Origin of the sequence: Leucobacter sp. PH1c, assembly GCF_000633415.1 — a bacterium.
Lineage (GTDB): Bacteria > Actinomycetota > Actinomycetes > Actinomycetales > Microbacteriaceae > Leucobacter.
The window spans coordinates 1-57,324 of the sequence record NZ_AYMV01000023.1 but is presented as its reverse complement, the minus strand read 5'-3'; the positions used below and the strand labels follow the sequence as shown (position 1 = coordinate 57,324).

The following is a 57,324-nucleotide window of genomic DNA, read 5'->3' as shown; positions in this document are numbered from 1 at the left end:
GGGCCGCTGTCTGTTGCGCGGACTACTCCGCGTCGGCGTCGGCCTCGAGCTTCTGAGGTGCACCGGGGATGATGTCGATCGCATCGGTCTCGGGGGCGAGACCCGCGAGCTTCGACGGCTGCAGGATGTCGTCGAGCTCCGCCTGATCGAGGAGGCCGCGCGAGACCACGAGCTCGGAGACCTTCGCGTTCGTGGCGAGCGCCTCCTTCGCGAGCTTCGCCGCCTCCGCGTAGCCGATGACGGGCGCGAGCGCCGTGATCACGGTGACGGAGCGGGCGACCATGTCCTCGAGGCGATCCTCGTTGGCGGTGATCCCGTCGACGCAGTTGACGCGCAGCGTCTGGCAGGCGCGCTCAAGCCACGTGATCGACTGGAACAGCGAGTGCGCGATGATCGGCTCGAAGGCGTTCAGCTGGAGCTGCCCGGCCTCGACGGCCATCGAGACGGTCACGTCGGCGCCGGCGACCGAGTAGGCCACCTGCGAGACGGCCTCCGGGATGACCGGGTTGACCTTGCCCGGCATGATCGAGGAGCCGGCCTGGCGCGCCGGGAGGTTGATCTCGCCGAGACCGGCCTGCGGCCCGGAGGAGAGCAGACGGAGGTCGTTCGAGATCTTCGAGAGCTTGAGCGCGCTGCGCTTCAGGGCGCCCGAGAACGTGACGAAGACGCCGGTGTCGCTCGTGGACTCGACGAGGTCACCTGCCGTGACGAGGTTGAGCTCGGTGATCTCGCGCAGGTGGCGGATCACGGACTCCTTGTAGCCCTTCGGTGCGTTGATGCCCGTGCCGATGGCGGTGGCGCCCATGTTGACCTCGCCGAGCAGCGAGACGGCCTCCTGGAGGCGCTCGATGTCCTCGCGGAGCGTCACGGCGAAGGCGTTGAACTCCTGGCCGAGGGTCATCGGGACGGCGTCCTGCAGCTGGGTGCGGCCGACCTTGATGATGTGCGAGAACTCGCGGCCCTTCGCGGCGAACGACTCGGAGAGGAGGCGCAGCTCCTCAAGCAGGCTGCCGAGCGAGAACGCGAGGGCGATCTTGATCGCCGTCGGGTACGTGTCGTTCGTCGACTGGCTGTGGTTCGTGTGATCGTTCGGGTTGATGTACGAGTAGTCGCCCTTGGCGTGCCCCGCGAGCTCGAGCGCGCGGTTCGTGATGACCTCGTTCGCGTTCATGTTGCTCGAGGTGCCGGCGCCGCCCTGCACCACGCCGACCACGAACTGGTCGTGCAGCATGCCCGTCTTGATCTCCTCGCACGCGCGATCGATCAGGGTGGCGCGCTGCTCATCGAGCGCGCCGATCTCGAGGTTGGCCCGGGCCGCGGCCTGCTTCACGCACGCGAACGCACGGATGAAGTCGGGGTACACCGAGATGGGGCGACGCGCGATCGGGAAGTTCTCGTGGGCACGAGCCGTGTGCACCCCCCAGTAGGCGGACGCGGGAATCTCGACGCTGCCGAGCGAGTCCGTTTCGGTACGAGTCTGGGCGGAGAGGAAGTCACTCACCGGGTATCTAGCTCCTGTGTCGGAAAGGGTGCGGACAGGCCGCCGGGAACTCGTCCAGCCTACCCCTGAACGCATGCCGCGGCCACCCGCCAAGCGCCGCGTTCTTCCGGCGGCGCGGCGGGCTCAGCGCGCGGGCCCGCCAGGCCCGGTCGGGGCACCCTCGCCCGGCGCGTCGGCACCGCCTGGATCAGCCTCGCCCTCGATCCGAATCGTTCCCGTTGCCCCCTCCTGCGGCGCGGACTCCCCCACCACATCGGGGTCGCGTCGCAGCACGGAGATCGGCGCCGTGAGCGTCTCGGACTGCTTCCCGGGATCGTCGTCGAGCCCGGGACGGCCGACGTGGGTGACCCGCCAGTTCCACCCCTCTCGGTGGAAGCGCAGTCCCCGCTCGGTGAGCAGCCAGGTCATCCCGATCCCGAACGCGGCGAACGCGGCCGCGGCGCTGATGATGAGCGTCGAGCGCGGGCCGAGCGCGTCGGCGGCGGCACCGACGAGCGGGGCGCCGATCGGTGTGCCGCCCATGAGGATCGCCATGTAGAGCGCGAGCACCCGGCCGCGCACGGCGGGATCGGCCGTTGTCTGCACGAAGCCGTTCGCTGTCGTCAGCATCGTCGAGATCGCGAAGCCGAGGAATACGAGCGTGAGCGCGAAGGTCCAGAAGCTCGGCATGAGCGCGGCGACGAGACTCACGAGCGCGATCCCGCCGACGGAGGCGATGACGACCCGCATCCGGGCTTCCGGGCGGCGGGCCGAGAGCAACGCTCCCGAGAGCGAACCGATCGCGAGGATCGAGGACAGGAGCCCGTAGTCGCCGGCCCCGCGACCGAACTCGACCGCCATCGTGGACGACATCACGGGGAAGTTCATGCTGAACGCGCCCACGAGGAACACGATCAGGAAGATGATGAGCAGGTCGTGCCGCTGCCTGACGTAGCGGAATCCCGCTGAGAGCTGCCGCAGCTGGGACTCGCGGCGACCCTGCGGGGGCGGCGCCGTGCGCCGGGTCGTGATCATGAGCAGCGCCCCGAGCACGGCGAGGAATGAGACGCCGTTGATGATAAACACCCAGCCGGAGCCCACGGCGGCGATGAGGATGCCCGCGACCGCCGGTCCGATGAGCCGGGCCGAGTTGAAGGAGGCGGAGTTCAGTGCGACCGCGTTCGACAGCTGGTCGGTTTCCACCAGATCAGAGACGAACGCCTGCCGCGAGGTCGTGTCGAAGGCGTTGACGATGCCGAGCGCGAGCGCGAAGCCGTAGAGGTGCCAGATCGAGGCGGCGCCCAGCACGAGCAGCGTGCCAAGGCCGAAAGCGAGCAGCATGAGGAGGCTCTGCGTAACGAGCAGCACCTTCCGGCGGTCGAAGCGGTCTGCGACGGCGCCACTGAACGGCACGAGCAGCAACTGCGGCCCGAACTGGAGCGCCATCGTGGTGCCGACGGCCGCGGCGTTCGTATCGGTCAGCTCGGTGAGGACGACCCAGTTCTGGGTCGTCGCCTGCATCCAGGCGCCGATGTTCGAGACGAAGGCACCCCCGAACCAGATGCGGTAGTTGCGCACGGAGAGTGAGCGGAACATGCTGGACACGGTGCGAGCGACCCCCTTCGGCTCACTCCACCCTATCCCCGAAGCCGCCCGCCGGTGCGCGGGCGGGGATCAGAACTTGTCGCCCATGTCGAGCAGGCGGCGGATCCGGTCCGGGATCGGCGGGTGCGTCGCGAACAGGCGCTGCATCATGCCGGGCTTCAGCGGATCCGCGATCCAGAGGTGGGCCATGCTGGACTGCTGCTTCTGCAGCGGCCGGCCGTACTCGGAGAGCTTGTGCAGCGCGCTCGCGAGCGCCTCGGGGTGCCGCGTGGTGAGCGCGCCCGTCGCATCGGCGAGGTACTCGCGCTGCCGCGAGACGGCGAGCTGGACGAGGCTCGCAACGAGTGGGGCGACGAGCATCGCGACGAGCCCGAAGATCAGCACGATGGGGTTGCCGTTGTTGTTGTTCCTGCCGAAGAAGGCCATGCGCACGAGCATGTCCGCGATCATGCCGACCGCGACAACGAGCCCGTAGACGATCATCGAGACGCGGATGTCGTAGTTACGCACGTGGCCGAGCTCGTGCGCCATGACGCCCTCGAGCTCCGCGTCCGTCATGATGTCGAGGAGCCCCGTGGTCGCGGCGACCATGGCGTGCTCGGGATCACGGCCCGTCGCGAAGGCGTTGGGCGCGGGATCCTGCACGATGTACACCTCGGGCATGGGGGTTCCCGTGGTGATCGAGAGGTTCTCGACGATCCGGTAGAGGCGCGGGTTCTCCGCCTCGGTGATGCGCTGGGCACCGCTCATGGAGATCGCCTGCCGGCCCGCCATGAAGTACTGGAACAGCGCGTAGCCGAGCGAGATCACCACGACGGTGATCACCATGCCGGGCGAATTGTAGATCGCGCCGGCCAGCCAGCCGAGGCCGCCGACGATCCCGACGAAGAGCAGGATGATCAGGAAGCTGTTGACCTTGTTGCGTCGAATGGCGCGGTACACGGTCCGCCCCGCTTAGAACTGGATGCGGGGCGGCTCGGAGATCGCGGCGACGTCGGTCACCTCGAAGAACTCGCGCTCAGTGAAGCCCATGCCCCGGGCGAAGATGGTGTTCGGGAACACCTGGATCTTGGTGTTGTACTCGCGCACGCCGCCGTTGAAGAACCGGCGCGAGGCCTGGATCTTGTTCTCGGTGTCGACGAGCTCGCTCTGCAGCTGCAGGAAGTTCTGGCTGGCCTGCAGCTGGGGGTACGCCTCGGCGACCGCGAAGATGCTCTTCAGCGCCGACTGCATGTGGTTCTCAGCCTGCGACGCCTCCGCGGGGCCCTGCGCTGAGATCGTCTCCGCGCGCGCCCGCGTCACCGAGTCGAAGACGGACTTCTCGTGGGCCGCGTAGCCCTTGACCGTCTCGATGAGCGAGGGGATCAGATCGGCGCGGCGCTTCAGCTGCACCGTGATGTCGCTCCAGGCCTCGTCGACGCGCACGCGCAGCGTCACGAGGGAGTTGTACGTCGCCCAGACGTACACGCCGAGAATAACGAGGACGCCGACGACGATCAGCGTGGCAATCAATCCACCAGACATATCTGCATCCTATCCAGCTTCGCCCGGAAACTGCTGTGCGCTTCGCTCGTCATTCCCCGAGCACTCGGCTCAGGTAGGGGTTCGCGAACACGCGATCCGGATCGAGGCGATCGCGGGTCGCGCGGAAGCGGTCGAACTCGGGGTAGACCGCCCGCAGCTCCTCGGCCCCGCGCGTGTGCATCTTGCCCCAGTGGGGTCGGCCGGCGTGCGCCGCGAGGATCTCCTCCGCGTCCCGGAAGTACTCCCGGTCGCGATCCCGGTGGAAGCGGTGCACGGCGATGTACCCGGAGTCGCGGCCGTGCGCCGTCGACAGCAGGAGCCCGTCGGCCGCGGCGGCGCGCACCTCGATCGGGAAGGAGACGCGGTGGCGCTTGCGCTCGATCATCGCGCCCAGTTCGCGCATCACCTCGGGAACCGCCTCGAGCGGCACCGAGTACTCGAGCTCCCGGAAGCGGATCCGCCGGTTCGTCACGAACACGCGGTGCGACTCGTCGACGTAGCGCCGCCGACTCGACACGGACTCGACGAAGCGGTTGATCCCCGGCGTCGCCGCGGGGGCGATCGATCCGAGTTCGACGCAGGCGCCGAAGGCGAGGTTGTTCGCGAGTTCCTCGTCCACGAAGCGCGACAGCCGAGTGAGAGGCTCAGCGCCGTGCGCGAGCGGCAGGCGCGTGTTCGTCTTGGTGCGCACGGCGCGCGTGTGCGGGAACCAGAAGAACTCGAAGTGGTCGGCCGCCCGCGTGCGCGGCACGAACGTGTCGAGCACCTCCCCCAGTGCGGCGGGCGCTTCCTCCGCCTGCAGCAGGAACCGGGGCACGCACTGGAGCGTCACCTCGGTCACGATCCCGAGAGCGCCGAGGCCGAGCGCCGCGGCCGGGAGCAGCTCGGCGTGCTCCGACTCGTCGATGCGAAGGATCTCCCCCGTGCCCGTGACGAGCGTGAGCCCGACGATGCCCGTCGCGATGCCCCCGTGGCCGAGGCCAGTGCCGTGTGTGCCCGTCTGCGTCGCGCCCGTGATCGACTGGCGGTCGATGTCGCCCATGTTCGGCAGCGCGAGGCCGAGCGGCCCGAGGATCGCGGGCAGTTGCCAGAGCCGCGTGCCCCCGCGGAGCGTCACGCGGCCGCGTTCGGGATCGGCGGAGACGAGGCCCTGCATGCGGTCGAGGCCGATCCGGATGCCGTCCGTCGCGCCGATCGCGGTGAAGCTGTGCGAGGCGCCGATGGGCTTGACGGGGTGCCCCGTCTCCCGCGCGCGCTCGATCACGCGGACCACCTGCTCGGCGGATCGCGGGGCCACGGTCAGCACGGGCGAGGAACGCTCCGTGCGCGCCCAGTTCGTCCAGGTGCTCCGCGCAGGGGCCGGGCGCTCAGGCCGGTCATTCGTCACAGGAAGCACTTCCCTTCTCCGCGGTAGCTCGGGATCTCGTCGCCCGCGCGGCCGTCCGGCCCCACGGGGACGATGCCGGTCGCGTGCTCGAGCGGCTCGCCCGCCTTCGCGTGCCGCAGCCAGACTCGATCGCCCGCTCGCAGATCCCGCGCTGCGGCGCCGCGCAGCGGTGTCTGCACCTCGCCAGCGCCCTCGCGCGCCTCGTAGGCGAGCCCCTCCGGCCAGACGGGCAGCGGCAGCCGGTCCGCCGCCGCGGGGCCCGAGGCGATCCAGCCGCCGCCGAGCAGCGTCGCCCGGTCCGGGCTGGGCCGCCGCACCACGTCGAGGGCGAAGCCGAGCGCCGGGGCGACCGCGAACGCCGAGTAGTGGTCAAAGAGGTGCGGGCCGTAGAGACCGCTGCCCGCAGCGAGCTCGGTCACCGCGGACTCGGCCGCCGTACGCTCCAAGGATCCCGTACCGCCGCCGTTCACGAACTCGAGCTCGGCGACCTCGCGGACGGCCGCGACGGCGGCGCCCCGACGCTCGACGAGCTCCGCGGCACTCGCGCGCTGCACGCGCCGCAGCAGGGCGGCCTCCGCCCGACCGCCCGCCCGGTCAGCGACACCCGCGATCTGCGCCTCGTAGGCCATGACGCCGACGAGCGCGAAACCCGGCCGCGCGTGCACCGCCGCGGCGAGCGCCCGCAGCTCGTGCGGCTCGCGCACGGGCGAGCGCCGCACACCGATGTGCCCGAGCGCGCGCGAGCGCCAGGACGCGTCGAGGTCGAGGCACACCCGGATGGGCGTGCGCTGCGCCGGGGCGACGACCGCATCGATCAGGTCGAGCTGCTCCGTGCTGTCCACCATGAGCGTCACGCGGGCGGCGAGCTCCGCAGAGGCGCCGAGCCGGCGGATCGACGCCCGATCGACGCTCGGGTACCCCACCACCACGTCGTCGATCGTCTCCGCGAGCCAGAGGGCTTCGGCGAGCGTGTACGCGAGAACGCCGCGGAAGCCGGGGAGCGCGAGCACCGCGTCGAGCACGCCGCGCGAGCGGATCGACTTGCTCGCCACGCGGATCGGCAGGCCGCCCGCGCGGCGGCGCAGCTCGTCCGCGTTCCAGCGGAGGGCCGCCGTACTGAGCGCGACGAGCGGCGCGGGAAGCTCGGCGGTCGCGGCCTGCAGGCCGCCCCAGAAGCGAGCCGGCTCGCGCCACGGCTGCGCCGCCGCGGCGTGTCCGATCTCGGCCGGGGAGAGGTCGAGTGTCATACCCGCAGTGTATGCCCTCGGCAGCGTCCCGGCTCAGCGATTCTCGATGGCGCGGTCCACCTCGGCCTGCCAGGCGCGACGGGCCTCGCTGCGGCGCGCGCGCCAGGCGCGGAAGCGCAGGAGGAGGGCGATCGCCGCCGCCCCGAGGAGGAGGCTGACGAGCAGCACTTTCGCGAAGACCACGGGCCCAGCCTACCGGGCGCGAGCTCCGCCCGGGGTGGCGCGCTGCGCGCTGGCCCGCACGCCGGATGTGGGACGATGGGGTGCCGCCCCCATAGCCCAACCGGCAGAGGCAGCCGACTTAAAATCGGCACAGTCTGGGTTCGAATCCCAGTGGGGGCACGAAGGGCCCCGGTCCCTGCCCTGAGCGCGCCCTGAGCCCGCCCCGAGGCTGGGGCGCGACGGGACGGCCGAGCGGCATCCGATCCGCACGAATCCACCGGTGGGAGGGACTGAAATGCGCATCCGCTCGAGCGACGAATTCGGCGAGCAGCACTCGCGCTTCGACGCTGCTGCCGCAGAGGACACGCTGCGCGAGCTCGAAGAGCAGTACGCCGCAGGTGAGATCGAGCGCCACGCCTACTTCGAGAAGAAGCAGTCGCTCGTCCGCCTGTTCCTGAAGGCCACGACGAACCCGAAGCGCCGCCGCCGCGAGGAGAACTTCGACGGCGAGTAGCCGGTGCGCGCCACGCCGCGCACGAGATCAGCGGCGGCGCAGGCGGGCCGCCCCCAGCGCACTCGCTGCGCCAATCACGAGGAGCGCTCCCGCGAGCAGCGCGCCGCTCGGCGCGGAACCGCCGGTCTGCGCGAGGCCCCCCGCGGTCCCCGGAGTGGGCACGGCCGTGCCGCCCCCGTCGCCGCCCTCGCTGCCCGGGTCGGTGCCGCCGCCCGTACCACCATCGGTGCCACCGTCGGTGCCACCGTCAGTACCGCCGTCCGTTCCGCCGTCCCCGTCGTCCGCCACGAGGATCGTGAAGCTCCGAGTAATCGTGTTCCCGTATCCATCGGTGCGCGTCACCGTCGCGGGGAACTCCCCGACGGCGCTCGGGGCCCCCGCCAGGAGTCCATCCTCCGAGAGGGCGAGCCCCGGGATCCCGTCCCCGACGAGGGCGGAGACGCCACCCGTGAATCCGGCTGGCGCACGGAAATCGAAGCGGACCGGCTCCCCCAGCTGCGCGCGGACGAGCGCGCCCGCTGCGGGCGCCGCCGCGAAGTCCACCCGCACGGCGGGGTAGATCACGGTGGCCGAATAGCGCGGCCCCGTGCCGTCGATGCGGTGGGCGAACTCGGCCCGCAGCTCGTCCGTGTCCTCGTCGAGGCCGGACCAGCGCGCTCCGCCCGCACCGACCGCGTCGGCGCCCGCCTCGACCGCGGGCGTCTGCCCGTCCGGCATGTCGAGGCGGCGGGCAGCATCGGTCATCACGAACGTCGCCTCGGTCGCCGAGGGGTGCACGGTGCGGTCGCGCACCGTCTGCCCGCTGAAGCCCGCCTGCTGGAGCTTCGGCCAGCTCGCCAGCGACGGGATGCTTCGCAGGAAGTTCCGGTTCACGTTGAGGATCGTGAGCTCGGGCAGCCCGATGATCGAGGTGAGGTCGTCGATCGCGGGGCGCGGGCCGGGCTCGTCCGCGGCGCGCGTCGACGGCACCGAGATCGTGCGCAGCTCGCGCAGACCGGCGAGCGGCGCGAGATCCTGCACGAAGGTGTCCTGCGCGTAGATCTCGCGGAACAGCGGGGAATCCGCGAGCGGGGCGAGGTCGCCCACGGCGGTGCTCGCGATCTCCAGCCGCACGAGGTTCTGGGCGCCGCGCAGCGGTTCGATCGTGTCGATCCCGGTGCTGTTGAGCGAGACGTAGTTGAGTCGCGGCAGATCGGCGAGCGGCGCGATGCTCGTGATCGGGCTCCCGCCGGCGAAGAAGTAGGTGAGGCTCGTCGCCCCGCGCAGCGGCTCGAGCGAGACGACGCGGGTGTTCTTCATCTCGAGGTCGGACAGTCGGCTCGCGTACTCCAGGCCCGTGAGATCGGCGATCGGGAGGCCGTTGAGGTCGAGCCAGGTCAGCGCGCGAATCTTGCCTCGGGTGAGATCCTCCTGCCCGATCCGCGAGCGGAGCGCGGCAGCGAGGGCGGCGTCAGGCACGTCGACGATCTCGTCGTCGTCCACTGCGCGGACGGTCGCATCTTCGGGAGCGGGATCCGTGATCGGGAAGCTCGGCGCCGCGAAGCCGTCGTCCGTCACGGCGATATCCACGATCGTCGGCGCGGCCTGCGCGGCGGTCACTCCCCCGGCGCTCAGCAGCAGCGCGGCGAGGAGCACCCCGCCCGCAGTTCGCAGCGCTCGTGTCCCGTGCATGATGCGTCGTTCCATCGTCTCCCCCGAGTTCCGTGTGCGGTGCGGGCTCCCGCGGCGCCTTCGCACGGGTGCGCGACTGGCGGAGCGGCGCGAAGCTTCACGCGCCGAAGAAACCCACAGGAACAAGCTATCGGGAGCACAGAAAAACGCAACTCCACGGGCCGGAGACAGAGTAAGCCCCGCCGTTGGGCAGAACGGCGGGGCTTACGGATCAGGGGGCGCCGAAGCGCCGCGCGCTACGCGCTGAGGCGGGCGCGCAGGCTCTCGAGCTGCTCGCGCAGCGCGGCGGGCACGCGATCACCGAACTGCGCGAAGAACTCCTCGGTGAGGTCGGACTCGGCGAGCCAGGAGGCGGGATCGATCGCGAAGAGCTCGGCGAGATCGGCCTCCGGCACCTCGATGCCGTCGAGGTTCAGCTCGCCCGCGGCGGGCACGGTGCCGATCGCGGTCTCGCGGCCGGAGACATCGCCCTCGACCCGGCGGATCACCCAGTCGATGACACGCGAGTTGTCGCCGAAGCCGGGCCACAGGAAGCGGCCGTCGGCGCCCTTGCGGAACCAGTTCACCTGGAAGATCTTGGGCGCCTGCTCGCCGAGCTGCTCGCCCATCTCGAGCCAGTGGCCCCAGTAGTCGGCCATGTTGTAGCCGCAGAACGGGAGCATCGCGAAGGGGTCGCGGCGCAGCTCGCCGACGGTGCCCTCCTGTGCGGCCGTCTTCTCGGAGGAGATGGTCGCGCCAACGAAGACGCCGTGATCCCACGAGAGCGACTGCGCGACGAGCGGCACGTTGGTCGCGCGGCGGCCTCCGAAGAGAATCGCGTCGAGCGGCACGCCGTTCTGCTCGTACCAGTCCTGCGCGAGCGTGGGCGTCTGCTGGATCGGCACGGTGAAGCGCGAGTTGGGGTGCGCGGCGACGCGGCCGGACTCGGGGGTCCAGTCGTTGCCCTGCCAGTCGATGAGGTGCGCGGGGACCTCATCGGTCTTGCCCTCCCACCAGACGTCGCCGTCGTCGGTCAGTGCGACGTTCGTGTAGATGGTGTTGCCCCAGAGGGTCTCCATCGCGACGGGGTTCGTGGACTCGCCCGTGCCGGGCGCGACGCCGAAGAACCCGGCCTCGGGGTTGATCGCGTACAGGCGCCCGTCGGTGCCGGGGCGCAGCCAGGCGATGTCGTCGCCGATCGTCTCGACCTTCCAGCCGGGGATCGTGGGCTGCAGCATCGCGAGGTTCGTCTTGCCGCACGCCGAGGGGAACGCGGCCGAGAGGTGGTACGCCTTGCCCGTGTCGGTGTTCGTCAGCTTGAGGAGGAGCATGTGCTCGGCGAGCCAGCCCTCATTCTTGCCCATGACACTCGCGATGCGGAGCGCGAAGCACTTCTTCGAGAGCAGCGCGTTCCCGCCGTAGCCCGAGCCGTACGACCAGACCTCGAGGGTCTCCGGGAAGTGCGTGATGTACTTCGTGTCGTTGCAGGGCCACGCGACATCGTCCTCGCCCGCCGTGAGCGGAGCGCCCACCGAGTGCACGGTGCGCACCCACTCGCCGCCGGGGAGGATCCCGTCGAGCGCGGTCTGCCCCATGCGCGTCATGATGCGCATGTTGAGCACGGCGTAGGGCGAGTCGGTGATCTCGATCCCGAGCTGCGTGATGGCGCCGCCGACGGGGCCCATCGAGAAGGGCACGACGTACATCGTGCGGCCACGCATGGAGCCCTCGAAGAGCGGCATGAGCTCGGCCTTCATCGCCTCGGGGGCGACCCAGTTGTTCGTGGGGCCGGCGTCGGCCTCGTTCTCCGAGCAGATGAAGGTGCGATCCTCGACGCGCGCGACGTCGGCGGGGTGCGAGCGCGCGAGGAAGCTGCCGGGGCGGAGATCCTTGTTGAGCGGGATCAGGGTGCCCGCCTCGACCATCTCCGAGGTGATGCGGTTCCACTCATCCTGCGAGCCGGTGCACCACACGACCGCGTCGGGCTTGGTGAGCTCGGCGACCTCGGTCACCCACTGCAGCACCTCCGAGTTGTTCGTGGTCGCCTCCGCGGCGACGAGCTCGGCGAACGAAACCTCGTTCTCGACGATCTGGCTGGTACCCATGTCTGTGTCGCACTCCTCAAGATCACACCGGCAAAGAATCGGTGACATCTCCATTCTCGTAACCCCATTCACGCGATGTTTACCAATTCGTGCGTAAACTTTTCAGCTTTTTGCCGTATGGTCAAGTTATGGCACCCAACAGTGTTTCCCCAGCGACGGAGGCGGAGCTCGACCGTCTCGTCCTCGGCAAGCGTCTCCGCTTCTTCCGCAGCCAGGCCGGGCTCACGCTCGAGCAGCTCGGCGAGCGCGTCGGCGTGGTCGCGAGCCAGCTCTCGCTCATCGAGAACGGGCGGCGCGAGCCGAAACTCAGCCTCCTGCAGGCACTCGGCCGCGAGCTCTCGGTCGATCCGGCCGCGTTCCTCACGGGCGAGGCACCGGATCACCGCAGCGCGCTCGAGGTCGAGCTGGAGCGCGCGCAGTCCACGCGCAGCTACCAGCGACTCGGTCTCCCCCACGTGCGCGCCCCGCGCACACTCGGCGACGAGACGCTCGAGGCGCTCGTCGGCCTGCACCGCGAGCTCGCCCAGCGCTCCCGCGCGGCCGCGACCACGTCCGAGGAGGCCCGGCGCGCGAACACCGAGATCCGGCTGAAGATGCGCGCCCAGGACAACTACATCCAGGACATCGAGCTCGTGGCCTCCGACCTCATGCGGCGAATCGGGCACTCGACGGGAGCCGTGACCCACCGCCAGGTCGCCATGCTCGCGGAGATGCTCGGCTTCACGCTGATCTTCGTCGACGACCTCCCCTCGAACACCCGGAGCATCACGGATCTCGAGAACGGGCGCATCTACCTGCCGCCGGCCTCGATCCCCGGCGGGCACGGCCTGCGCTCCCTCGCACTCCAGGCGATGGCGCACCGGGTGCTCGGCCACCACGAGCCGAGAAGTTATGCAGAATTTCTCGAGCAGCGGCTCCAGATCAACTACTTCGCGGCCGCCTGCCTCATCCCCGAGGCGCGCGCGGTCGAGTTCCTGCAGCAGGCGAAGCGCAACCGCAACCTCGCGATCGAGGATTTCCGCGACGCGTTCGGCGTGACCCACGAGGCCGCCGCCCACCGGTTCACGAACATCGCCACTCAGCACCTCGGGCTCGCGGTGCACCACTACCGCGCCGACGGTGCGGGAGCGCTCGTGCGCGGCTACGAGAACGACGGGCTCCCCTTCCCGAGCGACAGCGAGGGCTCCATCGAGGGCGAGTCGCTCTGCCACAAGTGGGGCGGGCGCACGGCGTTCAACCGCACCAACCGCACGAGCGAGTTCTACCAGTACACCGACACCCCGAACGGCACCTTCTGGACGAGCGTGCAAACGGGCGACGCCGAGCTCGGCCCGTTCGCGATCGCGTGTGGCGTCGCATTCGACGACGCGAAGTGGTTCCGGGGCCGCGACACCACCGTGCGCCGCAGCTCCACCTGCCCAGACGAGGCGTGCTGCCGCACGCCGGAGCCCGGGCTGCTCTCGCGCTGGGAGGGGAAAGCTTGGCCGAGCGCGCGCATGCACGCGCACGTGCTCTCGCCGCTCCCCTCGGGCACCTTCCCCGGGGTCGACGACACGGCGATGTACGAATTCCTAAGCAAGCACGCCCCCGAGGAGCCCGCGGCCGAGGAGCGCTAGCCGCCCGTCACAGGGCGGCGGCAGCCGACTCGGACGTCACAGGGCGGCGGCAGCCGGCTCGGACGGCACCGCGCAGCGGCCTCGGATACAGCGGGGCCCCGGGAACGCAGCGGAGCCCCCTGGATACAGCGGCGCCCCGCCGAGCACATGGCTCGGCGGGGCGCTGCTCGGGAAGCGGAGACCTACTCGGCTGCCGGCTTCGGACGCGAAGCGAACTCCTCGAAGATCGCGCGCGGCTCCTGCGTCGCCTCGATGTTGACGATGTCGCGGCCCAGGAAGAAGTGGCTCACCCAGCCGCCGAACACGCGCCACTTGCGCTCCCACGTCGGGATCGCGAGGCCGTGGTAGAAGCGGTGCGCGAGCCAGGCGACGTAGCCCTTGAGCGTGAAGTTGCCCGAGCGGAACACGCCGGTGTTCATGCCGAGGCCGGCAACCGCACCAGCGTTCTTGTGGTTGTACTCGGCGACGCCCTCGCCGCGCAGCGTCGCGACGATGTTCTTCGCGAGCAGACGGCCCTGGCGCACCGCGTGCTGTGCGTTCGGAACGCAGAAGCCGCCGGGGCCGGGGGTCGAGGAGATGTCGGGGACCTGCGAGGTGTCGCCGGCGGTCCATGCGCCCTCGACGATCTCGCCCTCCTCGGTCGCCACGCGCAGCGACGGGGTGCCGACGACGTGGCCGCGGGGGCCGATCGGCAGGTCGGTGCCGCGGAGGAACGGACGGGGCATCACGCCGGCGGTCCAGACGATGAGGTCGGACTCGTACTTCTCGCCCGTGGAGAGCTCGATGTTGCCGTCGACCGCGGAGGAGAGCTGCGTGTCGAGGTGGATGTTCACGCCGCGACGGGTCTGGTCCTTGACCACCCAGTCGGCGAGCCCCTCGGTGACCTCGGGCATGATGCGGCCCATGGCCTCGACCAGGTGGAACTGGGTCTCGTCGAAGGTGATCTCCGGGTAGCGGCGCAGCAGGCTCGTCGCGAAGGAGCGGAGCTCCGACACCGACTCGATGCCCGCGAAGCCGCCGCCGACGACCGTGACGGTCAGCAGGCGGGCACGCTCGGCCGAGCCCTTCGGGAGCGACGCGGCGCGCTCGAAGTTACCCACCAGGCGGTCGCGGATCGCAACGGCCTCTTCGATCGTCTTCATGCCGATCGCGTTGTCGGCGATGCCCGCGATGGGGAAGGTGCGCGACACGGAGCCCGTGGTGATGACGATCTGATCGTAGGAGAAGTCGTACGCCTCGCCGACGTTCGGCGTGATCGTTGCCGTCTTCGTGGCGTGCGAGATGCCGGTGACCTTGCCCGCGATGTTCGCCGTGCGCTTCAGGTGGCGACGGCGCGCGACGACGGCGTGGCGCGGCTCGATCGAGCCGGCAGCGACCTCGGGGAGGAACGGCAGGTACGCCATGTAGGGCAGCGGGTCGACGATCGTGACCTCGGCCTCACCGGCGCGGAGGAGCTTCTCCAGCTTCCATGCGGTGTAGAAGCCGGCGTAGCCACCGCCAACGATCAGAATCTTCTTCGCCACGGGGCGGTCTCCTTGATGCTCTGTGCGGGAACTGTCCAGGGTATGGACACAGCGGAACGGGCAGACTGCTGCCCTACGGCTCAGTCTACTGCCTATTTCCTGTCATCCCGGACGCTTCCGCGGAAAACCGGGCGAATGCGGTGGATTCTTCGGCGCGAGCGCGATTCGGGCGAAAATTCGATGTTTCGCCCCGGGCGCTCAGGGGCGCCAGCCGCAGCGCTCGAGCGCGAGGTCGCCGATCGGGTTCACGCCGGGGCCCGCGGCGAGGGCATGGCCGATGAGCGCGTGCAGGCACTTGACGCGCGTCGGCATGCCGCCTGCCGAAACGCCCGCGAGCTCCGGCACCTCGCCGACCTGCTCGCGGTCCGCGATGTACTGCTCGTGCGCCGCAGCGTACTGCGCGCGCAGCTCCTCGTCCTCGGCGAGCATCTCGTTGAACTCGACCATCATGCCGCCGGCCTCGAGGCGCGAGGCCGCCGCGACCGCCTCCGGGTGCGAGAGGTAGTAGAAGGTGGGGAACGGCGAGCCGTCCGGGAGCCGCGGAGCGGTCGCCACGACCGTGGGCGTGCCGTCGGAGGTGCGCGCCGCGATGCCGACGACGCCGCGTGCCTCGCGCTCGAGCTGCTCGCTCACCGCGGCGATGTCGGCCTCGGTGGGGGCGGGGAAGGGCGGTCGGCTCATGGGGTTCTCCTCGGGCGAGTGGCTGGTGCGGGCGACGCTGCGCCCGGGGCGCCCGCGGCGGGCGGGCTCCGGTGGTCTTATTCGGCTGGGGTCTCGGCCGTCGAGGCGGGATCGGACGTCGCTGCCGGATCGGCGGGCTGCGCGGGATCCGTCGTCCCGCCCGCCTGCGCGTCGTCCGCGGCCGGAGCCTGCGTCCCCGCGCTCAGGAAGGAGCCGACGAGGCCCTCCGCCCAGTTCGACTCGATGCGTGAGAGCTCGGCGCTCGTCTCTTCGTCCGACTCGACGGGCATCACGACATCGTCGATCACGTTGAGCTGGGTCTCCCCCGGCAGGACGTAGAACAGCCGGTCGCGCGCCTGGGCCCGGACGTAGACGGGGTCCTTCCACTTGGCGCGCTCGGCGTCGATCTCCGTGACCGCCTCCTGGTGGACGCGCACGCTCTCGCGCAGCTCGGCGATCTCGCGCCGCTGCTGCACGAAGGTCGACAGGCTCGGGCTGATGATAATGGCGCCAGCCAGCACCAGCCCGACGATGAGCACGGTGAAGACGCTGAAGCGGAGGCTCGAGGCCCAGGCCCCGAGCTCCCCCGCTCCGCGCTTCACCGTGCCGTCGCTCTCGGTGCCGCGGCTACGCCGTGAAGCGCGGGAACGCGCTGCGGCCGGCGTACTTCGCGGCGAGGCCGAGCTCCTCCTCGATGCGGAGCAGCTGGTTGTACTTCGCGACGCGATCCGAGCGCGCGGGCGCGCCCGTCTTGATCTGACCGCAGTCGGTGGCGACCGCGAGATCCGCGATCGTCACGTCCTCGGTCTCGCCCGAGCGGTGCGACATCACGGCGGTGTAGCCCGCGCGCTGCGCGAGCTGCACGGCGTCGAACGTCTCCGTGAGGGTGCCGATCTGGTTCACCTTGACGAGGATCGAGTTGGCCGTGCCGCGGGCGATGCCGTCGGCGAGGCGCTCGGGGTTCGTGACGAACAGGTCGTCGCCGACGAGCTGCACGCGATCGCCGATCTCGTCGGTGAGGATCTTCCAGCCCTCCCAGTCGTCCTCGGCGAGGGGATCCTCGATCGAGACGAGCGGGTACTTCTCCATGAGGTCGGCGTAGTAGGCGCTCATCTCGGCGGCCGTGCGCTGCTTGCCCTCGAAGGTGTAGACGCCGTCGGCGAAGAACTCGGTCGATGCGACGTCGAGCGCGAGCGCGACGTCGGTGCCCGGCTCGAGGCCCGCGCGCTTGATGGCCTCGACGATCAGGTCGAGCGCGGCCGCGTTGGTGGGCAGGTCGGGGGCGAAGCCGCCCTCGTCGCCGAGCGCGGTGGTGAGGCCCTGCTCCTTGAGGAGCGCCTTCAGCGCGTGGTAGACCTCGACGCCCCAGCGGAGGCCCTCGGAGAACGACTCGGCGCCGAGCGGCACCGCCATGAACTCCTGGATGTCGACGCCGGTGTCGGCGTGCGCGCCGCCGTTGATGATGTTCATGAGCGGCACGGGGAGCGTGCTCGCGTTGGGGCCGCCCAGGTAGCGGTAGAGGGGCAGCTCGGCCGAGGCGGCGGCCGCGTGCGCGACAGCGAGGCTCACGCCGAGGATCGAGTTGGCGCCGACGCGCGACTTGTTGTCGGTGCCGTCGACCTCGCGGAGGACGGTGTCGATGATGCGCTGATCGTCGGCCGCGAAGCCCTCGATCGCGGGCGCGAGCTCGTCGAACACCGCGTCGACGGCCTTCGTGACGCCCTTGCCGAGGTAGCGGTCGGCATCGCCGTCGCGCAGCTCGTAGGCCTCGAAGGCGCCGGTGGAGGCGCCGGACGGCACCGCAGCGCGCCCCACGGAATCATCGGTCAAGCCGACCTCGACCTCGACGGTCGGGTTTCCGCGCGAATCAAGAATCTCGCGGGCGATCACTGCGTCGATAAATGCCACCATGCGCTCCTCAGGTGTGTGCCAGTGCTGGGTAGTTTGGGCAAACGTGCTCGGCGTGGTCCGCCGACGCCCCCCAGTCTAGCGGCCGTCTCCCCCGGCTCGGCCTGAGCGCACGAGCGGGGGATCCGGCCGGCGCGTCACCCGTTCTCGGCGAGGAACGCCTCCGGCCCCTGCTCGGCCGCGGCGGGGTCCATGTACAGGAACTCGAGGATCGTGCCATCCGGATCCTCCAGGTCGCGGGAGTACATGAAGCCGTAGTCCTGCGGTTCGCGCGGCTCGCTCCCGCCCGCGGCGAGTCCCGCTGCGAGGATCTCGTCGACCGCCTCGCGCGAGTCCCGGGAGAGCGCGATCAGCACCTGGGCGCTGTCGCTCGCGTCGACCACCGTCTTATCGGTGAACGTCGCGAAGTACTCGCGCGTGAGGATCATGAAGAACACCTGCTCGTCCCAGACGACGCACGCGGCGTTCTCGTCGGTGAAGAGCGGGTTGATCTCGCAGCCGAGCGCCGTGTAGAAGGCCTTGGCCCGCTCGAGATCGGCGGTCGCGATGTTGACGAAGATCTGCGTGGTCATGGTGGGCGTCCCATCCGGCCGCGCGGCGCGGCCCTCGCGGAGAGGTTCGCACCGCGAGGGCCGTCACGTCAAGGGCTTGTGCCGCGCAGGCGGCGGGCCACCCCGCGCCCCGCTAGCCCGCGAGGGGGCGCAGCTCGAGCTCGTCGGCGGAGGAGACCCCGGCGCGCACGTTCGCAATGCTCGTGAAGCCCGCCTCGGCCACCCGGGCGAGCAGCGTCTTCATGTTCTTCTGCCGCTTCTCGAGCCGCACACGGTGGCCGCGCGCCACGAGCTCGCGCTTGAGCGCCACGAGCTGGGCGAGGTCCACATCGGCGTCGGCGACGAGCGCGACCGCGTCGGGCCCCGTGGACTCGGGCAGCGTGAGGAGATCCACCACGCGCTCGAAGCCGATCGAGAAGCCGACCGCGGGAACGTCCTGCCCGAGGAAGCGGCCCACCATGCCGTCGTAGCGGCCGCCGCCGCCGACCGAGCTGCCGGATCCCGGGTGCGCCACCTCGAAGATCGTGCCGGTGTAGTAGCCCATGCCGCGCACGAGCGTGGGGTCGAAGCGCAGCTCGACGCCCGCGGGGAGACCGCCGGCGAGCGCCGCCCCGAGCTCCGAGAGGTTCGCGATCCCGTCGGCTGCGGCCCCCTCGGGCAGCACTGCGGCGATGCGCTCCCCAATGAGCGGGATCCCGTCGCCCGCGATCGCAGGCTCGACCTCGGCGAGCACCGCGCCGATCCGCTCCGCCGCGTCGGCATCGATCTCGCGGAGCTCCTCGACGACGCCGGACGCGCCGATCTTGTCGAGCTTGTCGATCGTGATGAGCGCGCGGTCGTGCGTCTCGGGCGCGAAGCCGCAGTGCTCGAGCAGCCCGAACAGGATGCGGCGATCGTTCACGCGGATCACGCAGCCGGCGAGGCCGAGCTCCGCGAGCGCCTGCGAGGTCGCCGTGATCAGCTCGATCTCCGCGAGGATCCCGGGCTCGCCGATGATGTCGATGTCGGCCTGCACGAACTGGCGGTAGCGCCCCTTCTGCGGGCGCTCGGCGCGCCAGACCGGCGCGATCTGGATCGAACGGAACACGGGCGGCAGCTCCGCGCGGTGCGAGGCGTAGAAGCGCGTGAGCGGCACCGTGAGGTCGAAGCGGAGCCCGAGGTCGGCGAGCTGCTCGACGTCGCCCGCCTCGGCCGCGGCGGCGAGCGCCTCGGCCGTGATCCCGCGCTTCAGGATCGAGAAGGAGAGCTTCTCGTTGTCGCCGCCGAGCCCCGCGTGGAGCCGGCCCCAGTCCTCGACGACGGGCGTCTCGATCTCATCGAAGCCGTGGGCGCGGTAGACGCCCTTGATGATGCCGAGCGCGTGCTCGCGGCGAGCCTTGTCGGCGGGCAGGAAGTCGCGCATCCCGCGCGGCGGGTTCACAGGGGTGGCCATGGTCCCCCATTCTTCCACCTTCGCGGGGCGGCCGCGCGCATCGCGGGGCGAGCTGGCCCTTGTGCTAGGCACGCAATACAAGTTGTGCTATCTTTGCAGCACAAGAACTCGACGGAGGGCACGCATGGACCCGATTTCACTCATCTGGCGCATCAAAGAGCTGTTCCCGCTCGAGGTGGCGCTCACGCTCGGCATCGTCTTCTGGGCCGTGTCCTGGTGCTGGCCGCGCCGAATCATCACGCTCCCCGCGGCGGGATCGCGCGTCCGCTTCCTCACGAAGCTCGGCATCTGGGGCGGGATCACGGTCCTCGCTGTGGGCACACTGAGCAGCTTCTTCGTGATGCGCCGCTACTTCCCCGAGATCACCGGCTTCGACGGCTGGTGGCAGCGCGCCGCGCCGCTCCTCGCGGCCGCCGCGGTGGTCGCGGTGAGCGCAGCCGTGCTCGCCCGGACGCCCCGTCCGCTCCCCGGCGAGCGGGCGATCGCGCCGCACCGCCGCTGGTGGGCGTTCGCCCCGCTCCCCGCGCTCTGGATCGCGGCCGGCGCCGGGGCGCTCACGCTGCTCACCGCCCTCTGGCACACGCTCATCGGCGTCTCGGCCCCCGCGGACGGGCTGCTCTTCGGCAACGTCCCGGCCACGGAGACCGACCTCCCCGTGTTCTTCCGCGCGTTCGGCGGCGTCGCGTACATCGCCGGCGCGGGCTGGCCGAACCATCTCTGCACGATCCTCGCGGTCGGCGTCGCCGCCGTCGCGCTGATCCTCGCGCTGCGCGCGGACTCGAACCGCCCGTCCCCCGTGTCCGTCTCGCCGGGAGATGTGCGCGCGGAGCGGAGCGCCACGGCCCGCCTCCTCACGCTGATCGTGCTGGGCGGGGTGCTTCTCACGCTGGGCGCGCTGTGGGCACACGTCGGATTCGCGGGCACGGTCATCGCGGGAAGCGACTTCGTGAGCGGTGACCGGGACGCGCCCGTGCGTCCCGCGGACCTCGTGTTCCTCGGGACGGATTACCAGGCGATCGCCGGGCCCATGGCCCGCGCGGGATACCTCGTGCAGGGGCTCGGGGCGGCGCTCCTCCTCCGGCTCGTCTCCGACACGATCCGCGCGGCCCGCGCTCGACGCCGAACGACTCCCCCCGCGGGGCCGACCGCGTCCGCGGCGGCTTCGGCTCTCTACGTTTCGCTCGCCCGGCCCGTCCCGGCGCGCAGCGCGGTCTCCGCGGCCCGCCCCGCTGGCGGAACCGGCGCCGGCACGGGCAGAACTGGCACGGGCACCGGCAACGGCACCGACGCAGCGGACGCGGAGGAGCGGCGATGACCCCCGCGGTTCCCGGCACCGCCGAGGAGCTCGCGGAGCGCTTCCGCGGCGCGATTCAGGCGGGTCAGCTCGGCGATGGCGAGCGGCTCCCGACAATCAGGCAGACCGCCCGCGATTTCGGGATCGCCCAGGCCACGGCTGCGAAGGCCTACCGGATGCTCGAGGCGGACGGGCTCGTGGTCACGCGCACCGCGGCGGGCACCCGGGTCGCGCCCGGCGCCTCACGCGCGCCGGGCCCGGTCACGGAGCGCGCCCGCGAGCTCGCGGAGGCAGCGCAGGCGGCCGGAGTCTCGCTCGACGACACCGTGGCGATCCTCCGAGCGATGTGGCAGCCGAGCGGCGGAGCCCCGAACCCGCCTGCCGGGTGAGCCCCGCCCCGGGCGGGCATCGAGTACCCTCGAAAGATGGGAGCACCGACGACCCACCCCGAGGCACCTCTCCTCCTCGAGACGCTGAGCGCTGCCGTGCAGGAGTTCGCACGGGAGACGCGGTTCCCCGTGGCCTTCGGCGGATTCAACACCGACGACATCACGCGCGTCACCGCGTTCGCCGGTGTGCGCACCGGGAGCCTCACCGGCCTCACCGTGCGCGCGGATCGCGGACTCGGCGGGAAGGCGATGACCGAGCACCGGGCTCGGCTCGCCCCCGACTACGCGCGCTCCAGCCTCATCACCCACGACTACGACGAGCAGATCGGCGGCGAGGGCATCGTGACGCTCCTCGCCATGCCGGTGATCGTGGGCGGCGAGGTTCGGGCCGTGCTCTACGGCGGCAGCCGCGAGCGGAACTGCTCCGCGCCGATCCGGCTCGAGGCCGGCGCCGCTGTCGCGCGAGCGCTGGCCCGTGAGATCCGCGTACAGCAGAGCGTCTCGGCGCCGCGCGGCCGCACGCCCGTCGGCCCGCCCGTTCCGCTCGGCGGCGACGCGCTCGAACTCGTGCGGGGCGAGCACGCGGAGCTGCGCAGCATCGCCGCGGGCGTCGATGACGCGGACGTGCGGGATCGCCTCACCGCGCTCGCGGATCGGCTCGCGCGGCTCGGAGAGTCGGATCCCACCGCTGACGCCGTGCAGCTCTCGCCGCGCGAGGTCGACGTGCTCGCGCACACCGCGCTTGGAGCTACGAACGCCGAGATCGGCCGCTCGCTGCAGCTCGCCGAGAACACGGTGAAGAGCTACCTCCGCACCGCGATGGCGAAGCTCGAGACGAACACACGGCACGCCGCCGTCGCCGCCGCGCGGCGGCAGGGGCTGCTCCCCTAGTCGTCCTCGCCGTGCATCACGCGCGCGGCAAGCCGATCGATTGCCAGGCGGAGGGCGCGATCCGGATCGACCCCCGCGGCGTTCGCCCGCATGACGAGCGCGAGCATCCCGTCGCCGATCCCGAGCTCGGCGAGGCGCTGCTCGTCGGGCCCGATCGCGGCCGCGAGCGGGTCCTCGGGGCTGCCCTCCCCCGCGCTCGGTTCGACGAGCCCGGCCCGCTTCAACCGCTCGACGACCTTCGCGGCGCGCGCGAGCGTGGGCATGCCCGCGGGGATCCCGTCGAGGGCGCCGCGCGAGCCGCGCGCCTCACCCGCGGCGTCCTCCTTGAGCCGCTCCCACTCGGCGTGCAGCTCCTCGACGGTCATGTAGCCGCGGTCGCCGAAGACGTGCGGGTGTCGGGCGATGAGCTTGTCGGCGAGGCCGTCGGCCACGCTCGCGAGGGTGTAGCCCTCGCCGTCGCGCTCGGCGAGGGCCGCGTGGAAGAGCACCTGGTAGAGCACATCGCCGAGCTCCGAGCTCGTCTCGGCGGCCGGGAGCTCGCGCTCGACCGCGTCGACGAATTCGGCGGCCTCCTCGATGAGGAACGGGGTGAGCGAGGCGTGGGTCTGCACCCCGTGCCAGGCGCAACCGCCGTCGTCCACCATGCGGCGCACGGTCTCCGCGGCCCGAACGACCGCGGCTGCCGCGGAGGCCGCGGTGCCCGTGCCGGGCTCCGTCGCGGGATCGGGGGCGGGGGCGGCTCCGTCTCCGGGGCCGTCGGTGGCTCGTGCGCGCGCGCTGTCCATGGGCCCACCCTACTCGGCCCCGCCGGACGCACGCCGGGAGGGGCCGGCCTGTCCAGGGCTTCCCCGGGCGACGCCGGTAGCGTGGGCGCAGGATCCGATCCGGGATCTGCCTGCCGAAGGGACCCCGATGCCACGCCTCACCTCGACCTCGCGCCCCCGCACGCTCGCGCTCGCCGCGCTCGCCCTCCTCGCGCTCCCGCTGAGCGGCTGCAGCCTGCTCGGGCTCCCGACGGGTGGGAACGTCGAGTCCGGGGCGAGCGGAAGCGGCACGGAGGGCGCTGCGGGGTCCGCCGGCGGAGCGGCGTCGAAGTGCCAGGTCGCGAGCGCCGCGATCGATCGCGTCACGGCGGAGGCCGCGCAGTCGGTTCCGCAGCTCATCGCCGATGGGATCGCGGGGAACCCGGTCGACGCGGGCTCGCTCGTCGACCCCGTGATCGAGGCGCTCGACGCCGCGTCGGCCTCGATCACCGATCCCGCGGTGCTCACCGCACTCGGCGAGGCGCAGAGCGAGTGGACGGGTCTCGCGAGCGACATCGGCGCGCTCGGCGCCCCGGATCTCACGGGCCTCGCGGACGGGAACCTTGCCGCGATCGGGGACCTTCAGGCCTACGGCGCGGAACTGAGCGGCCTGTTCTCGGAGCGCCTGCCCGCGCTCCAGGAGACCGGCGCCCGCCTGCAGCAGGCCTGCGAAGCCCAGTAGCGGGCGGGCGGCGCTCTCCCTGCCGTCCGCGCTGCGGCGGGCGGAGCGTTCCCGGCCGCCCGTCCCGGGTACCCGCTACGCGACGGGCGGATCCTCCTCGAGCAGCGTGGCGAGCACGCGCCCAGTCCATGCGACGATGTCGCCCTCGTCGCCCGTGTGCCGCTGCCCCACGCCCGCGAGCGGGCTGCGCGATGACGCAGTGCCCCCGGGCAGCGGGATCTGCAGGGAGTTCGTCGCCTCGGTGTAGCGGGAGCCCGGGTACATGCGGTTCATGCGCATGCGGCGCGAGTCGAGGAGCTTGACCGGTTCGAGGCGCAGCGCGGGGCCCGCGGCGACGACCTTCGTGAGGCCGAGCCGCGAAGCCCGGCGGCGCAGCGCGGACACCGCCGCGAGCCGCTGCACCTCCTCCGGGGGCGCGCCGTAGCGGTCGGTGAGCTCTTCGAGCACGAGCGCAACGTGATCCTCGGGGGCCTGCGGGTGCGAGGCGGCGGAGAACTTCTGGTACGCCTCGAGGCGCAGCCGCTCGCTCTCCACGTAGTCCTCGGGAATGTGGGCGTCGACGGGCAGTTCGAGTACGAGCTCGACGGTGCCCGCCACTTCCTCGCCCTTGAACGTGTTGACGGCCTCGCCGATCATGCGCAGGTACAGGTCGAAGCCCACGCCCGCGATGTGACCGGACTGCTCCCCGCCGAGCAGGTTGCCCGCGCCGCGGAGTTCGAGGTCCTTCAGCGCGACCTGCATGCCCGAACCGAGCTCGTTGTTCGCCGCGAGGGTCTCGAGCCGCTCGTTCGCGTGCTCTGTGAGGGGCTTGTCCGGGTCGTAGAGGAAGTACGCGTACGCGCGCTCCCGGCTCCGGCCCACCCGGCCGCGCAGCTGGTGCAGCTGGCTGAGACCGTACTTGTCGGCCTGGTCGATGATGATCGTGTTCGCGTTCGCGATATCGAGCCCGGTCTCGACGATCGTGGTCGAGACGAGGACGTCGAACTTCCGCTCCCAGAAGTCCTGGACGACCTGCTCGAGCTGGTGCTCGCTGAGTTTGCCGTGCGCGACGGCGACGCGAGCCTCGGGCACGAGCTCGGCGATCCGCGCGGCGACGCGACCGATCGAGCTCACCCGGTTGTGCACGAAGAACACCTGACCCTCGCGCAGCAGCTCGCGGCGGATCGCCGCGGTGATCTGCTTGTCGCTGCGCGGGCCCACGAAGGTGAGGATCGGGTGGCGGTCCTCGGGCGGCGTCGCGAGCGTGGACATCTCGCGGATCCCCGTCACGGCCATCTCGAGCGTGCGCGGGATCGGGGTGGCGCTCATCGCGAGGATGTCGACCCCGGTCTTCAGCTTCTTCAGCGCGTCCTTGTGCTCGACGCCGAAGCGCTGCTCCTCGTCGATGATGAGGAGGCCGAGATCCTTGTAGATGATGTTGTTCGACAGCAGGCGGTGCGTGCCGATCACCACGTCGACCGTGCCTGCGGCGAGGCCGTCGAGGGTCTCCTGCGCCTCCTTGTCGCTCTGGAAGCGGCTGAGCGCCCGGAGCTGCACCGGGAAGCCGGCGAAGCGGTTCTGGAAGGTCTCGAAGTGCTGGTTCGCGAGCAGGGTGGTGGGCACGAGCATCGCCACCTGCTTGCCGTCCTGCACGGCCTTGAACGCGGCGCGGATCGCCACCTCCGTCTTGCCGAAGCCGACGTCGCCCGCGAGCAGGCGGTCCATCGGCACGGGGCGCTCCATATCGCGCTTCACCTCGTCGATGGTGGTGAGCTGGTCGATCGTCTCCGCGTAGGGGAACGCCTCCTCCAGCTCGCGCTGCCAGGGCGTGTCGATCGAGAAGGCGTGGCCGGGCGACGCCATGCGCGCGGAATAGAGCTTCACGAGCTCCACCGCGATGTCGCGCACCGCCTTGCGCGCCTTCTTCTTCGCGTTCGACCAGTCACTGCCGCCCATCTTCGACAGCGCGGGCGCCTCGCCGCCGACGTAGCGCGAGAGCTGGTCCAGCTGGTCGGTGGGGACGTAGAGCTTGTCCTTCGGCATGCCGCGCTTCGTCGAGGCGTACTCGATCACGAGGTACTCGCGCAGCGCCTTCGTCGCGTCGCGTCCAATGCCCGTCGGCACCATGCGCTGCGTGAGCTCGACGAACTGCCCGATCCCGTGGGTCTCGTGCACCACGAAGTCGCCCGCGACGAGCTTGAGCGGGTCGACGACGTTCTTGCCCCGGCGGCGGGCGAGCTTCTGCCCGGTCGCCGCCTGCGCCGACACCGTGCGACCGAAGAACTCGGCCTCGGTCTCGAGCAGCAGCTCGGCCTCATCGCTCTCGAAACCCTGCCAGGCCGTGCCCGTGACGAGGTACACCACGCCGGGCTCGAGCTCGGCGGGGAGCTCATCGACGAGCCGCGCCGCGGCGCCCGCCTCGGCGAGCAGGTCGCGGGCTCGTTCGACGAGCCCGACACCCTGCGCCGTGACGATCGCGCGCCACCCCTCGCCGACGCGGCGGCTCAGGTGCTGGATCGCGGCCGCCGTCGGCTCGACCCCGGTAGGCCGGCGCACCGCGCCGCCGTGCACGGTGTACACCGCGTCGTCAATGCCGTCGATCACGGTGAGCCCGCGCGGCTCCTCGGCGGGTGCCGCGGCAAGTCCCGATCCGCCGCCCGATCCCGAAGCGGCGCCATCGGAGCTCGCAGCTCCTCCGTCGTCGGTGCCGTCCGTCGCCGGACCGCCGGAGGCACCGGCCCCAGAGACGGGCTGGCCGCCGGCACCCGGCGCCCCGGTCTCGGCGTCGTCCGCGTCGCGTACGAAGCCCGTCGTGCTCCACCAGGGGCGGCCCTGCGAGGCCGCGCGCAGCTCAGTGACCGAGAGGAGGCCGCTGTGCTCCGTGGGGATCGGGCTGTCGGCCCCCGCCGTCGCGGCGTGCCACGCCGCCTCGAGGAACTCGCGGTTCGTCTCGGCGAGGCTCACCGCGCGGCCGGCGACCCGCTCCGGCGCGACGACGAGCACGGCGCCGCCCGCGGGGAGGAGCGCCGTGAGCGGGGCGAGACCCGGCACCAGTTGCGGGAGGAGGCTCTCCATGCCCTCGACGGCGATCCCGGCGCTCATCTTCTCGAGCATCGGGCTGAGCGCGGGGAATCGGGGCAGCAGCTCGGCCGCGCGCTCGCGCACCTCGTCGGTGAGGAGCAGCTCGCGTGCCGGCCAGAGTTCGAGCGCGGGAATCGGATCCCCCGCGGAGCGCTGATCCGAGACCGAGAAGCGGCGGATCTGATCCACCTCGTCGCCGAAGAAATCGACGCGCACGGCCTGCTCCGCCGTGGGCGGGAACACGTCGAGGATGCCGCCGCGCACCGCGAACTCGCCGCGCCGGGTGACCATGTCGACGCGGGTGTACGCGAAGTCGACGAGTTTGCGCGACAGCGCTTCGAGACCGCCGCCGTGCGGGAGCACGAGATCTGCGCCGGCGCGGAGCGCCACGGGCTCCGCCTGCGCGGCGTGCGGAGAGACCGGCTGCAGCGCGGCGCGCACCGACGCGACCACGATGAGCGGGGGCGCGGTCGGCGACGACGCGTCGTGCTCGCGGAGCAGGCGCAGGGCGTGCGCGCGACGGCCCACCGTCTCCGCGCTCGGACTCAGCCGCTCGTGCGGCAGCGTCTCCCACGCCGGGAATTCCGTCGTCACCGCGTCGGGGATCAGCGAGGCGACCGCCTGGCGGATCGCATCGGCCTCGCGGCTCGTGGCCGCGATGATGAGGAGCGCGCCGCGATCCCCCGCGGCCCGGCGACGGCCGAGCAGGCCCGCGATGAGCGGAGCCCGCAGCCCGTCGGCGACGGAGAACTCGGCGTCGCTGCTCGCTGCGTCGAGTGCGCGGGAGAAGGACGGCGACCGCTCGAGGAGGCGCTCGAGCCCGGCGAGACTCACTTGCCCGCTCCGTGGAAGCGCTGCTGGGCAGCGAGCAGGCCATCGTCGACGAGGGCCTCCGCCGCGTCCGCGGACTCTTCGAGCAGCACGGCAAGGTTGGCCCGTTCGGAGGAGGCGAACGGCTTCAGCACGAAGTCTGCGGGGTCCTGCTGGCCCGGCGGACGGCCGATCCCGATCCGCACCCGCAGGTACTCCGGGGTGCCGAGCGCCTTCGCGATGTCGCGGAGCCCGTTGTGCCCGCCGTGACCGCCGCCCTGCTTGAGCTTCAGCGTGTCGAACGGCAGGTCGAGCTCGTCGTGGAGCACGATGATGCGCTCGGGGGCAACGCCGAAGTACTTCGCGAGCGCCGACACCGGGCCGCCCGAGGTGTTCATGTACCCGTTCGACTTCGCAAGGATGAGCTTCGCACCGCCGGGGCGGATGCGCCCCTCGGCGATGCGCGCGCCGGTCTTGTGCGGGGAGAAGCGCCCGCCGATCCGATCCGCGAGCACATCGAGCGCCATCTGCCCGACATTGTGCCGGGTCGCCTCGTACTTCGCGCCGGGGTTGCCCAGCCCCACGATCAGCCAGCTGTCTTCAGCCACGCGATCCTCCACCTTTCCCTGCAGTTTTCGCCAGAACATCTGAACCGGTCACCTCCGCGCACCCATGATCGCAGACCCCTCCGACACTCGCGCTGAGCGCAGAGAGACAAACGGCCCGTCGGCCCGGCGCGTGCGCCGGACCGACGGGCCCGAGAGTCGAAGCTGCTTACTCGGCAGCGTCCTCGCCCTCAGCGTCATCCGACGCTGCGGCGCGGGGCGCGACGATGTTCACTGCGAGTGCGTCGGCGGCGTCGAGCAGGGCAGCGCCCGTGGGGAGCTCGATCGCACCGGCGAGGATCTGGGTGCCGTCCTCGAGGCCGTCGACCGTCACGGTCACGTTCTCGGGGATCGCGGTCGCGGGGACGCTCAGGCGGAGGGTGTTGAGCTCCTGCAGCGCGTTCGCGCCGTTGAAGGGCTCGCCGGCGACGTGCAGGGGCACCTCGACCTCGACGGTCTCGCCCTTCTTGACGATGACGAGGTCGACGTGCTCGATGATCTGGCGCACCGGATCCTTCTGGACGTCCTTGACGAGCACGAGCTGCTTCTTGCCCGCGATATCGAGCTCGATGAGCGCGTTCGCCTGGCGGATGATGAGGCTCAGCGGGTGCGTCTCGACCGAGATGTGCACGGGGTCGGTGCCGTGGCCGTAGATGACCGCGGGGGTCTGGCCGACGGCGCGAAGCTTGCGGGCGACGCCCTTGCCGAAGCTCTCGCGAGCGGTTGCGACGAGCTGGTTGGTCTCCGTCATGATGTTCTCCTTGCGGGCCGAAGCCCGGTCAGGGCGGCCGGGCCGCCAGATCTGGTGTCTCGCACTTGCGTAGCTACGCAGCAAGATGGCCCGCAGAGGCGTTCCGTCCCGCGTCGATAACGGGCGCTGAGCGCCCCTCGCCGAAGTACAGCTGCCAAGTCTACACGATGCCGCGGAGACGCGCGGGTGCGGTGCTCAAGGTGGTGGGTGCGCTGGCGCGCTCCAGGCTCTGCCCCCCCCTGCTTCCGTCGCTTCCTTGCTTCCCTTGCCTCCCCCTCTCCCCTCGCTTTTCTCGGAGAAATCCGAAATCTCGGACCGAAACACGCAATTCAGTCCGAGATCCGAGATTTCTCCTGCGGAATCGGAGGGCGATGCGCGGCACGCAGGCCGAGGGCGGGAGGGAAAGAACCACGAAGCAGCACGGGAGCCCGGCGCAGCCAGAGCACGGGAGCCCGGCGCAGCCGGAGCGCAACCGGAACGCAGCCCCGTCACTCCCAGAGGGTCGGCTGCGCGGGGGCCGGGCCCGCGATCTCCCAGTCGATGGGGTCGGCGCCCTGGGCGGCGAGCGCCGCGTTCGCCCGACTGAACGGGCGCGAGCCGAAGAATCCGCGCGAGGCCGACAGCGGCGAGGGGTGCGCGCTCTCGATCACGGGGATGTCGCCGAGTAGCGGGGCGAGCGAGCGCGCGTCGGCGCCCCAGAGGATGGCCACGAGCGGCCCGCCGCGCCCCGCGAGCGCCCGGATGGCGCGCTCGGTGATCGTCTCCCAGCCCTGCCGCCGGTGCGATCCCGCCTCGCCCGCACGAACCGTGAGCACCCGGTTCAGCAGCAGCACGCCCTGATCCGCCCAGGGACGCAGGTCCCCCGTCTGCAGCGGGGCGGCCCCGAGGTCGCTCACCAGCTCGCGTGAGATGTTCTGCAGGCTGCGCGGCAGCGGCCGCACCGCGGGATCCGTCGCGAACGACAGCCCGATCGGGTGCCCGGGGGTCGGATACGGATCCTGCCCAACGAGGAGCACCCGCACCCCGGCGAGCGGCCGCTCGAACGCGGCGAACACCCGTTCGGGATCCGGGAGCACGGTGTGCGCGGCGCGCTCGGCGTCGAGGAACGCGGCGAGCCGGTCGAAGGACTCCGACTCCGCGGAGAGTGCGTGCCCCCAGTCGGCGGCGATCCGGCCCGAATCAACGAGCCCGCGGAGCGCTCCGGCGCCCGACCGGGCGCCGTCCCCGCGCTCAGGCACGGGGCTCGAGCGGGCCGCGGTGCGTGTGGAACACGCTCGACTGGGCGACCGGGCGCAGCACGATCAGGTCCTGGTTGACGTGCGGGGGCTGCGAGAACGCGTCGACGAGCACCGCGGCGACGTCCTCTGCCCGCAGCGGGAGCACGTCCTCGTAGGGCTTCGCTGCGGCGGCCGCATCGCCGCGCAGGCGGTTGAGCGTGAACTCCTCGGTGTGCACGAGGCCGGGTGCGAGCTCCATCACGCGGATCGGCTCCCCCGCGAGCTCCAGCCGCAGCACCCCGGTGACGGCGTGCGCCGCGAACTTCGCCGCGTTGTACCCGCCCCCGCCGGCGTAGACCTGGTGCCCCGCGGTCGAGGTGACGTTGAGGATCGAGGCCCAGCCCGGCCAGCCGACCTCGGCACCCGAACCCGCCGCGGATCCGGCTCCCGCCGCGCGCCCCGCCCGGATCCCGTCGCGCAGCACGGGCAAGAGCGCCGCCGTGACCGCCCGGAGCCCGAGCACGTTCACCTCGAACATGCGCCGCCAGTCCTCGGCGGAGGAGGCCTCGACCGACTCGGTACCGAGCGCGCCGCCGGCGTTGTTCACGAGCCCGGTGGCGCCGCCCGTCGCGGCGACCTCTGCGGCGAGCGCGGCCACCTGGGCTTCGTCGGTCACGTCGCACACGACCGGGTGGGCACCGGTCTCTGCGGCGAGCGCGTGCAGCCGGTCCGCCCGGCGCGCGACCGCGACCGTCTCCCAGCCGCGCGCCGCGAAGCGCCGCACCGTCGCGGCCCCGATCCCGGAGCTCGCCCCCGTCACCACTACGCGCTGCGCCATGTGCCGCTCCGTTCCTCGTCGTCTCGTGCTGCCAGCGTAGCGGGGCGCTCGCGCGATTCATTACGCGGAGTGTCGCCCCGCGTTGCCCGGATCGGGCGAGACCTCGTACGCTCGTTCCCAGCACCACCTCCCTTTTCCTCAGCACTGAGTTTTCACGCCGCCAGGCGCACACCCTTCGCCGCCAGGCGCACACCCTTCAAGGAGCAGTCATGACTGATCAGAACGTTTGGGGCTTCGAGACCAAGCAGATCCACGCCGGCCAGGAGCCCGACCCGACGACGGGTTCGCGGGCCCTGCCCATCCACCAGACCACGGCCTTCGTGTTCGAGGATTCCGCGCAGGCGGCGAACCGCTTCGCGCTCGCCGAGCTCGGCCCCATCTACACCCGCATCACGAACCCCACCCAGGAGGTCGCCGAGCAGCGCATCGCCGCGCTCGAGGGCGGCACGGGCGCGCTCCTCCTCGCGAGCGGCCAGGCGGCGTCGACGTTCGCCGTGCTGAACATCGCGAACGCGGGCGACCACATCGTCTCGTCGAGCTCGATCTACGGTGGCACCTACAACCTGTTCAAGTACTCGCTCGCGAAGCTCGGCATCGAGGTCACGTTCGTGGAGGATCAGGATGATCCCGCCGCGTGGCAGCGTGCGGTGCGCCCGAACACGAAGCTGTTCTTCGCCGAGTCGATCGCGAACCCGCGCTCGAACGTCCTCGACATCCGCGCCGTCGCCGATGTCGCGCACGAGAACCACCTCCCTCTCATCGTCGACAACACGGTGGCGAGCCCCTACCTCGTGCGCCCCTTCGAGCACGGCGCGGACATCGTGCTGCACTCGGCGACAAAGTTCCTCGGCGGCCACGGGACGACCCTCGGCGGTGTGATCGTGGACGGCGGCACCTTCCCCTGGTCGCAGCATGCCGACAAGTTCCCCGGTCTCACCGAGCCGGACCCCTCCTACAACGGGGTGAGCTACACGGGCACCGTCGGCGATCCGATCGCGTACATCATCAAGGCGCGCGTCCAGCTGCTCCGCGACCTCGGCTCGGCGATCGCCCCGCTGAGCGCCTGGCTGCTGCTCCAGGGCATCGAGACGCTGTCGCTGCGGATCGAGCGCCACGTGCAGAACGCGCAGGCGATCGCCGAGTGGCTCGACTCGCACGACGACGTCGCCACGGTCTACTACTCGGGTCTCCCCACGAGCCCCTGGTACGCGGCGGCGAACCAGTACGCACCGAAGGGCGTGGGCGCGGTGCTCTCCTTCGAGCTCAAGGGCGGGGTCGATGCGGGCCGCGCGGTCGTCGAGAACGTCGACCTGTTCAGCCACGTCGCGAACATCGGTGATGTGCGCTCGCTCATCATCCATCCCGCGTCCACGACGCACTCGCAGCTCACCCCCGAGCAGCAGCTCACGGCCGGTGTGACGCCGGGCCTCGTGCGCCTCTCGGTGGGCCTCGAGCACATCGACGACATCAAGGCCGACCTGGAGAAGGGCTTCGCGGCGGCTCGCGCGGTCGTCGAGGCGGCCCGGGCGTAACACGGGACGCGCCGCGCGCTCGCGCGGCGCGGAAACCACGCGGGGGCGGGGTGCTCGAGGAGCATCCCGCCCCCGCGTCGTAACATTCGCCCGCGGTCTCCGACCGCCGGGCAGAATGGGGAACTATGGACTGGCAGACCCCCGAGGATTCGTTCCCGACCGACTTCATCACCGATGCGCAGCTGCGCGCGCTCATGGGTCGGCCCCCGATCTCCGGGGCGTGGCGGGACGGCGACCCGGTGGGCGATCGGCGCTTCGTGTCGATCGGCGCGCTGCGCACGGAGTCGGGCGCCGAGCTGCCGAGCGTGCGCATCGCGTACGAGAGCTTCGGCGAGCTGAACGCGGCCCGCGACAACGCGATCCTCGTGTTCCACGCGCTCACGGGCGACAGCCACCTGGTCGGCACGGCCGGCCCCGGCCACCCGACCGACGGCTGGTGGACCGAGATCGTCGGCCCCGGGCGCGCGCTCGACACGGATCGCTTCTGCATCATCGCCCCGAACGTGCTGGGCGGCTGCCAGGGCAGCACGGGGCCCGCGTCGCTCGCCCCCGGCGGGCAGGAGTGGGGCGGCCGCTTCCCCTATCTCACGATCCGCGATCAGGTGGCCGCGACCGCGCGCTTCGCCGACGCGCTCGGGATCGCCAAGTTCCACAGCGTGATCGGCGGATCGATGGGCGGCATGCACGCGCTCGAGTGGGGGATCGCGCACCGCGAGCGCGTCGACCGCCTCGCGGTGATCGCCGCTCCCCCGGTCACGACGGCCGACCAGATCGGCCTCAACCTCGTGCAGCTCGAGGCGATCCGCTCCGATCCGAGCTACCGGGACGGGAACTACTACGACGCACCGGACGGGATCGGCCCGCACCACGGCCTCGCGACGGCACGGCGACTGGCCCTGCTGAACTACCGCAGCAACACCGAGCTCGACGAGCGCTTCGGTCGCTCGTGGCAGTCGGCGGTGAGCCCGCTCGGCGGCGGCGGGCGCTTCGCCGTCGAGTCGTACCTCGACTTCCACGGGAACAAGTTCACCCGGCGCTTCGACGCGGGCAGCTACGTCGCGCTCGTGCAGGCGATGAACTCGCACGACGTGGGCCGCGGCCGTGGCGGGGTGGCCACCGCGCTCGCGACCCTCGATTTGCCGACGCTCGTGATCGGGATCCCGAGCGATCGCCTGTTCACGATCGACGGGCAGGACGAGATCGCGCGGCACGCCCCGGGCAGCCTCGACGGGGATCGGGCGACCCGCATCGACTCCCCCTTCGGGCACGATGCGTTCCTCATCGAGTTCGAGCGGGTGGGCGCCCAGCTGGTCCGTCTCCTGGAGACGGCGCCCGCGGCCTAGCCGCCGATGTAGCGGAACTGCAGCGCGCGCACGACGAGCTGGGCCAGATTCTCCGCCGCGAGCTTCTCGCGGAGGCGCTTCACGTGCGACTTCGCGGTCCACACGGTGATCCCCTGGGTCTCCGCGATCTCCTCGTAGCTGCGCCCCTCGCAGACGAGCAGCAGGATCGCGTACTCGGCGGGCGTGAGCGCCGGGGCGACGATCGGTGCGTCCGGGAGCGTGTCCCCCGCGATCGCGATATCGCTCGCGAGGCGCTTGAGGAGCGTCGGGTTGCCGCCCTCGGCGGCGAGCCGCACGGCCTCGCGCAGCGTCTCGGGCGGCGCTGTCTTCTGGAGGACGCAGAGCGCACCGGCTTCGAGGGCACGGGCGACTCCCGGCCCCGGAGACACGGTGGTGAGGACGACCACGCAGGCCTCGGGATCCTCCCGGAGGATCTGCGCCGTCGCCTCCACCCCGCTCATGCCGGGCGGCATACTCAGGTCCATCAGCACGACGTCGGGGCGCAACTCGCGGTAGGCGGCGACGGCGGCCTCGCCGCTGTGCGCCGGCTCGAGCGGCCGCATGCCGGGATCCCCCGCCAGAGCGTGCGCGACGGCCCGCGTGGTCCAGGGGTCGTCATCGACGACGAGCACGCGGAGCGGCCGCAGCGCGGTCTCGGGCGGGGAAGCGATCACAGGCAGTACTTTCGGTACAGGGGCTTGTTGTGGATGAACCAGAACTTGCACTCGGCGAGCGTGGCGCGCGCGGTGGCGTCATCCGCGTAAGGATCTCCGGGGATCACCTCGTCGGCTGCGGGGGTGGTGGGCACCGTGTCCGCGACGAGGACCGTCGCGGCGGTTTCCGAGGCGGGGGCGCTCGCATCGGCGGTGGCCGAGGCGGGTTGCGCGACCCCTCCGAGGACGAGGAGGACAGCGGCGGCGAGGGCGGCGAGGAGTGGTTTCACACCCTCATTTCATCGACCTTCCGGCGAACCGGCATCCCCCGCTCGGGGGACGACGCGGGAGGCGCTTTCCCCCACGAGGCGCTCGGCGCCGCGCAGCGGCAGCCGCACACGGACGAGGTAGCGGCCCGCGACGGTCTCCGCCGTGCAGTCGCCGCCGCGCTGCTCCACCCGGGCGGCGAGGCTCCACGGCACCCGGTCGACCTCCGCGGGCACGGGATTCTCGGAGGAGAGGAGCAACCAGCTGCCGCGCTCGTCCGCGACGGTATCGGCGCGGAGCGCGCTGTCGCCCGGGCCCGCGGCGTGCTTGATGATGTTCGTCACGAGTTCGCGGAGCACGAGCACGGCGTCGTCGAGCGCGGCCGGTTCAAGGCTCTCCGGCAGCGCGCCGAACTCGGCGCTGATCCGCGTGCCGCCCGCAGCTGCCGCCTCGCGCAGCCGGCCGACGGCGCTGCGGAGCTCGTCGGCGCCGACGGGGATCGCCGCCGACCCCTCGGCGCTCCCGCTGTGCAGGCCGGACAGCAGCGCGCGCAGCTCGTCCTGGGCGCCCTCGGTGCGCACCGCGAGCTCGCCGAGCATGCGCGCGGACTCCTCCCGATCGGGCTCGACCGCGAGCAGCCGCACGATCGCGAGCTGCGTCGCGAGGCCGTGCGAGACGGTGTCGTGCACGTCGGTCGCGACGGTGAGGCGCATGCGCTGCAGCTCGCGCTCGTGCTCGCGCGCGCTCTGCTCGCGCTTCGTGATCTCGCGCCGGATCCGGGACTCGACCAGGTGCGCCGCCGCACCGAGCAGGGCGATGTACGCCCAGGAGTAGAGCTGCATCCCGAGCGGCAGCGCCGTCTCGGGCGCCACCGAGCGCGCGAGCCACCCCGCGCCGACGACGACGCCGAGCATCACGAGCGACCATCGCCAGGCGAAGGCGACGAGCAGCAGCCCCGAGGCGAACTCGAGCGGCGTGTAGAAGGGGTTCAGGTACTGCGGGAAGGTGAACACGAACACCGCGAAGAGGACGGCCGCGATCCCCCCGCTGACGAGCGGCACGAACGCGCTCGCGATGACGAGCACCGACGAGGTGTAGTGGAGCAGGAGGTAGAGGGGCTCGGTGCTCTCGGCCGCCGAGGGGAGCAGCCCGGAGAGCCCGACGAGGAGCGCGAAACCGCGGATGGGCGGATCGACGAAGCGCGCGCCGAGCAGCCAGCGCACGACCCGGGACCACCGCGGGGAGCGCTCGACCCACGCGGGGAGCGTCCAACCGGGGGTCGCGGCCTCAGCCGAGCTGCGCATGCGCACGGCGCGAGGAAGAGCGGGGTGCGGCGCTCGCCGCGGACAGCTGGGTCTGCATGCGGCCCAGTATAGGCTCCCGCGCCGGGCACCCCCTCACCCGGGGGATGCGGCGCTCGCGGCCTCCCGCGTATCGTGCGCGGGAGCACGAAGGCCCCGGGGCCCACCTATTCGCGTAGTACCGGGGTACCGATCCCTGCGGGTTTCCCCATTCAGCGGCGATCCGCTGTGCTAGCTTGACGAACTACTCACACGGCCCGCGGTGCGCCCGCGGCGACGACTCACAATCGAGGTGGCATGACTTCACGAATGCGCTCAGCACGGATCTGGATCCCCGCGGCGGTCGCTCTGGCCGCGCTCGCCCTGTCGGGGTGCAGCGGCACGGGGAAGGGCGATGCGAAGCCCGATCAGGAGGGCCCGCTCGACAAGTACCTCTCCGCGCTCTGGGACGGCGAGGAGTACACGCAGGAGCGCATGGACAAGGAGCAGCGCGAGATCGAGGAGCTCGTCGCCGAGTGCATGACGAAGGAGGGCTTCGAGTACAAGCCCAGCTCCAACTCGGGCGGCATCGTCATGATGGGCGGCGAGGACGGGGAGGACTCCGGGCCGGAATGGGGCTCCGCCGAGTTCGCGAAGGAGTACGGCTACGGCATCGTGAACTGGCCCGGGATGTCGGAGTCGACGGAGGAGCCGGGCGAGGAGTATGTCGACCCGAACCAGGACTACATCGAGTCGCTCAGCGAGTCGGAGCAGCAGGCGTACTCGGAAACGCTCTACGGCCCGCCCATGACCGATGAGCAGATGGCGGAGCTCGAGGAGAGCGACGGCGCCGGCTTCATGCCGGATTGGAAGGACCAGGGCTGCTACGGCGCCGCCCAGCACGAGGTCCAGGGCGAGGACGGCGGCATGGCCGTGTTCTCGGATCCCGAGTTCTCCGAGCTCATGGAGAGCATGAACAGTCTCGGCAACGCCATCTGGAACGACGACGAGCTGAGCCCCGAGATGCAGAAGCTCAACGACGAGTGGCGCGAGTGCATGGCGGACGCCGGCCAGGACGACTACTCGTCGCCGATGAACGCGCAGAACACGCTGAACGAGGAGTTCTACTCGTCGAGCGGGGACAGCATGGAGGAGTACAAGGAGCCCTCTCAGAAGGAGAAGGACGAGTTCGCGAAGCGCGAGATCGCGGTCGCCACGGCCGACGCCGAGTGCAAGGCCAAGGTCGACTACACCGAGACCCAGACGCGCTTCTACTTCGACGCGCAGCAGAAGTTCCTCGACGAGCACAAGGCTGAGCTCGACGCCATGCTGTCGAAGTACGGCGCACAGAAGAAGTAAGGACCGGACCCGGTGAAGTTCCCCCAGCGCCCGAAGCGTCAGCGTACCCGGGCGACGCAGCCCCCTGCCGACTCCGATGCCGCACTCGCGGCGGACAGCGGCGGGCCGGCTGACGACGCGTCGACGAGCGACGGCGCCGAGACCGCTCCGCGCTCCGGCCGGCGCGGGCTCCGGGGGAACTGGTCGGGCACCCGTCTCGTCGCGCTGATCGCCGCGGTCGCGGTCGTGTCGCTGCTCATCGGCGTCGCCGTGATGCAGTTCATCGTCTCGCCCGCCGAGCTCGCGGCGCGCACCGCACCGCCGAAGGCGGGCCCCGTCACTGCCCCGATCGAGGAGCGCGCGCTCGAGAACACGGTCGTGACCCGCGGCGAGGTCACCTACGCCGACGCGGTGAGCGTGGCGATCGACGCCGCCGGATCCGAGGACCGCCCCGTCGTCACGGGGCACGTTCCCGAGGTCGGCACGGTGTTCGCCGCGGCCAACATCGCACTCGAGGTCGCCGGTCGGCCCGTGATCGTGCTCCCCGGCGATCTGCCCGCGTACCGCACGCTCAGCGTGGGGATGCGCGGCCCGGACGTGACGCAGCTGAAGGCCGCGCTCAGCAGCATGGGCTTCTGGGCGGGCGATCTCGGCAGCGACCTCTTCGAGTACGACACCGCGACCGCGATCGGCGCGCTGTACGAGCAGATCGGCTACCCCGCGGCGGCCGGCGGACCGCAGGCACAGGAGACGCTCCAGTCCGCCGAGCGCGCCGCGCGCGACGCCGGCGTGCAGCTCGCCCAGGCCCGGGCGACGCTGCAGACGGCGGTCGACGGCGGTGCGGAGAACGTCGCCGCCGAGCAGGCCGCCGTGACCGCGGCGAACGACAGCCTGAGCGATGCGCAGGAGGCGCTCGCCACGGCGCAGCAGGGGGTGCTGCCGACGCTCCCCTCGAGCGAGGCGCTGTTCCTCTCCGGGCTCCCCCGCCGCGTCGACGAGATCTCCGTCTCCCGCGGCGACATCCTCTCGGGCTCCCCCATGACCGTGTCCGGCGCGACGCTCACGATCGTCGGCAGCGTCTCGAAGCAGGATGCCGAGCTGCTCACCGAGGGGCTCGTGGCGAGCTACCCCGGTCCGGGCGGCGAGGACCTCACCGCGAAGGTCGAGCAGATCATCGCGCCGAAGAGCGGGAAGTCCGGCGGCGACTCCGGCGACTCGAAGGGCGGGGGCGACTCCGGCAGCGCGGGCGGCGGATCCGGCGGCGACTCCGGGCGCTACACCGTGCGGTTCAGCCCCGTGGACCTCGCCCCCGAGATGATCGATGCGCTCCGCGGCACGAACGTGCGCGTGCGCGTGCCCGTCGCGGCGACCGATGGCGACGTGCTCGCCGTGCCGATCGCGGCGCTCTCGGCGGGCTCCGGCGGGGAGGACCGCGTCGAACTGCTCGTGTCCGAGGATCAGGGCCCCGACGCCGAGACCGAGCTCGTGACGGTGAAGACCGGCCTCGCCGCGGACGGCTTCGTCGAGATCACCGCGGACGACCCCCGGATCACCGCCGGAGCGCGCGTCGTGGTCGGGCGATGAGCGGGCTCGACGCGCTCTTCGCCGAGCCCGAGGGCGCCGAGCCCAAGGGCGCCGGCACCCTGGGCCCCTCCTCCGCTCCCCCGAGCGACCGCGAGGTCGTGCGCCGTGCGCGGAAGCGCGCCCGCGCCACGGCCCGCGCTGCGCGCGCGGGCGGCGGCGCGCTCACGGCGGGCGATCCCGAGTACACGGGGCCGATCGTGCAGCTCGACGACGTCACGCGGTTCTTCCCGGGCCCGCCGCCCGTGAACGCGCTGCGCGGGGTCACGCTCCGCGTCGAGCGCGGGGACTACCTCGCGATCGTCGGCCCCTCGGGATCCGGCAAGTCGACGATGCTTAACACGCTCGGGCTGCTCGACCGCCCGAGCACGGGCCGCTTCCTCTTCGAGGGGATCGACGTGTCCGAGCTCAGCGACGACGAGCGCTCCGCTCTCCGCGGCCGCGCCGTCGGCTTCGTGTTCCAGTCGTTCCACCTCATGCCCACGCGCACCGTGCTCGAGAACGTGATGCTCGCGGGCACGTACGCCGGGCTCACGCGCGAGGAGCGCGAGCCCCTCGCGCGCGCGGCGCTCGAGCGGGTCGGCCTCAGCCACCGCGTCGACTTCTCCCCCGCGACGCTCTCGGGCGGCGAGCGTCAGCGCGTGGCGATCGCCCGTGCCGTCTGCACCTCGCCGCGGCTGCTCCTCGCCGACGAGCCGACCGGCAACCTCGACCGCGAGAACTCGGCCTCGATCATGCGGCTCTTCGACGAACTCGGCGCCGACGGCCTCACGATCGTCATGATCACCCACGACCCGAAGGTCGCCGACGCCGCGCGTCGCCGCGCGCGCATCAGCGACGGCGAACTGCAGGAGCTGACATGAGCGGCCGCATCTCGTTCCGAGCCCTCGTGCACGAGGCATTCGAGGGCATCGGCTCGCGCCCGTCGCGGCTCGTCATCACGCTCGTCGGCACCGTGCTCGGCATCGCCTCGCTCGTCGCGACGATCGGCTTCGCGCAGACCGCGGCCGGGCAGATCTCGCAGCAGTTCGACACCCTGTCCGCGACCCGCGTGACCGTCGAACCCGGCACGACCAAGAGCGCCGGCGGCAAGGATCGCGCCGCGGTGCGCCTGCCCTGGGACGCGGTCGACCGGGTCACCCCGCTCGCCGGGGTCGAGAGCGCCGCCCTCATCGGCAAGCTGCCGAACTCGCTCACCGTCGAGGCCGTGCAGGTCCAGGACCCGTCCGAATCACAGAAGGCCTCGCCCCCCGTGGTCGGCGCCTCGCCCGAACTGCTCGACGTCGTGCAGGGCAAGATTCGAGCCGGCCGGTTCTACGACAGCGGGCACGATGCCCGGCGCGACCGCGTCGCCGTGCTCGGCGCCGAAGCCGCGAAGCGGCTCGGCGTGAACCGGGTCACCGGCCAGCCCGCCGTCTTCATCGACGGCCGGGCGTACACCGTGATCGGGATCCTCGGGAAGGTCGGCACCCGGGAGAACCTCCTCGACGCCGTGATCGTGCCGATCAGCACCGCTCGCGCCGAGCTCGGGATGGGCCCCGCGGAGAACCTCGACATCCGCATCGACGTGGGCGCCGGCTCCGTCGTCGGCCGCCAGGCCCCGATCGCGCTGAACCCCAACACGCCGGATTCCTTCAAGGTGGGCGCGCCCGCGAACACGAGCGAGCTGCAGTCGAACGTCGAATCCGACATCAACGTGCTCTTCCTCGCCATCGGTATCGTCGCGCTCATCGGCGGCGGCATCGGCATCGCGAACGTCACACTGCTCTCGGTCTCCGAGCGCCGCGGCGAGATCGGTCTGCGCCGAGCACTCGGCGCGCGCACCCGTGACATCGCGCAGCAGTTCATGCTCGAGTCCGTGACGATCGGCGTGCTCGGCGGGCTCATCGGCGTCGTGGTCGGGCTCTTCGCACTCATCGCGGTGTGCCTCGTGCAGCACTGGACCCCCGTGCTCGCGCTGTGGGCCGCGCCCGTCGGCGTGGTGGTCGGCGCGCTCGTGGGCCTTCTCGCGGGCGGCTACCCGGCGATCAAGGCCGCCCGGGTCGAGCCCGTCGACGCACTCCGCGACGCCTGACCGGCGGGCTCACACCGGGCTTTCGGCGCCCTCACACCTTCCCCCCGTAAGCTCTCCACCGGTTGCACGGATCGAGGAGAGAAGGGGTGCTGGTGGCTTTACCCGTCAGTCGTTCACTGCGCACCCTCGGTTTCGCCGCGGCCGTGACGGCGTCAATCCCGCTCTGCCTCACGGGCTGCGCGGCCGCGCCCGAGGAGAGCACGCCGCTCGCGGCAGAGCTCCGCGCCTCCGCGGACTCTGATTTCCTCGCGCTCCCCGCGGAGCGCGAGTACGAGGTGGCAGAGACGACGCTGACGGAGCCCATCGCGCTCCCCTTCGGCGGCACGATCGACGGCGCGCTCGATTCGAACGGCTTCCTGGTGCTCACCGACGGGGTCATCACGAAGGCTCGCATCGGGTTGTCCCTCGCGAACCTCCCCGAGGCCGTCTTCGTGCTCACCGAGCCCGCCGTACTGCGCCCGGAGGAGACCCCTTACGGCACCGTCACAGCGGTCGGCACGCTCTCCGTGAACGGCGCCGAGCGCCCGGGCATCCGGCTGACGCTCACACCGACGCAGCTCGGCGCGGACTCCGTGGAGTTCGACCTCGCGCTCTCCATCCCGGACAACCCGTTCCTCGTGGGCGAGAACGCGCCGATCGATCGCGTCGCCGCGCACGTCGTGCTGAACGCGCGCTAGTCCGCACACGCGCCCACGCCGCGTCCGCGCCGCCGGGACGGCGGAGGCGCGGACGCGGGCCGCGCGGCGGCTAGTGCTCGATGTAGCGCTGGCGCCGCGTCGCGTCGTGCACCTCGCCGACGAGCTCCTCGATGACGTCCTCCAGGAAGACGACCCCGAGCTCGGCGCCGCTCGCGTCGTGGATGCGCGCGAGGTGAATGCCCCGCGCCTGCATGCGCGCGAGCACATCCTCCAGCTCGGTCTCCGCGTGGAGCGAGACCATCTCGCGGATGCGCTTCGCGGGGATCGGCTCGGTGATCCGGTCCTCGCCGAGGCGCACGAGGTCCTTGATGTGGACGTAGCCGGCGAGGCCCCCGGTCTCCGCGGCGATCGGATAGCGCGAGAAGCCGTGCTTGGCCACGGCGGCCTCGACGTCCTCCGGCGTCGCGCCCCACGGGAGCACGACGAGGCGCTCCTCGGGCACGAGGAGATCGGCCGCGCGCTTCGTGGTGAACTCGAACGCGGCCGTGAGCGCCCCGCTCCGATCCTCCAGCACGCCCTCGCGCGTCGAGTGGTTCACGATGCTCGCGACCTCCTCGAGCGTGAAGGTGCTGTTCGTCTCCGACTTCGGCTCGACCTTCCAGAGGCGGAGCACCCCGTTCGCGATCGCGTTGAGCGCGGCGATCACATGCTTCAGCACGCGCGACACGGCGACGAGCGGCGGCGCGAGCAGCAGCACTGCCTGATCCGGGATCGAGAACGCGGCGTTCTTCGGGATCATCTCGCCGAACACGACGTGCAGGTACGTGACGATGAGGAGCGTGAGCACGAAGGCCGTGACGCTCACCACCTCGGCGGAGAGCCCCGTCCAGGACAGCGGCCCCTCGAGCAGGTGGTGGATCGCGGGCTCGGAGACGTTCAGGATCAGCAGCGAGCACACCGTGATGCCGAGCTGGCTCGTCGCGAGCATCAGCGTGGCATGCTCCATGGCGTAGAGCGCGGTCTTCGCGCGCTTCGAGCCGGCCTCGGCGCGGGGCTCGATCTGCGAGCGGCGGGCCGAGATCACCGCGAACTCGGCGCCGACGAAGAAGGCATTCGCGATCAGCAGGACCACGAGCCAGACGATTCCCATCCAGTCGCTCATCGATCGCTCCCCTCGGTCGTGGCCGCGTCATCGGTCTCCGGCGCGGGCAGCGCGGCGCCCGTGTAGCGGAGGCGCGCGATGCGGCGGCCGTCCATGCGCTCGACGCGCAGCGTGCCGCCGTCGGCGAGCTCGAGCGTGTCTCCCGGCTCGGGGATCCGGCCCAGCTCGCGGAGCACGAAGCCCGCGACCGTGTCGTAGTCGTCGTCCTCGGGGATCTCCACGCCGGTCTGCTCGCGCACCTCGTCGGGGCGGAGGTCGGCGGGGAAGGTCATCTCCTGCGCGTCGCCCACGACCCCGGCGGCGGCGCGGTCGTGCTCGTCCGCGACCTCGCCCACGATCTCCTCGACGAGGTCCTCGAGGGTCACGATGCCGGCGGTGCCGCCGTACTCGTCGACGACGATGGCGAGCTGGAAGCCGCTCGAGCGCAGGGCGCCGAGGAGCTGGTCGAGCCGCATGGTGTCGGGCACGCGCACCACGTCCTCGACGAGCGCCGCGACGGGCACCTCGCCGCGCTTCGCGCGCGGCACGGCGACGGCGTGCTTTACGTGGACCACGCCGACGATGTCATCGCGGTCCTCATCGATCACCGGGAAGCGGGAGTAGCCGGAGCGTCCCGAGAGTTCGAGCACGGCCTGCGCGGGTTCGAGGCGCTGCACGCTCTCGATCTTCAGGCGGGGCGTCATGACGTCCCCCGCCGTGAGTTCGGAGAAGCGGAGGGTCCGATCGAGGAGGGTGGCCGTGTCGGCCTCGAGCAGCCCCGCGCTCGCCGAGTGGCGCACGAGCGAGGACAGCTCCTCGGCGGATCGAGCCCCCGACAGCTCCTCCTTCGGCTCGATGCCGATGGCGCGGAGGATGCCGTTCGCGCTGCCGTTGAGCACGAGGATGGCGGGTTTGAAGGTCGCGGTGAACGCGGCCTGCGCGGGCATGACGAGCCGCGCGGTCGCGAGCGGCCGTGCGAGCGCGAAGTTCTTCGGCACGAGCTCGCCGACGATCATCGAGAACACGGTCGCGAGCGCGATCGCGACGGGGGCGCTGATCGCGCGGCGCAGCTCTTCCGGCACGCCGAGCGCGCCGAGCGGGCCGTTCAGGAAGCCGCTGATCGCGGGTTCGAGTGTGTAGCCGGCCAGCAGCGTCGTGATCGTGATCCCGAGCTGCGCGCTCGACAGGTGCGTCGAGGTGATCGAGAGGCCGCGGATCACGCGGTCGAGGCCGCGCTCACCGCCCTCGCGGCGGCGCTCCAGATCCTGGCGGTCGAGCGCGACGAGCGAGAACTCGGCCGCGACGAAGATGCCGGTGCCGACGGTCAGCACGAGGCCGATGAGGAGGAGGATCCAGTCGCTCACGCGGACCTCCCCGGACGTTCGGGTTGCCGCGCCGGGGCGCGGTAACTACTCGGAGGGTCTGAGGGTCTTCGAGAGTCTGCATCCATGGTCAGACGATTTTATCAGCCCGCACTGAGAATCGGTCGAGGGACGGTTGCCGAAAGTTCACCGTGAAAGGCGTAGGCTGGTGTGTGGTACGGCTACGGTGCTGCACCCCGATCCAGGAAACTTGCCACACACACATGGCACGACCGAGAGGAAGTCGCTTTGGCAGAGCGCACGGAGACCCCCGACCAGGCGGGTCCCGCAGAAGATTTTGGCGCAAATGCTTGGCTCGTCGATGAGTTGTGGAAACAATTCCAGATCGACAAGAACTCGGTCGACCAGTCATGGTGGCCGGTGCTGGAGCGATACGGTGCTTCCGTCGCCTCCGGGCAGAGCACCACGCAGGGCAACGTGGCCCCTCCCCGAACGGCCGCGACGACGCAGCCCCCGAGCGCCACGGCCGCTCCCACGACTTCTCCCGTGACCACGCCCGCGCAGCCCGCGCGGACCACGAACGCCGCGCCCCGCCAGACCCCGATCCCGGCCGATGCGCCCCGCGCCCCGCGCGCGGCCCGCACCCCGGCCGAGCCGGAAGCGCCCGAGACGCACGAGGACAGCGTCACCCCGCTCAAGGGCATGGCGCGCACGCTCTCGAAGAACATGGATCAGTCGCTCACCGTCCCCACGGCGACGAGCGTCCGCACCATCCCGGCGAAGCTACTGATCGACAACCGCATCGTCATCAACAACCACCTGCGCCGCAGCCGCGGCGGCAAGGTCTCCTTCACCCACCTCATCGGCTGGGCACTCATCCAGACGCTGAAGGAGTTCCCGAGCCAGAACGTGGCGTACACCGAGGTCGACGGCAAGCCGTCGCTCCTCGTGCCCGCGCACGTCGGCATCGGCATCGCGATCGATCTCCCGAAGCCCGACGGCACCCGCTCGCTCATGGTGCCCGTCGTGAAGCGCGCCGAGACGCTCGATTTCAACGAGTACCTCGCCGCGTACGAGGATCTCGTGAAGCGCGCCCGCGGCGGCAAGCTCACGGCAGCGGACTTCCAGGGCGGCACCGTCTCCCTCACGAACCCGGGCGGCATCGGCACGGTCCACTCGGTTCCCCGCCTCATGCAGGGCCAGGGCTGCATCATCGGCGCGGGCGCGCTCGAGTACCCCGCGGAGTTCCAGGGCGCCTCCGAGGACGTGCTCACCCAGCTCGGCATCTCGAAGACGATCACCCTCACGAGCACGTACGATCACCGCGTGATCCAGGGAGCGGGATCCGGCGAGTTCCTGAAGCTCGTGCACGAGCGCCTCACGGGCGGGCACCGCTTCTACGAGGAGATCTTCGCCGCGCTGCGCATCCCGTACAAGCCCGTGCAGTGGGCCTCCGACATCCACGTCGACATCTCCGGCGCCGTCGACAAGACGGCCCGCGTGCAGGAGCTCATCAACTCGTTCCGCGTGCGCGGCCACCTCATGGCCGACACCGATCCGCTCGAGTACGTGCAGCGCACGCACCCCGATCTCGAGATCGAGTCGCACGGCCTCACCTTCTGGGATCTCGACCGCGAATTCGTGACGGGCGGCATCGGCGGGCAGCGCAGCATGAAGCTCCGCGACATCCTGGGCGTGCTCCGCGACTCGTACTGCCGCAAGATCGGCATCGAGTACATGCACATCCAGGATCCCGCGCAGCGCCTCTGGCTGCGCGAGCAGCTCGAGGTGAACTACGCGAAGCCGAGCCGCGACGAGCAGATGCGCATCCTCGAGAAGCTGAACGAGGCCGAGGCCTTCGAGACTTTCCTCCAGACGAAGTACGTCGGCCAGAAGCGCTTCAGCCTCGAGGGCGGCGAGTCCGTGATCCCGCTGCTCGATGCGATGCTCATCGACGCCGCCGAGGACGGGGTCGACTCCGTCGACATCGGCATGGCCCACCGCGGCCGGCTCAACGTGCTCTCCAACATCGCGGGGAAGACGTACGGCCAGATCTTCCGCGAGTTCGAGGGCGCGCAGTCGGCGAAGGCCGGCTCGGGCGACGTGAAGTACCACCTCGGCACGTCCGGCGTGTTCACCGCGCCGAACGGCACGCAGGTGCCGATCCACCTCGCCGCGAACCCCTCGCACCTCGAGACCGTCAACGGCGTGCTCGAGGGCATCGTCCGCGCGAAGCAGGATCTGAAGCCCATCGGCTCGTTCACGACGCTCCCGATCCTCGTCCACGGCGACGCCGCGATGGCCGGCCAGGGCGTCGTCTACGAGACCCTGCAGATGTCGCAGCTGCGCGGCTACCGCACGGGCGGCACGATCCACATCATCATCAACAACCAGGTCGGCTTCACCACGCTGCCGATGGACTCGCGCTCCGCCGTGTACTCCTCGGACGTGGGCAAGGTCGTCCAGGCGCCCATCTTCCACGTGAACGGCGACGACCCCGAGTCGGTCGTGCGCGTCGCGAAGCTCGCCTACGAGTTCCGCCAGCGCTTCCACATCGACGTCATCATCGACCTCATCTGCTACCGCCGACGCGGGCACAACGAGGGCGACGACCCCTCGATGACGCAGCCGCTCATGACCGACCTCATCGAGGCGAAGCGCTCCACCCGTCGCCTCTACACGAGCGCGCTCGTCGGCCGCGGCGACATCACCGAGGAGGAGTACGAGAAGGCGAAGCAGGACTTCCAGGACCGCCTCGAGCTCGCCTTCCAGGAGACGCACGCCGCGCAGACCGGCTCGATCCCCGTGATCGATCAGAGCGGGATCGGCGAGGTCGCCGAGATCGGCGGCCCCGGCCCCGCGCCGATCGAGACGGCCGTGGATCGCAGCGTCATCGAGCGCATCGGCGACGCCCACGCGAACAAGCCGGCCGGCTTCACCGTGCACCAGAAGCTCCAGCAGCTGCTCAACAAGCGCGCGGAGATGAGCCGCGAGGGCGGCATCGACTGGGGCTTCGGCGAGTTGCTCGCACTCGGTTCGCTGCTCATGGAGGGCACGGCCGTGCGCTTCGCCGGCCAGGACGCCCGCCGCGGCACCTTCGCCCAGCGCCACGCCGTCTTCCACGACCGCGCGAACGGGCAGGAGTGGATCCCGCTCCTCAACCTCTCCGAGGAGCAGGCCCGGTTCTGGATCTACGACTCGCTGCTGTCCGAGTACGCGGCGCTCGCCTACGAGTACGGCTACTCGCTGCAGCGCGAGGACGCCCTCGTCCTCTGGGAGGCGCAGTTCGGCGACTTCGCGAACACCGCGCAGGCCGTCGTCGACGAGTACATCGCCGCCGCCGAGCAGAAGTGGGGCCAGCGCTCCTCCGTCGTGATGCTGCTGCCGCACGGCTACGAGGGCCAGGGGCCGGATCACTCGTCCGCCCGCATCGAGCGCTACCTCCAGCTGTGCGCCGAGGACAACATGATCGTGGCGCGCCCCTCGACGCCCGCGAACTACTTCCACCTCCTGCGCCGCCAGGCGTACGCGCGCCCCCGGAAGCCGCTCGTGGTCTTCACGCCGAAGTCGATGCTCCGCCTGCGCGGCGCGACGTCGAGCGTCGAGGACTTCACCACGGGCCACTTCCAGCCCGTGCTCGACGACCCGAAGGTCGCGGACAAGTCGGCCGTCGAGCGCGTGCTGCTCGTCTCCGGCAAGATCTACTACGACCTGCGCGTGGCGCTCGACAAGAACCCCGATCCGCGGATCGCGATCGTGCGCGTCGAGCAGTTCTACCCGATGCCCATCGTCGAGGTGGGCCGCGTGCTCACCCAGTACGCGGGTGCGGACCTCGTCTGGGTGCAGGACGAGCCGGAGAACCAGGGCGCCTGGCCCTTCATCTCGCTCGAGCTGTCGAAGCATCTCGCGAACGATCGCATCGGCGTGATCTCTCGCCTCGCCTCCGCCGCGCCCTCGACGGGCTCCGCGAAGGTGCACGCGGTCGAGCAGGAGGCGCTGATCGCCCGCGCGCTGCGCTTCGAGGACTGACGGCCCGCGTGCAGCACCCGCTCCTGAGTGACCCGTCGCCTCGCGGCACCGACCCCGTGTCGGTGCCGCAGGGCGACGGGATCGCCCAGCGGATCGCCACCGCGATCTCGCTCGGCATGCTGAGCGTGGGCGAGCGGCTGCCGCCCGAGGCCGAGCTGGCCGGCCAGTTCGGCGTCGCCGTCGCGACGCTCCGGAAGGCGCTCGCCGCGCTCCGCGAGCAGGGCGTCGTCGAGACCCGGCGCGGCCGGAACGGGGGCACCTTCGTGGTGCAGGCCCCGTTCCCCTCCCCCGAGACGCTCACCGCTGCCCTGCAACGCATCAGCACGGTCGCGTTGCGCGACTTCTTCGACGAGCACGCCGCGGTCTCGGGAATGGCCGCACGGCTCGCCGCCGAGCGCGCCGTGCCTGGCATGCGCACGCGCCTCGCGGAGTTCGCGTTCGAAGCGCGCGAGGCGCCCGCGGGGCACGCGCGCGCGCTCGCCGACAGCCGCTTCCACTTCGAGGTCGCGGTGCAGAGCCACTCGCAGCGGCTGCTCGCCGCGGAGCAGCGGCTCCAGTCCGAGCTCTCCCCGTTCCTCTGGTGCGAGGACATCGCCAGCGCGTCGACGCAGCTCGCGTTCTCCGAGCACCTCGCGATCGTGATGGCCATCGAGCAGCGCCAGCCCGAGGAGGCCCAGCGCCTCGCCGTGGAGCACGTCCGCGAGAACATGCGCCTCATCATCGAGGGCAAGTTCACGCTCGGACGCCGGGAGGTGGGCGCATGAACCCCAAGCTGAATCCGGCGCTGAGCACGGAGCGGAGCCCCGAGCTCGCCGCGATCGCGGAGGAGATCTCCGCGTGGTTCGCCGGCCGCTTCGCGCACCTGGAGACCCTCGCGGCCGAGATGCTCGCCGCCCTGCGGCTCGACGAAGCGCGGAAGCTCGAGCTCACCGAGTCGACGCGGCGCCGGATGAAGGCGGTGGCGGTCCGCGCCCTCGCGGAGCACCCGGTGCTCGACGGCTGCGGGTTCATCTTCGCGCGCTCCGCGCTCGGCACCGAGAACGGGCACCTCGAGTGGTGGGTGCGCGAGGACGAGGCGCGCTTCGCCCGCTACTCGTTCGGCGTCGTGCCGGGCGGCGATCGCTACTACGATTACGAGCACCACGAGTGGTTCATCCGCGCGTTCCACCACGGCGAGCCCGCGCTCGTCGGGCCCTACATCGACTACCTCGGGGTCGAGGCGTACGTCGTCACCCTCACCGTGCCTGCGCAGCAGGGCGATTCCCGCCTGGGCGCGGTGGGCACCGACATCCAGGTGAGCGATCTCGAGGCCGAACTGCTGCCGGTGCTCCTGCGGAGCGCCGAGCCGCTCGCGCTCGTGGGGAGGCACGGCAACGTGATCCTCGGCAACAGCTCCCGGTTCCTGCCGGGCGAGTTCGTGCCCGCCGAGCTGCCCGGCACCGAGCGCATCGCGCTCGGGCCGGACTCGACGGGCGTCTCGCTGCTCATCGCGGCGCGGCCCTAGCCTGCGCGGCGCTCACCCGCGCGGCGATAGCCTGCGCAGCGCTCGCCCGCGCAGCGCTAGCCCGCGCGGCGCTCGGCGTCGCGTACGATCCCGGCGAAGCGCTCGGCAACCTCTCCCCAGGCGGCGCGCAGCCGCGGTTCCGCTGCGCGCACCTCCGCCACGACGGCGTCGCCCGCGAGACCGAGCTCCGTGAGCCCGTCGCCCTCCTCGACCACCCAGTCCTCCGCGGTTCCCGTGAGCGCCTCCGGGTGGAACTGCACGCCCCACGCCGCGGGCCCGACGCGAAACGCCTGATTCCGGCACGCGGGGTTCGATGCGAGCACTTCCGCGCCCGCGGGGAGCGCGGCGGCCTCGAGCCAGTGCCACTGCACGGTCGGCACCGCTCCCCCGGCGAAGCCGCCGAACAGCGGGTCCCCCGCAGCGTCTGCGCTGAATCGCACGCTGGCGAGTCCCACCTCCGGACCGCCGGGCATCAGCTCCACCGCGCCGCCGAGCGCGGTGGTGAGCAGCTGCGCGCCGAGGCAGATGCCGAGCGTCGGCACGCCGCGCTCCACTCCCTCAGCGAGCAGCGCCCGCGCCGCGGGGAGCCACGGTGCGCGCTCGTCATCGCCCGGCCCCATCGAACCGCCCAGGACGATCAGCCCGGAGATGCCGTCGAGCGTTCCCGGCAGCGCCTCACCGGCCGCGGGGCCCACGGTGCGCAGGGCGACGCCCTGCGCACGGAGCCGATCGGCGAAGTGCCCGATCCCGGCGTTCTCCTGGTGCTCGACGATGAGCACGACGGGCAGGGTGTTCTCGGTCATCGCACGCTCTCCCTCGGGGTGTCGGCTGCCGAGCGCGCACGCGCCCGCACCACCAGCCAGTCAAACAGTGCCTGCTGCGTCGGGTCCGTCGCGGCGGTGTCCTCGGGGTGCCACTGCACCGCGATGAGCTCGGCGCGCTCGTGCTCGAGCGCCTCGACCACGCCGTCGGGTGCGCGGCAGACGACGCGCAGCCCTGCCCCGATCGTATCGACTGCCTGGTGATGATACGAGGACACACTGAGCGCGGTCACCCCGAGCGCGGCGGCGAGCGCGGAGTCGGGCGCGACGGCGACCTCGTGCACGCTGTTGCGGTGCACGCTGTCGCGGGGAAGGTCCTGGATCAGAGTCCCGCCGCACTCGACATTGAGCAGCTGGAATCCGCGGCAGATCGCGAGCACGGGGATCCGACGCTCGATCGCGGCCGCGAGCAGCTCCGCCTCGAACGGATCCTGCGCGGCGAAGTCCGCCGTGACCGTCGTCGAACGGGCGTCCTGGCCGTAGCGCGCCGGATCCAGGTCGAATCCACCGGGGAGGAGGAGCCCGTCGAAACCGTCGAGCCGCTCGCTCGCCGCGGCGGGGCCCTCAGCGAAGAGCGTGAGGGGCTCACCGCCCGCGCGCACCACGGCGCGGAGCACCGCGGTCGCGACCGCGGTGCCGTCGAAGCGGAGCCCGTGGATCTGCCTCGACCACATCCCGGCGACCGCGATGCGTGGCGCGCGCACGATCACGCTCCCGAATCCAGCGGGAAGGGCAGGAGCGGCATCCAGCGCCGCCACACCTCCGCGAGCGACCCGTCCGCGACGACTGCGGCGAGCGCGGCGTCGATCTCGGCGCGGAGCGCGTCGTTGCCCGGGGCGACGCCGATGCCCCAGCGGTTGCCGGTCAGCACGGTGAAGGCCTCGACGAAGTCGGGGTCCTCCTTCCCGAGCGGGATCATCACCACGTCGTCGTCGACGAAGCCGTCGATCTCGCCGGAGCGGGTCGCTTCGATCATGTCGCTGAACACGTCGTCGCTCGCGCCGAAGCTCACAAGCTCGGCGCCGGGGAAGGTCTCCGCGAGCTTCATGTTGGTCGAGTTCGCGATCGCGCCGATGCGGTACCCGGCGAGCGCGTCGGCCGAGCGGGCGGGGTCGTCCGCGCGCACGATGAGCGTCTCGTTGAACACGGCGTAGGGCGCGGTGAAGTCGACGAGCGCGGCGCGCTCATCGGTCATGCCCTGGCCGCACCACACGGCGTCGGCGTCGCCCCGGCGCACGGCGGGGATCATGTCCTCCCAGGGGAGCATGATCCACTCGATCTCCGCGCCGATCCGATCCGCGACGAGCGCGGCGGCGGCGGGTTCGTAGCCGTCGCGCGTGACCCCGTCGGGGCTCTTCGCGAAGAGCGGCAGGGCCTCTGAGTCGATGCACGCGAGTCGGAGCGTGCGGGGTGAGGTGGTCACGGAATTGCCTCCCAGTACTGATCGAATTCCCATTGTGAGATCTGGCCGCAGTAGCGCGCCCACTCGTCCCGCTTGAGCTGCAGGAAGATGCGTGTGAGCTCCTCGGGCATCGCGCCCATGAGGTAGCTGTCCGCCTCGAACGCCTCGATCGCGCTGCCGAGCGTGTTCGGCACGACAACCTCGCCGAGCGCGGGGTTCAGGGAGCCGGGCTCCCCCGGGTCGAGCTCGTGCTCGAGCCCGTGCTCGATCGCGGCGAGGAGGTAGAGGTGCGAGAGGTGCGGGTTCACGCTCGCGTCGGGCAGGCGGTACTCCATGCGCCCGTTCGCCGAGATGCGCACCGCGACGCCCCGGGTGTCGAGCCCCCAGTCGGCACCGGAGGGCGCGAACTGGCCGGCGTCCCAGTAGCGCTTGTACGAGTTCACCGTCGAGCCCATGACGAGCATGGAGCCCGGCGTGTGCTGCAGCATACCGGCGATCGCGTGGCGCCCAGTGTCCGTGACGTGCAGCTCCACCCGGCCGTCCTCGATGACGTTCTCCTCGCCGCGCCACAGGCTGAGGTTGTGGTGGCAGCCGTTGCCCATCTTGCCGTTGTACGGCTTGGCCATGAAGCTCGCGTGGATGCCCAGCTCGCGCGCCACCTGCTTGCAGACCTGGCGGTAGGTTGTCATGCGCTCCGCGGTGAGCTCCGCACGATCGAAGTCCCAGTTCAGCTCCAGCTGCCCATCGTCCTCGTAGTCGCCCTGGATCATGGCGAAGCCGAGCCCCTGGGCGTAGCTGATCACCTTCTTGAACACGGGGCGCATCTTCTCGAGGTTCTCCACCTGGTAGGCGGGGCTCTGATCGTCCTTGCACGTCACCTCCATCCCCGGTCCCGTCCAGGTCATCTCGGGCTCCAGGCCCGAACGGAGCTCGAAGCCCGTGCGCTCGGTGAACGAGCGATGCGCCTCGCGGAACAGCGCGCGCGTGTCGAGCGGGATCAGGCCGCCCGATCCCGCGCCGAGCTGCGGCGGATCGTAGGCCGTGCAGAAGATCCGGCCGACCTCGGGGTCCCACGGCAGCACCTGGAACGTCTCCGGCTCGGGGAGCCCCCAGAACTCATGCGCGTCGACCCCGCCGCCGATCAGTTCGCCCTCGCGGCTGGTCTGGAGGTCGGTGAGCGCGGTGCGGTGGAACGCGATCCCCTTGCGCAACATCCGCTCGTAGTGCTCCGCAGGCACCACCTTGGCGACCGTGCGGCTGCCGAGCGTGGGGATCATGTAGTAGATGTACTTCACGCCGGTCTCCCGGATGCGCTCGCCGAGCACCGCGATGGTCTCCGGCTGCATGTTGGCGTCCTGGTGCCGGGCGAAGGCGGTGGTGTCGGCGAGGATCCCGCGCAGCGCTGCGCCGAAGCTCCCGCCCGTGGTGGGGTCAGACATGGGGAGGTGTTCCTTTCATCGTTGGAAGGGGTCGTTCAGGCAGCACTGCCCGGGGCCCCGAGAGGCCCGGTGCGGAGCGGCGCCGAGGCGCCGCCGGCCGCGGTCAGCGCACCGTGAAGGTGATGGGCAGCCGGACGGGCCCGTGGTTCCCCGAATCGGGCAGCCACTCGTCGCCGCCGGGGCACGAGATCTCGGTGAGCCGCTCCGCGAGCATCGGGATCGCGATGCCCATGTCTGCGCGGGCGATGTAGTGGCCGAGGCAGTGATGCACCCCGCCGCCGAACGTCTGGTGCGGCTTGCGCCCCTCGGCCTCGATGTCGATCTCCGGGTCGGGGAAGGCGGCGGGGTCGGTCCCGCTCGACATCGTGAACAGGTGCACGGTCGTGCCCTTCGCGATCGACAGGCCCTCGTACTCGAAGTCCTCGTTCGCCTCGCGGGTGACCCAGCGCGTCGTGGGGTTGACGCGCAGCCCCTCCTCGAGCGCCGGCTTCGCGAGTTCCGCCGGCCGGGCGGCGAGCTTCTCCCACTGCTCCGGGTTGCGCATGAACGTCTGCAGGATCAGGCCCAGCTGGTTGCGGGTGGTGTCCATCCCGCCGAACAGCATGAGCACGAGCGCGTTGCGCAGCTCCGCGTCGCTCAGCTTGTCCCCGTCCTCGGAGAACTGGACGAGGCGCGAGACCACGTCCTGCCCGGGGGTCGCCCGGCGCTCGGCGATGAGCTCCTCGACGAAGCCGTAGAGCTCCTGCACCGCCACGTCGACGCGCTCGATGTCTTCCTTGATCGACACGGAGAGGGCGTAGCCCACGGTGTTTGCCCGGTCGGCGATGAACGGCCAGTGCTCGTGCGGGAGGCCCATCATGGCGCAGAGCGCTCGGGTGGCGAACGGCTCGGCGAACGCCGCGACGAAGTCGACCTGCTCGCCGCGCCCGTGCGCGGCAACCATCTCGTCGATCAGCTCACGCGCGATGTCGGCGAACTCGGGCTCCAGCCTCCGCGCGACCGTGGGCGAGAACGCGGGGTTGAGGAGGCGCCGGATGCGGTGGTGCTCGTCGCCTTCCAGGACCAGCAGGTTCTTCGCCCACCACTCGTAGAACACCCCCGAGTGCACGCCGTGGTGATCCGGCCACTTAGCGCTTCCCTGGTTGAGGCTCGGGTGCTTGAGGAGTTCGGTGACCTCGCGGTAGCGCAGCACGCCAAAGCCGTAGTTCGTGCGCGCGACCCAGCTGCGCGAGCGAGCATCGCGCACCGCTTCCGAGTTCATCGCGAACTCGGGGGCGGCGATGTCGAGGTAGGGCAGATCGGTCTCCACCAGTGTTCCGGGCATTCGTACTCCTTTGTCGAACGTGGTCTCGCGCTGTCGCTGCGAGAGCCGGTAGCAAATAAGTTATACATGAATGTTTTAATTTGCAAGACCCTCGCGGGATCACGCGGATCGGTGCAGAATTGCGAAATCTATCGCCACTAAAACATTCACAAGCTCCATGTTTATGGGTAGACTCGGGCCCAGCCGCCGTGCACCGCCGCACGCGACCGGCCACCCCGTCACGCGAAGGAGCTGTGATGCCCTCCCTGTCCCACCCGCACATCGCCATCGTCGGCAGCGGCCCTGCCGGGTGCTACCTGGCCACGGCGCTCGTGCGCGCAGTCCCCGGGTGCGAGATCACCCTGTTCGACCGGCTCGCGTCGCCGTACGGGCTCGTGCGCTACGGCGTCGCTGCGGACCACCAGCACACCAAGGCCATCACCCGGCAGTTCGAGCGCCTCTTCGCGCAGCCCGGCGTCCGCTTCGCCGGCGACATCGCGATCGGCCACGACGTCGCGCTCGACGAGCTCGAGGCGGCCTTCGACGCGGTCGTGCTCGCCACGGGCCTCACCGCGGACCGGGCGCTCCCCGTGCCGGGCGGCGACCTCCCCGGCGTGCTCGGTTCAGGCGCGGTCACCCGCGCGCTCAACGCCTTCCCCGGCGCGGCCCCGCTGCCGCCGCTCGGCAGCGATGTGGTGATCGTCGGCGCCGGGAACGTGGCACTCGACCTGCTCCGCTTCCTCGTGAAGGACCGCTCGGGCTACGCCTCGAGCGACGTCGCCGACCCCGTTCTCGACGCGTACCTCGCGGATCCCGTGCGGCGGGTCACGGTGCTGAGCCGGTCCGACGCCGCGCGCTCGAAAGGCGACCCCCAGATGATCAAGGAGTTGACCACACTCCCGCGGGCACGCTACTCGGCGCACGGGGCGCTCGGCGCGCCCGGCGCGCCCGCCGACGACCGCGCCGCCGCCCGAGCGGCCGCGTTCGCCGAGCTCGTCTCCCCCGACCGCGAGACCCCGGGCGGCCCCGAGGTGCGGTTCCTCTTCGGTGCGGCCCCCGAGCGCATCCTGGGCGACGGCCGGGTGTCGGCCGTCCAGATCCGCGTGGGCGCCGAGCGCGAGCTCGTTCCGGCGACCGCCGTGCTCACCGCCATCGGCTTCGATCCCGAGCCGGACGATCTGCTCGCGCAGCTGTGCGCGGCGCCGTCCCCGCGAACCGGGCGGTTGCGCCCCGGCCTCTACCGCACCGGCTGGGCCAAGCGCGGCCCGAGCGGGGCCATCCCCGAGAACCGCGCGTGCGCGAAATCCGTGGCCGAGGAGATCGTCGCGGACCTCGCCGACGGCTCACTCGTCCCCGATCCGGCGAAGCACGGTTTCGCGGGCCTCCCGGCACGCGTGCGCGAGCGAGCCATCTCGTTCGCGCAGTGGAGCACGCTCGACGCGCACGAGCGGGCGACCGCGGGCCCCGAGCGGGTGCGACGGAAAGTCACCGACCACGCCGACATGGCCGCGATCGCGCGCGGCGCGGCACACACACGGACCTCAGCATGAAAGGACCCACTCCCGTGAAATTCACCGTTCTCTACGGCACCGAATCCGGCAACTCCGAGTTGATCGCCGAGGACCTCGGCGCGAAGCTGCGCGACACGCACGAGGAGGTCGAGGTGTTCGACCTCCAGGACTTCGATCCGGCGGCACTCAGCCCCGAGCGCTTCGTGATCGTCGTGTGCTCCACCCACGGCGAAGGGGATCCGCCCAACACCGCGCTGCCGTTCATCGCGGCGTTCGACGCCGCGCCGCCCGAGCTCGCCGGCCTGCGCTACGCCGTGTTCGGTCTCGGCGACACCTTCTACGAGGAGACCTACAGCCAGGGCAGCGAGCACATCGACCGACGCTTCGCCGCGCAGGGCGCCGAGCGCGTGGGAGAGTACGGTCGGCACGACGCCTCCTCCTGGGATCTCGGGAGCGACGTGGCCCTCGAGTGGCTGCCCGGCGTGCTCGACGCCGCGAGCGTCGCCGCACCGTAGCGCCAACGCGCAGCCGCAACGCCGAGGGGCCCGGAGCGCGAACGCTCCGGGCCCCTCGGCGCGGCCCGCTCACGCGGTGCGCGCGATCCGTTCCCGCGCCCGGTGCACCAGCTCGCCGAAGATCAGCGCCCGGTCCCCGGCGTCGGCCGCGGGCTCCTCGGGGTGCCACTGCATCCCCACCACCCACGTCGCCGTTCGATGCTCGGTGCCCTCGATGATCCCGTCGTGCGCCCGCGCGCTCACGCGAAGCTCGGGTCCGACGGTCGCGACGGCCTGGTGATGCCCGTTCCGCACGGTCGCGCGCGTGCGCCCCAGGATGCGCGCGATCTCAGAGTCCGCGTCGAGGAGCACCTCCTCGTCAATGAAGAGCGGCGAACGACCGCGATGCAACGGCCAGTTCTCGATGTCGCCGATGAGGGTACCGCCGAAGGCGACGGCGAGCAGCTGCGATCCACGGCAGATCGCGAGGGTCGGCAGATCCCGCGCCACGCCCTCCCGTATCGCCGCGATGCAGAACTCGTCGGCGCGCTGATCGACGCCGTACTCGTTCGCGGGCGGCGGGCCACTGTACCCGTAGCAGGACCCCGCGACGTCGCCGCCGCCGAGGAACACCACGGCGTCGGCGTCGGCGAGCAGCTCGCGCTGCCCCGTCCGATCCGGATCCGCCGAATCGACGAGGCGCGGGCGCCCGCCGGCCGCGCGGACAGCCGCGAACGCGATCCGCGTGAAGGAGTCCTGGAGCTCGTGCGCGCCGCGGTCCATCCCGGGGAAGGTGAGCGAGACGACGAGCGGGATCATCGGCCCCGCGGGGTCCTCGCCCGCGGTGTCGAGGAATGGCGTCGGGTCGACGACGAGGTCGGGCATGGCGGGGTCCTTTCATAGGGGTCTCGGCGCGGGTGCGCCCCC

50 protein-coding genes and 1 tRNA gene are annotated in these 57,324 nt (G+C 71.4%); 19 read left to right on the top strand and 32 right to left on the bottom strand.

What is annotated here, in order from left to right; genetic code table 11:
- Positions 1 to 22 precede the first annotated feature (22 nt).
- The 7 genes from U874_RS0108785 to U874_RS15675 all read right to left on the bottom strand — a co-directional run bounded on the left by U874_RS0108785 (position 23) and on the right by U874_RS15675 (position 7,426).
- Positions 23 to 1,501: an aspartate ammonia-lyase gene (locus tag U874_RS0108785; protein ID WP_025134169.1), complete on the bottom strand. Its 1,479-nt coding sequence runs from the start codon at positions 1,499 to 1,501 to the stop codon at positions 23 to 25.
- A 123-nt stretch (positions 1,502 to 1,624) separates the two neighbouring features.
- Complete coding sequence (locus U874_RS14300; RefSeq protein WP_051582857.1) at positions 1,625 to 3,076, bottom strand: MFS transporter; 1,452 nt, start codon at positions 3,074 to 3,076, stop codon at positions 1,625 to 1,627.
- 78 nt (positions 3,077 to 3,154) lie between these two features.
- Entirely contained in the window at positions 3,155 to 4,027 is an 873-nt protein-coding gene (locus tag U874_RS0108775; protein ID WP_025134167.1) for a M48 family metalloprotease, read from the bottom strand.
- Positions 4,028 to 4,039: 12 nt separating this feature from the next.
- Positions 4,040 to 4,609: a LemA family protein gene (locus U874_RS0108770; protein WP_025134166.1), complete on the bottom strand. Its 570-nt coding sequence runs from the start codon at positions 4,607 to 4,609 to the stop codon at positions 4,040 to 4,042.
- Positions 4,610 to 4,658: 49 nt separating this feature from the next.
- Entirely contained in the window at positions 4,659 to 5,996 is a 1,338-nt protein-coding gene (locus U874_RS0108765; RefSeq protein ID WP_025134165.1) for a D-arabinono-1,4-lactone oxidase, read from the bottom strand.
- Entirely contained in the window at positions 5,993 to 7,243 is a 1,251-nt protein-coding gene (locus U874_RS0108760; protein ID WP_025134164.1) for an alanine racemase, read from the bottom strand. Before U874_RS0108760 ends, U874_RS0108765 begins: the two co-directional genes overlap by 4 nt.
- 33 nt (positions 7,244 to 7,276) lie before the next feature.
- Positions 7,277 to 7,426: a hypothetical protein gene (locus U874_RS15675; RefSeq protein WP_198525836.1), complete on the bottom strand. Its 150-nt coding sequence runs from the start codon at positions 7,424 to 7,426 to the stop codon at positions 7,277 to 7,279.
- An 85-nt stretch (positions 7,427 to 7,511) separates the two neighbouring features.
- On the opposite strand from U874_RS15675, the gene U874_RS0108750 reads away from it, so the two are divergent.
- Together U874_RS0108750 and U874_RS0108745 are read left to right on the top strand one after the other, a co-directional pair.
- Positions 7,512 to 7,585: transfer RNA gene (locus U874_RS0108750), tRNA-Leu, on the top strand.
- 100 nt (positions 7,586 to 7,685) lie between these two features.
- Complete coding sequence (locus tag U874_RS0108745; RefSeq protein WP_232755896.1) at positions 7,686 to 7,919, top strand: hypothetical protein; 234 nt, start codon at positions 7,686 to 7,688, stop codon at positions 7,917 to 7,919.
- Between the two features lie 27 nt (positions 7,920 to 7,946).
- On the opposite strand, the gene U874_RS0108740 is transcribed toward U874_RS0108745, so the two are convergent.
- Together U874_RS0108740 and U874_RS0108735 are read right to left on the bottom strand one after the other, a co-directional pair.
- Complete coding sequence (locus U874_RS0108740) at positions 7,947 to 9,590, bottom strand: putative Ig domain-containing protein (RefSeq protein WP_157834243.1); 1,644 nt, start codon at positions 9,588 to 9,590, stop codon at positions 7,947 to 7,949.
- Positions 9,591 to 9,826: 236 nt separating this feature from the next.
- Positions 9,827 to 11,674 carry a phosphoenolpyruvate carboxykinase (GTP) gene (locus U874_RS0108735; RefSeq protein WP_025134161.1) on the bottom strand — a complete coding sequence of 616 codons (1,848 nt, stop codon included), beginning with the start codon at positions 11,672 to 11,674 and terminating at the stop codon, positions 9,827 to 9,829.
- Positions 11,675 to 11,802: 128 nt separating this feature from the next.
- Between U874_RS0108735 and U874_RS0108730 the strand changes: the two genes are divergently transcribed.
- Entirely contained in the window at positions 11,803 to 13,290 is a 1,488-nt protein-coding gene (locus U874_RS0108730) for a helix-turn-helix domain-containing protein (protein WP_025134160.1), read from the top strand.
- A 182-nt stretch (positions 13,291 to 13,472) separates the two neighbouring features.
- On the opposite strand, the gene U874_RS0108725 is transcribed toward U874_RS0108730, so the two are convergent.
- The 6 genes from U874_RS0108725 to hisS form a co-directional block, all read right to left on the bottom strand.
- A complete protein-coding gene (locus U874_RS0108725) occupies positions 13,473 to 14,813 on the bottom strand; it encodes an NAD(P)/FAD-dependent oxidoreductase (RefSeq protein WP_025134159.1) in 1,341 nt (446 codons plus the stop codon).
- Positions 14,814 to 15,011: 198 nt separating this feature from the next.
- Complete coding sequence (locus U874_RS0108720) at positions 15,012 to 15,494, bottom strand: DUF501 domain-containing protein (RefSeq protein WP_025134158.1); 483 nt, start codon at positions 15,492 to 15,494, stop codon at positions 15,012 to 15,014.
- Positions 15,495 to 15,571: 77 nt separating this feature from the next.
- Entirely contained in the window at positions 15,572 to 16,096 is a 525-nt protein-coding gene (locus U874_RS0108715; protein ID WP_025134157.1) for a septum formation initiator family protein, read from the bottom strand.
- 25 nt (positions 16,097 to 16,121) lie between these two features.
- Positions 16,122 to 17,402 carry a phosphopyruvate hydratase gene (eno, locus tag U874_RS0108710; RefSeq protein WP_025134156.1) on the bottom strand — a complete coding sequence of 427 codons (1,281 nt, stop codon included), beginning with the start codon at positions 17,400 to 17,402 and terminating at the stop codon, positions 16,122 to 16,124.
- A gap of 137 nt (positions 17,403 to 17,539) precedes the next feature.
- A complete protein-coding gene (locus U874_RS0108705) occupies positions 17,540 to 17,974 on the bottom strand; it encodes a VOC family protein (RefSeq protein ID WP_025134155.1) in 435 nt (144 codons plus the stop codon).
- A 112-nt stretch (positions 17,975 to 18,086) separates the two neighbouring features.
- Positions 18,087 to 19,385 (bottom strand): histidine--tRNA ligase, encoded by a 1,299-nt coding sequence (hisS, locus tag U874_RS0108700; RefSeq protein ID WP_025134154.1) that lies wholly within the window; start codon positions 19,383 to 19,385, stop codon positions 18,087 to 18,089.
- Positions 19,386 to 19,509: 124 nt separating this feature from the next.
- On the opposite strand from hisS, the gene U874_RS14295 reads away from it, so the two are divergent.
- The 3 genes from U874_RS14295 to U874_RS0108685 are packed head-to-tail and all read left to right on the top strand — an operon-like array spanning position 19,510 to position 21,959.
- Positions 19,510 to 20,700: a hypothetical protein gene (locus U874_RS14295; protein ID WP_025134153.1), complete on the top strand. Its 1,191-nt coding sequence runs from the start codon at positions 19,510 to 19,512 to the stop codon at positions 20,698 to 20,700.
- Positions 20,697 to 21,068 (top strand): GntR family transcriptional regulator, encoded by a 372-nt coding sequence (locus U874_RS0108690; protein ID WP_025134152.1) that lies wholly within the window; start codon positions 20,697 to 20,699, stop codon positions 21,066 to 21,068. The genes U874_RS14295 and U874_RS0108690 overlap by 4 nt, the downstream gene beginning before the upstream one ends.
- Before the next feature lie 36 nt (positions 21,069 to 21,104).
- Positions 21,105 to 21,959, top strand: a complete 855-nt coding sequence (locus U874_RS0108685; RefSeq protein WP_025134151.1) for a LuxR C-terminal-related transcriptional regulator — start codon at positions 21,105 to 21,107, stop codon at positions 21,957 to 21,959.
- On the opposite strand, the gene U874_RS0108680 is transcribed toward U874_RS0108685, so the two are convergent.
- On the bottom strand, positions 21,956 to 22,744 hold the full coding sequence (locus tag U874_RS0108680) for a MazG nucleotide pyrophosphohydrolase domain-containing protein (protein WP_025134150.1): 789 nt from the start codon (positions 22,742 to 22,744) through the stop codon (positions 21,956 to 21,958). The genes U874_RS0108685 and U874_RS0108680 overlap by 4 nt on opposite strands.
- 127 nt (positions 22,745 to 22,871) lie before the next feature.
- On the opposite strand from U874_RS0108680, the gene U874_RS0108675 reads away from it, so the two are divergent.
- Positions 22,872 to 23,444, top strand: coding sequence for a hypothetical protein (locus tag U874_RS0108675; protein ID WP_025134149.1), 573 nt, complete (start codon positions 22,872 to 22,874; stop codon positions 23,442 to 23,444).
- A gap of 75 nt (positions 23,445 to 23,519) precedes the next feature.
- On the opposite strand, the gene mfd is transcribed toward U874_RS0108675, so the two are convergent.
- From mfd to U874_RS0108650, 5 genes are all read right to left on the bottom strand, one after another.
- Positions 23,520 to 27,338 carry a transcription-repair coupling factor gene (gene mfd / locus U874_RS15545; protein ID WP_025134148.1) on the bottom strand — a complete coding sequence of 1,273 codons (3,819 nt, stop codon included), beginning with the start codon at positions 27,336 to 27,338 and terminating at the stop codon, positions 23,520 to 23,522.
- Entirely contained in the window at positions 27,335 to 27,961 is a 627-nt protein-coding gene (gene pth / locus U874_RS0108665; protein WP_051582856.1) for an aminoacyl-tRNA hydrolase, read from the bottom strand. The genes mfd and pth overlap by 4 nt, the downstream gene beginning before the upstream one ends.
- A gap of 127 nt (positions 27,962 to 28,088) precedes the next feature.
- The gene (locus tag U874_RS0108660; protein ID WP_029988055.1) at positions 28,089 to 28,670 is read right to left on the bottom strand and encodes a 50S ribosomal protein L25/general stress protein Ctc; all 582 of its coding nucleotides are present in this window, start codon (positions 28,668 to 28,670) and stop codon (positions 28,089 to 28,091) included.
- 488 nt (positions 28,671 to 29,158) lie between these two features.
- A complete protein-coding gene (locus U874_RS0108655; protein ID WP_025134145.1) occupies positions 29,159 to 29,908 on the bottom strand; it encodes a uracil-DNA glycosylase in 750 nt (249 codons plus the stop codon).
- A complete protein-coding gene (locus tag U874_RS0108650) occupies positions 29,901 to 30,725 on the bottom strand; it encodes an SDR family NAD(P)-dependent oxidoreductase (RefSeq protein WP_025134144.1) in 825 nt (274 codons plus the stop codon). The genes U874_RS0108655 and U874_RS0108650 overlap by 8 nt, the downstream gene beginning before the upstream one ends.
- A 209-nt stretch (positions 30,726 to 30,934) precedes the next feature.
- On the opposite strand from U874_RS0108650, the gene U874_RS0108645 reads away from it, so the two are divergent.
- Complete coding sequence (locus tag U874_RS0108645) at positions 30,935 to 32,257, top strand: bifunctional o-acetylhomoserine/o-acetylserine sulfhydrylase (RefSeq protein ID WP_025134143.1); 1,323 nt, start codon at positions 30,935 to 30,937, stop codon at positions 32,255 to 32,257.
- 125 nt (positions 32,258 to 32,382) lie between these two features.
- Entirely contained in the window at positions 32,383 to 33,600 is a 1,218-nt protein-coding gene (locus U874_RS0108640; RefSeq protein WP_025134142.1) for a homoserine O-acetyltransferase, read from the top strand.
- Here the strand turns inward: U874_RS0108640 and U874_RS0108635 are convergent.
- Genes U874_RS0108635 through U874_RS0108625 form a run of 3 tightly spaced genes read right to left on the bottom strand, consistent with a single transcriptional unit; the run spans position 33,597 to position 35,824 of the window.
- Entirely contained in the window at positions 33,597 to 34,274 is a 678-nt protein-coding gene (locus U874_RS0108635) for a response regulator transcription factor (protein WP_025134141.1), read from the bottom strand. The genes U874_RS0108640 and U874_RS0108635 overlap by 4 nt on opposite strands.
- Positions 34,271 to 34,543, bottom strand: coding sequence for a hypothetical protein (locus tag U874_RS0108630; RefSeq protein ID WP_025134140.1), 273 nt, complete (start codon positions 34,541 to 34,543; stop codon positions 34,271 to 34,273). The genes U874_RS0108635 and U874_RS0108630 overlap by 4 nt, the downstream gene beginning before the upstream one ends.
- Positions 34,544 to 34,552: 9 nt before the next feature.
- Positions 34,553 to 35,824 (bottom strand): sensor histidine kinase, encoded by a 1,272-nt coding sequence (locus U874_RS0108625; RefSeq protein WP_025134139.1) that lies wholly within the window; start codon positions 35,822 to 35,824, stop codon positions 34,553 to 34,555.
- Positions 35,825 to 36,118: 294 nt separating this feature from the next.
- On the opposite strand from U874_RS0108625, the gene U874_RS0108620 reads away from it, so the two are divergent.
- The 5 genes from U874_RS0108620 (at position 36,119) to U874_RS0108600 (ending at position 41,470) form a co-directional block, all read left to right on the top strand.
- Entirely contained in the window at positions 36,119 to 37,159 is a 1,041-nt protein-coding gene (locus tag U874_RS0108620) for a hypothetical protein (RefSeq protein ID WP_157834241.1), read from the top strand.
- A gap of 12 nt (positions 37,160 to 37,171) precedes the next feature.
- The gene (locus U874_RS0108615; RefSeq protein WP_025134137.1) at positions 37,172 to 38,722 is read left to right on the top strand and encodes a hypothetical protein; all 1,551 of its coding nucleotides are present in this window, start codon (positions 37,172 to 37,174) and stop codon (positions 38,720 to 38,722) included.
- Positions 38,719 to 39,582 carry an ABC transporter ATP-binding protein gene (locus tag U874_RS0108610; RefSeq protein ID WP_025134136.1) on the top strand — a complete coding sequence of 288 codons (864 nt, stop codon included), beginning with the start codon at positions 38,719 to 38,721 and terminating at the stop codon, positions 39,580 to 39,582. The genes U874_RS0108615 and U874_RS0108610 overlap by 4 nt, the downstream gene beginning before the upstream one ends.
- Complete coding sequence (locus tag U874_RS0108605; protein WP_025134135.1) at positions 39,579 to 40,793, top strand: ABC transporter permease; 1,215 nt, start codon at positions 39,579 to 39,581, stop codon at positions 40,791 to 40,793. Before U874_RS0108610 ends, U874_RS0108605 begins: the two co-directional genes overlap by 4 nt.
- 143 nt (positions 40,794 to 40,936) lie before the next feature.
- Positions 40,937 to 41,470 (top strand): hypothetical protein, encoded by a 534-nt coding sequence (locus tag U874_RS0108600; protein WP_157834240.1) that lies wholly within the window; start codon positions 40,937 to 40,939, stop codon positions 41,468 to 41,470.
- 70 nt (positions 41,471 to 41,540) lie between these two features.
- Here U874_RS0108600 and U874_RS0108595 read toward each other — a convergent pair whose 3' ends face one another.
- Both U874_RS0108595 and U874_RS0108590 read right to left on the bottom strand, forming a co-directional pair.
- Positions 41,541 to 42,593 carry a hemolysin family protein gene (locus U874_RS0108595; RefSeq protein WP_025134133.1) on the bottom strand — a complete coding sequence of 351 codons (1,053 nt, stop codon included), beginning with the start codon at positions 42,591 to 42,593 and terminating at the stop codon, positions 41,541 to 41,543.
- Complete coding sequence (locus tag U874_RS0108590) at positions 42,590 to 43,936, bottom strand: hemolysin family protein (protein ID WP_025134132.1); 1,347 nt, start codon at positions 43,934 to 43,936, stop codon at positions 42,590 to 42,592. The genes U874_RS0108595 and U874_RS0108590 overlap by 4 nt, the downstream gene beginning before the upstream one ends.
- Before the next feature lie 246 nt (positions 43,937 to 44,182).
- Here U874_RS0108590 and U874_RS0108585 point away from each other — a divergent pair, with 246 nt between their 5' ends.
- From U874_RS0108585 to U874_RS0108575, 3 genes are read left to right on the top strand one after another with little or no spacing between them, the layout of a single operon-like run.
- Positions 44,183 to 47,923, top strand: a complete 3,741-nt coding sequence (locus U874_RS0108585) for a multifunctional oxoglutarate decarboxylase/oxoglutarate dehydrogenase thiamine pyrophosphate-binding subunit/dihydrolipoyllysine-residue succinyltransferase subunit (RefSeq protein WP_025134131.1) — start codon at positions 44,183 to 44,185, stop codon at positions 47,921 to 47,923.
- A gap of 8 nt (positions 47,924 to 47,931) precedes the next feature.
- The gene (locus U874_RS0108580; RefSeq protein WP_232755895.1) at positions 47,932 to 48,687 is read left to right on the top strand and encodes a FadR/GntR family transcriptional regulator; all 756 of its coding nucleotides are present in this window, start codon (positions 47,932 to 47,934) and stop codon (positions 48,685 to 48,687) included.
- The gene (locus U874_RS0108575; protein WP_025134129.1) at positions 48,684 to 49,427 is read left to right on the top strand and encodes a cache domain-containing protein; all 744 of its coding nucleotides are present in this window, start codon (positions 48,684 to 48,686) and stop codon (positions 49,425 to 49,427) included. The genes U874_RS0108580 and U874_RS0108575 overlap by 4 nt, the downstream gene beginning before the upstream one ends.
- 56 nt (positions 49,428 to 49,483) lie before the next feature.
- Here the strand turns inward: U874_RS0108575 and U874_RS14290 are convergent, their stop codons facing one another.
- From U874_RS14290 to U874_RS0108550, 5 genes are all read right to left on the bottom strand, one after another.
- The gene (locus U874_RS14290) at positions 49,484 to 50,230 is read right to left on the bottom strand and encodes a type 1 glutamine amidotransferase (RefSeq protein ID WP_036058039.1); all 747 of its coding nucleotides are present in this window, start codon (positions 50,228 to 50,230) and stop codon (positions 49,484 to 49,486) included.
- Entirely contained in the window at positions 50,227 to 50,952 is a 726-nt protein-coding gene (locus U874_RS0108565; protein WP_232755894.1) for a gamma-glutamyl-gamma-aminobutyrate hydrolase family protein, read from the bottom strand. Before U874_RS0108565 ends, U874_RS14290 begins: the two co-directional genes overlap by 4 nt.
- Positions 50,953 to 50,954: 2 nt before the next feature.
- Positions 50,955 to 51,671: an ABC transporter substrate-binding protein gene (locus tag U874_RS0108560; protein ID WP_025134126.1), complete on the bottom strand. Its 717-nt coding sequence runs from the start codon at positions 51,669 to 51,671 to the stop codon at positions 50,955 to 50,957.
- Positions 51,668 to 53,089, bottom strand: coding sequence for a glutamine synthetase family protein (locus U874_RS0108555; RefSeq protein WP_025134125.1), 1,422 nt, complete (start codon positions 53,087 to 53,089; stop codon positions 51,668 to 51,670). The genes U874_RS0108560 and U874_RS0108555 overlap by 4 nt, the downstream gene beginning before the upstream one ends.
- Positions 53,090 to 53,192: 103 nt before the next feature.
- Positions 53,193 to 54,413 (bottom strand): cytochrome P450, encoded by a 1,221-nt coding sequence (locus U874_RS0108550; RefSeq protein ID WP_025134124.1) that lies wholly within the window; start codon positions 54,411 to 54,413, stop codon positions 53,193 to 53,195.
- 236 nt (positions 54,414 to 54,649) lie between these two features.
- Between U874_RS0108550 and U874_RS0108545 the strand changes: the two genes are divergently transcribed.
- Together U874_RS0108545 and U874_RS0108540 are read left to right on the top strand one after the other, a co-directional pair.
- A complete protein-coding gene (locus U874_RS0108545) occupies positions 54,650 to 55,942 on the top strand; it encodes an FAD-dependent oxidoreductase (protein WP_029988045.1) in 1,293 nt (430 codons plus the stop codon).
- Positions 55,943 to 55,956: 14 nt separating this feature from the next.
- On the top strand, positions 55,957 to 56,418 hold the full coding sequence (locus U874_RS0108540) for a flavodoxin domain-containing protein (RefSeq protein ID WP_025134122.1): 462 nt from the start codon (positions 55,957 to 55,959) through the stop codon (positions 56,416 to 56,418).
- A gap of 69 nt (positions 56,419 to 56,487) precedes the next feature.
- Here the strand turns inward: U874_RS0108540 and U874_RS0108535 are convergent, their stop codons facing one another.
- Complete coding sequence (locus tag U874_RS0108535) at positions 56,488 to 57,282, bottom strand: gamma-glutamyl-gamma-aminobutyrate hydrolase family protein (RefSeq protein WP_025134121.1); 795 nt, start codon at positions 57,280 to 57,282, stop codon at positions 56,488 to 56,490.
- Between the last annotated feature and the right edge of the window lie 42 nt (positions 57,283 to 57,324).

Coding starts and splice junctions, on each gene's coding strand:
- U874_RS14300 (WP_051582857.1), bottom strand. CDS start 3,076: ATGTTCCGCTCACTCTCCGTGCGCAACTACCGCATCTGGTTCGGGGGT.
- U874_RS0108770 (WP_025134166.1), bottom strand. CDS start 4,609: ATGTCTGGTGGATTGATTGCCACGCTGATCGTCGTCGGCGTCCTCGTT.
- U874_RS0108760 (WP_025134164.1), bottom strand. CDS start 7,243: ATGACACTCGACCTCTCCCCGGCCGAGATCGGACACGCCGCGGCGGCG.
- U874_RS0108740 (WP_157834243.1), bottom strand. CDS start 9,590: ATGCACGGGACACGAGCGCTGCGAACTGCGGGCGGGGTGCTCCTCGCC.
- U874_RS0108735 (WP_025134161.1), bottom strand. CDS start 11,674: ATGGGTACCAGCCAGATCGTCGAGAACGAGGTTTCGTTCGCCGAGCTC.
- U874_RS0108730 (WP_025134160.1), top strand. CDS start 11,803: ATGGCACCCAACAGTGTTTCCCCAGCGACGGAGGCGGAGCTCGACCGT.
- U874_RS0108720 (WP_025134158.1), bottom strand. CDS start 15,494: ATGAGCCGACCGCCCTTCCCCGCCCCCACCGAGGCCGACATCGCCGCG.
- U874_RS0108705 (WP_025134155.1), bottom strand. CDS start 17,974: ATGACCACGCAGATCTTCGTCAACATCGCGACCGCCGATCTCGAGCGG.
- hisS (WP_025134154.1), bottom strand. CDS start 19,385: ATGGCCACCCCTGTGAACCCGCCGCGCGGGATGCGCGACTTCCTGCCC.
- U874_RS14295 (WP_025134153.1), top strand. CDS start 19,510: ATGGACCCGATTTCACTCATCTGGCGCATCAAAGAGCTGTTCCCGCTC.
- U874_RS0108690 (WP_025134152.1), top strand. CDS start 20,697: ATGACCCCCGCGGTTCCCGGCACCGCCGAGGAGCTCGCGGAGCGCTTC.
- U874_RS0108685 (WP_025134151.1), top strand. CDS start 21,105: ATGGGAGCACCGACGACCCACCCCGAGGCACCTCTCCTCCTCGAGACG.
- U874_RS0108680 (WP_025134150.1), bottom strand. CDS start 22,744: ATGGACAGCGCGCGCGCACGAGCCACCGACGGCCCCGGAGACGGAGCC.
- U874_RS0108675 (WP_025134149.1), top strand. CDS start 22,872: ATGCCACGCCTCACCTCGACCTCGCGCCCCCGCACGCTCGCGCTCGCC.
- pth (WP_051582856.1), bottom strand. CDS start 27,961: ATGTTCTGGCGAAAACTGCAGGGAAAGGTGGAGGATCGCGTGGCTGAA.
- U874_RS0108660 (WP_029988055.1), bottom strand. CDS start 28,670: ATGACGGAGACCAACCAGCTCGTCGCAACCGCTCGCGAGAGCTTCGGC.
- U874_RS0108650 (WP_025134144.1), bottom strand. CDS start 30,725: ATGGCGCAGCGCGTAGTGGTGACGGGGGCGAGCTCCGGGATCGGGGCC.
- U874_RS0108645 (WP_025134143.1), top strand. CDS start 30,935: ATGACTGATCAGAACGTTTGGGGCTTCGAGACCAAGCAGATCCACGCC.
- U874_RS0108640 (WP_025134142.1), top strand. CDS start 32,383: ATGGACTGGCAGACCCCCGAGGATTCGTTCCCGACCGACTTCATCACC.
- U874_RS0108625 (WP_025134139.1), bottom strand. CDS start 35,824: ATGCGCAGCTCGGCTGAGGCCGCGACCCCCGGTTGGACGCTCCCCGCG.
- U874_RS0108620 (WP_157834241.1), top strand. CDS start 36,119: ATGACTTCACGAATGCGCTCAGCACGGATCTGGATCCCCGCGGCGGTC.
- U874_RS0108610 (WP_025134136.1), top strand. CDS start 38,719: ATGAGCGGGCTCGACGCGCTCTTCGCCGAGCCCGAGGGCGCCGAGCCC.
- U874_RS0108605 (WP_025134135.1), top strand. CDS start 39,579: ATGAGCGGCCGCATCTCGTTCCGAGCCCTCGTGCACGAGGCATTCGAG.
- U874_RS0108595 (WP_025134133.1), bottom strand. CDS start 42,593: ATGAGCGACTGGATGGGAATCGTCTGGCTCGTGGTCCTGCTGATCGCG.
- U874_RS0108575 (WP_025134129.1), top strand. CDS start 48,684: ATGAACCCCAAGCTGAATCCGGCGCTGAGCACGGAGCGGAGCCCCGAG.
- U874_RS14290 (WP_036058039.1), bottom strand. CDS start 50,230: ATGACCGAGAACACCCTGCCCGTCGTGCTCATCGTCGAGCACCAGGAG.
- U874_RS0108555 (WP_025134125.1), bottom strand. CDS start 53,089: ATGTCTGACCCCACCACGGGCGGGAGCTTCGGCGCAGCGCTGCGCGGG.
- U874_RS0108550 (WP_025134124.1), bottom strand. CDS start 54,413: ATGCCCGGAACACTGGTGGAGACCGATCTGCCCTACCTCGACATCGCC.
- U874_RS0108545 (WP_029988045.1), top strand. CDS start 54,650: ATGCCCTCCCTGTCCCACCCGCACATCGCCATCGTCGGCAGCGGCCCT.
- U874_RS0108535 (WP_025134121.1), bottom strand. CDS start 57,282: ATGCCCGACCTCGTCGTCGACCCGACGCCATTCCTCGACACCGCGGGC.